41 protein-coding genes and 2 pseudogenes are annotated in these 53,313 nt (G+C 39.8%); 33 read left to right on the top strand and 10 right to left on the bottom strand.

The features are described 5' to 3' along the window. Positions 1-366: 366 nt before the first annotated feature. From ODU55_RS06435 to ODU55_RS06425, 3 genes and pseudogenes are all read left to right on the top strand, one after another. Positions 367-1,047 (top strand): annotated as a pseudogene (locus ODU55_RS06435) (helix-turn-helix transcriptional regulator); the annotation flags it as partial. Positions 1,048-1,682: 635 nt separating this feature from the next. Beyond that, the gene (locus tag ODU55_RS06430; protein WP_398582308.1) at positions 1,683-2,219 is read left to right on the top strand and encodes a DUF6609 family protein; all 537 of its coding nucleotides are present in this window, start codon (positions 1,683-1,685) and stop codon (positions 2,217-2,219) included. A gap of 530 nt (positions 2,220-2,749) precedes the next feature. Beyond that, positions 2,750-2,944, top strand: coding sequence for a hypothetical protein (locus ODU55_RS06425; RefSeq protein ID WP_398582307.1), 195 nt, complete (start codon positions 2,750-2,752; stop codon positions 2,942-2,944). A 448-nt stretch (positions 2,945-3,392) separates the two neighbouring features. Here the strand turns inward: ODU55_RS06425 and ODU55_RS06420 are convergent, their stop codons facing one another. The 4 genes from ODU55_RS06420 to ODU55_RS06405 all read right to left on the bottom strand — a co-directional run bounded on the left by ODU55_RS06420 (position 3,393) and on the right by ODU55_RS06405 (position 6,994). Further along, positions 3,393-5,111: a phospho-sugar mutase gene (locus tag ODU55_RS06420; RefSeq protein ID WP_398582306.1), complete on the bottom strand. Its 1,719-nt coding sequence runs from the start codon at positions 5,109-5,111 to the stop codon at positions 3,393-3,395. A gap of 90 nt (positions 5,112-5,201) precedes the next feature. After that, on the bottom strand, positions 5,202-5,771 hold the full coding sequence (locus tag ODU55_RS06415; RefSeq protein WP_014638079.1) for an ECF transporter S component: 570 nt from the start codon (positions 5,769-5,771) through the stop codon (positions 5,202-5,204). Continuing rightward, positions 5,758-6,306, bottom strand: a complete 549-nt coding sequence (gene coaC, locus ODU55_RS06410; RefSeq protein ID WP_398582305.1) for a phosphopantothenoylcysteine decarboxylase — start codon at positions 6,304-6,306, stop codon at positions 5,758-5,760. Before coaC ends, ODU55_RS06415 begins: the two co-directional genes overlap by 14 nt. Continuing rightward, positions 6,299-6,994: a phosphopantothenate--cysteine ligase gene (locus ODU55_RS06405; protein ID WP_398582304.1), complete on the bottom strand. Its 696-nt coding sequence runs from the start codon at positions 6,992-6,994 to the stop codon at positions 6,299-6,301. Before ODU55_RS06405 ends, coaC begins: the two co-directional genes overlap by 8 nt. Positions 6,995-7,211: 217 nt before the next feature. Here ODU55_RS06405 and ODU55_RS06400 point away from each other — a divergent pair, with 217 nt between their 5' ends. Then, entirely contained in the window at positions 7,212-8,882 is a 1,671-nt protein-coding gene (locus ODU55_RS06400) for a formate--tetrahydrofolate ligase (RefSeq protein ID WP_398582303.1), read from the top strand. A gap of 34 nt (positions 8,883-8,916) precedes the next feature. Here the strand turns inward: ODU55_RS06400 and ODU55_RS06395 are convergent, their stop codons facing one another. Next, a complete protein-coding gene (locus tag ODU55_RS06395) occupies positions 8,917-9,720 on the bottom strand; it encodes a PrsW family glutamic-type intramembrane protease (protein WP_398582302.1) in 804 nt (267 codons plus the stop codon). An 18-nt stretch (positions 9,721-9,738) separates the two neighbouring features. Then, positions 9,739-10,437 (bottom strand): type II CAAX prenyl endopeptidase Rce1 family protein, encoded by a 699-nt coding sequence (locus tag ODU55_RS06390; protein WP_398582301.1) that lies wholly within the window; start codon positions 10,435-10,437, stop codon positions 9,739-9,741. A 166-nt stretch (positions 10,438-10,603) separates the two neighbouring features. Between ODU55_RS06390 and ODU55_RS06385 the strand changes: the two genes are divergently transcribed. From ODU55_RS06385 to ODU55_RS06355, 7 genes are all read left to right on the top strand, one after another. Continuing rightward, positions 10,604-11,251 (top strand): response regulator transcription factor, encoded by a 648-nt coding sequence (locus ODU55_RS06385; RefSeq protein WP_398582300.1) that lies wholly within the window; start codon positions 10,604-10,606, stop codon positions 11,249-11,251. A 1-nt stretch (position 11,252) separates the two neighbouring features. After that, the gene (locus ODU55_RS06380; protein WP_398582299.1) at positions 11,253-12,602 is read left to right on the top strand and encodes an ATP-binding protein; all 1,350 of its coding nucleotides are present in this window, start codon (positions 11,253-11,255) and stop codon (positions 12,600-12,602) included. Between the two features lie 108 nt (positions 12,603-12,710). Continuing rightward, positions 12,711-14,027 (top strand): FAD-containing oxidoreductase, encoded by a 1,317-nt coding sequence (locus tag ODU55_RS06375; RefSeq protein ID WP_398582298.1) that lies wholly within the window; start codon positions 12,711-12,713, stop codon positions 14,025-14,027. A gap of 191 nt (positions 14,028-14,218) precedes the next feature. Beyond that, positions 14,219-17,269 carry a DEAD/DEAH box helicase family protein gene (locus ODU55_RS06370; protein ID WP_398582297.1) on the top strand — a complete coding sequence of 1,017 codons (3,051 nt, stop codon included), beginning with the start codon at positions 14,219-14,221 and terminating at the stop codon, positions 17,267-17,269. A gap of 7 nt (positions 17,270-17,276) precedes the next feature. After that, positions 17,277-18,893 carry a class I SAM-dependent DNA methyltransferase gene (locus ODU55_RS06365; protein WP_398582296.1) on the top strand — a complete coding sequence of 539 codons (1,617 nt, stop codon included), beginning with the start codon at positions 17,277-17,279 and terminating at the stop codon, positions 18,891-18,893. After that, positions 18,886-20,091 (top strand): restriction endonuclease subunit S, encoded by a 1,206-nt coding sequence (locus ODU55_RS06360; RefSeq protein ID WP_398582295.1) that lies wholly within the window; start codon positions 18,886-18,888, stop codon positions 20,089-20,091. The genes ODU55_RS06365 and ODU55_RS06360 overlap by 8 nt, the downstream gene beginning before the upstream one ends. Beyond that, positions 20,088-22,700 (top strand): toll/interleukin-1 receptor domain-containing protein, encoded by a 2,613-nt coding sequence (locus tag ODU55_RS06355; RefSeq protein WP_029996897.1) that lies wholly within the window; start codon positions 20,088-20,090, stop codon positions 22,698-22,700. Before ODU55_RS06360 ends, ODU55_RS06355 begins: the two co-directional genes overlap by 4 nt. 169 nt (positions 22,701-22,869) lie before the next feature. On the opposite strand, the gene ODU55_RS06350 is transcribed toward ODU55_RS06355, so the two are convergent. Next, positions 22,870-23,646, bottom strand: a complete 777-nt coding sequence (locus ODU55_RS06350; protein ID WP_398582294.1) for a DUF6261 family protein — start codon at positions 23,644-23,646, stop codon at positions 22,870-22,872. Between the two features lie 403 nt (positions 23,647-24,049). On the opposite strand from ODU55_RS06350, the gene ODU55_RS06345 reads away from it, so the two are divergent. The 6 genes from ODU55_RS06345 to ODU55_RS06320 all read left to right on the top strand — a co-directional run bounded on the left by ODU55_RS06345 (position 24,050) and on the right by ODU55_RS06320 (position 32,076). Then, positions 24,050-25,045, top strand: a complete 996-nt coding sequence (locus tag ODU55_RS06345; protein ID WP_398582293.1) for a Fic family protein — start codon at positions 24,050-24,052, stop codon at positions 25,043-25,045. A 57-nt stretch (positions 25,046-25,102) separates the two neighbouring features. Further along, positions 25,103-25,720, top strand: coding sequence for a DUF5052 family protein (locus ODU55_RS06340; RefSeq protein ID WP_398582292.1), 618 nt, complete (start codon positions 25,103-25,105; stop codon positions 25,718-25,720). After that, positions 25,721-26,230 carry a GNAT family N-acetyltransferase gene (locus ODU55_RS06335; RefSeq protein WP_398582291.1) on the top strand — a complete coding sequence of 170 codons (510 nt, stop codon included), beginning with the start codon at positions 25,721-25,723 and terminating at the stop codon, positions 26,228-26,230. It abuts the gene before it with no gap. Then, positions 26,220-26,873, top strand: a complete 654-nt coding sequence (locus ODU55_RS06330) for a DNA alkylation repair protein (RefSeq protein ID WP_398582290.1) — start codon at positions 26,220-26,222, stop codon at positions 26,871-26,873. Before ODU55_RS06335 ends, ODU55_RS06330 begins: the two co-directional genes overlap by 11 nt. Before the next feature lie 8 nt (positions 26,874-26,881). After that, positions 26,882-27,169, top strand: a complete 288-nt coding sequence (locus ODU55_RS06325) for a DUF1905 domain-containing protein (RefSeq protein ID WP_398582289.1) — start codon at positions 26,882-26,884, stop codon at positions 27,167-27,169. Between the two features lie 659 nt (positions 27,170-27,828). After that, the gene (locus tag ODU55_RS06320) at positions 27,829-32,076 is read left to right on the top strand and encodes a sialidase domain-containing protein (protein WP_398582288.1); all 4,248 of its coding nucleotides are present in this window, start codon (positions 27,829-27,831) and stop codon (positions 32,074-32,076) included. A 228-nt stretch (positions 32,077-32,304) separates the two neighbouring features. Here the strand turns inward: ODU55_RS06320 and ODU55_RS06315 are convergent, their stop codons facing one another. After that, on the bottom strand, positions 32,305-33,081 hold the full coding sequence (locus ODU55_RS06315) for a glycyl-radical enzyme activating protein (protein ID WP_398582287.1): 777 nt from the start codon (positions 33,079-33,081) through the stop codon (positions 32,305-32,307). Positions 33,082-33,212: 131 nt separating this feature from the next. Between ODU55_RS06315 and ODU55_RS06310 the strand changes: the two genes are divergently transcribed. The 12 genes and pseudogenes from ODU55_RS06310 to ODU55_RS06255 all read left to right on the top strand — a co-directional run. Further along, a complete protein-coding gene (locus ODU55_RS06310; RefSeq protein ID WP_398582286.1) occupies positions 33,213-33,956 on the top strand; it encodes a DeoR/GlpR family DNA-binding transcription regulator in 744 nt (247 codons plus the stop codon). Positions 33,957-33,966: 10 nt separating this feature from the next. Next, a complete protein-coding gene (locus ODU55_RS06305; protein WP_398582285.1) occupies positions 33,967-34,938 on the top strand; it encodes a sugar-binding transcriptional regulator in 972 nt (323 codons plus the stop codon). 198 nt (positions 34,939-35,136) lie between these two features. Then, the gene (locus ODU55_RS06300; protein ID WP_024376531.1) at positions 35,137-35,460 is read left to right on the top strand and encodes a PTS lactose/cellobiose transporter subunit IIA; all 324 of its coding nucleotides are present in this window, start codon (positions 35,137-35,139) and stop codon (positions 35,458-35,460) included. Positions 35,461-35,492: 32 nt separating this feature from the next. Beyond that, the gene (locus tag ODU55_RS06295; RefSeq protein ID WP_002935430.1) at positions 35,493-35,798 is read left to right on the top strand and encodes a PTS sugar transporter subunit IIB; all 306 of its coding nucleotides are present in this window, start codon (positions 35,493-35,495) and stop codon (positions 35,796-35,798) included. 12 nt (positions 35,799-35,810) lie between these two features. Further along, positions 35,811-37,112 carry a PTS sugar transporter subunit IIC gene (locus tag ODU55_RS06290; protein ID WP_024376530.1) on the top strand — a complete coding sequence of 434 codons (1,302 nt, stop codon included), beginning with the start codon at positions 35,811-35,813 and terminating at the stop codon, positions 37,110-37,112. Positions 37,113-37,263: 151 nt separating this feature from the next. Further along, complete coding sequence (locus tag ODU55_RS06285) at positions 37,264-39,708, top strand: glycyl radical protein (RefSeq protein ID WP_398582284.1); 2,445 nt, start codon at positions 37,264-37,266, stop codon at positions 39,706-39,708. 14 nt (positions 39,709-39,722) lie between these two features. Beyond that, positions 39,723-40,391 carry a fructose-6-phosphate aldolase gene (locus ODU55_RS06280; RefSeq protein WP_024407592.1) on the top strand — a complete coding sequence of 223 codons (669 nt, stop codon included), beginning with the start codon at positions 39,723-39,725 and terminating at the stop codon, positions 40,389-40,391. A 31-nt stretch (positions 40,392-40,422) separates the two neighbouring features. Continuing rightward, positions 40,423-41,379, top strand: a complete 957-nt coding sequence (locus ODU55_RS06275; protein WP_398582283.1) for a glycerol dehydrogenase — start codon at positions 40,423-40,425, stop codon at positions 41,377-41,379. A 119-nt stretch (positions 41,380-41,498) separates the two neighbouring features. Further along, positions 41,499-42,593, top strand: a complete 1,095-nt coding sequence (locus tag ODU55_RS06270; protein WP_024376526.1) for a glycerol dehydrogenase — start codon at positions 41,499-41,501, stop codon at positions 42,591-42,593. A gap of 168 nt (positions 42,594-42,761) precedes the next feature. Next, positions 42,762-43,838, top strand: coding sequence for an aspartate-semialdehyde dehydrogenase (locus tag ODU55_RS06265; RefSeq protein ID WP_029171167.1), 1,077 nt, complete (start codon positions 42,762-42,764; stop codon positions 43,836-43,838). Positions 43,839-43,910: 72 nt separating this feature from the next. Continuing rightward, entirely contained in the window at positions 43,911-44,846 is a 936-nt protein-coding gene (gene dapA / locus ODU55_RS06260; RefSeq protein WP_398582282.1) for a 4-hydroxy-tetrahydrodipicolinate synthase, read from the top strand. Between the two features lie 343 nt (positions 44,847-45,189). Beyond that, positions 45,190-45,495, top strand: a pseudogene (locus ODU55_RS06255) (MIP/aquaporin family protein); the annotation flags it as partial. 138 nt (positions 45,496-45,633) lie between these two features. On the opposite strand, the gene pepF reads toward ODU55_RS06255, so the two are convergent. After that, on the bottom strand, positions 45,634-47,424 hold the full coding sequence (pepF, locus tag ODU55_RS06250) for an oligoendopeptidase F (protein ID WP_398582281.1): 1,791 nt from the start codon (positions 47,422-47,424) through the stop codon (positions 45,634-45,636). Positions 47,425-47,590: 166 nt separating this feature from the next. On the opposite strand from pepF, the gene ODU55_RS06245 reads away from it, so the two are divergent. The 4 genes from ODU55_RS06245 to ODU55_RS06230 all read left to right on the top strand — a co-directional run bounded on the left by ODU55_RS06245 (position 47,591) and on the right by ODU55_RS06230 (position 52,979). Continuing rightward, positions 47,591-47,929 (top strand): ATP cone domain-containing protein, encoded by a 339-nt coding sequence (locus ODU55_RS06245; protein ID WP_002935455.1) that lies wholly within the window; start codon positions 47,591-47,593, stop codon positions 47,927-47,929. A 183-nt stretch (positions 47,930-48,112) separates the two neighbouring features. Beyond that, on the top strand, positions 48,113-49,480 hold the full coding sequence (gene nox / locus ODU55_RS06240) for a H2O-forming NADH oxidase (RefSeq protein ID WP_398582280.1): 1,368 nt from the start codon (positions 48,113-48,115) through the stop codon (positions 49,478-49,480). Positions 49,481-49,768: 288 nt separating this feature from the next. Next, positions 49,769-52,048, top strand: coding sequence for a DNA helicase PcrA (gene pcrA / locus ODU55_RS06235; protein WP_398582279.1), 2,280 nt, complete (start codon positions 49,769-49,771; stop codon positions 52,046-52,048). A gap of 433 nt (positions 52,049-52,481) precedes the next feature. Then, the gene (locus tag ODU55_RS06230) at positions 52,482-52,979 is read left to right on the top strand and encodes a hypothetical protein (protein ID WP_398582278.1); all 498 of its coding nucleotides are present in this window, start codon (positions 52,482-52,484) and stop codon (positions 52,977-52,979) included. Positions 52,980-53,026: 47 nt separating this feature from the next. On the opposite strand, the gene ODU55_RS06225 is transcribed toward ODU55_RS06230, so the two are convergent. Next, on the bottom strand, positions 53,027-53,313 hold a 287-nt coding region (locus tag ODU55_RS06225), incomplete at its 5' end, for a transposase (RefSeq protein WP_398582203.1).

The following is a 53,313-nucleotide window of genomic DNA, read 5'->3' as shown; positions in this document are numbered from 1 at the left end:
ACGTGGACTGGTTTCTTGCCTAGATTATTATCTAAAACGACATGCGTTAAAAGTTAGTTGAACCGCCGTGTGCCGAACGGCACGCACGGTGGTGTGAGAGGGACTAGAAATTAGTCCCTACTCGATTGTGGTGGGGAAGTATCAGAGTGGGGAATTTTTAGAAGGAGTAGAAGTGATAGCTAGAAATTATCAAAATCTATTTCCATTTACCCTGTGGGTATGTGTTTATTTCCATTGATAAGGGGTTTGTGGGAATAGAAACGTCCCCACCTTTCCAAATCGTCTAAATAGTTGCTATGGAAATAGTGGTAACAATTGAATATAAACTGTTAAAGATGTTATAATTTTTTTAGAATTGAGGTAAATATGAACGCTCAAGAACGCTTATTAACAATATTTTTACGGTTACAATCAGGTGCTCATCTTTCTAAGTTACAGTTAGCCGATGAGTTTGGAGTTAGTGAAAAAACAATACCGAGAGATTTTTCTCTATTAGGTCATTACTTGGAATCTCAGCCTATAGTTGCAGCGTAGCTTGCCTATGATGCGAAATACCATACCCGTTACCTAAAAGGGAAATCATTATTTAATAAAAAGGATATTTTGGTAATATCAAAGATTTTATTAGAAAACCGTTCTTTGAACAAAGAGGAAAATAAGTCTCTAATCGATAGTTTGTTAGCTTTAATTTCTAAAGAGGAACAAAAAGAGGTTTCTCAAATTATTGCGAGCGAACTACTAAATTATGCGCCATTGTCAGATACTCAAAATAGAATTGATAAAATCTGGGAATGGTCAGAAATGATACGAAAAGAGCAAGTTCTAGATATTCGATATCAATCGCCTTATAATACTGAAAAACAACATACGATTCTTCCTGTATCCCTATACTATGATGTACATTATTTTTATGTTGTGGCATTTAACTTGACGTTTGAGTCGTATATGACCCTAAAATTGGATAGAATAATAGATTGGAAAGTATCAGAAGAAAAGAAACCCCAGATTTCTTACGGGAAGAAATTTCGTGATGGAGAAGTACGGAACAATGTTTTTCCGAACAATAGCAAAAAATGTAAAAAATTAATACCCAAATTAATAAAAAAATTTTTCACAAAAAGGTGTTGACAAATTGCCATTTAGAATATATTATTACTAACGAGTGTAGCTGTAAAGTTATTTACGGAGAGATTATGATGGAATATTTATCAATAAAGCAAACATAAGAAAAATGGGTATTATAGTTAGAAGAATACAGGTTCTTTGCACGGATGGACGTATACCTGGTGCCACAAAGTTTGGCTCATATTGGGCTATTCCTGTAGACGCTTAGAAACCAAACGATAAAAGAATTGAGAGTTCCAGTTCCTTTATTAGAAGTCGCAGAAGAAAATGAGAAAATTCTAGAAGAGTTAGTAGAGTATGTAGAGTATGTATATCAGGAATCTGATGATTATGCTTAACATCACTTTGAAATACGCCCACAGGTAATTGATACACCAGATGAAGTAACAGAGAATAATGTGGTTTTTGATGCAATTCAAGGTGAAGTGATTCAGGAAAAATGTAGAAACCTTAGCAACTGCACTTGAACATGAACTTGTCGCAAAGTTTGCTAAAGAGTTTATATAATGGGGTTAATTTTTAAGCAAAGAGAAATTAGAAATCTTAGGGAGGTATTTATGTTTTTTTTAAATTATAGTAAAGATGAAAAGTTGGAATTTAATTATAAGAGAGCCTGTGGTTTATGGTTAATTGTAGTAGCGGTGATTATTTCATTGGCAACTTTAATAGGAGGAAAACAAATCATCAATATGCAAGTCTTTTGCATTGGATATGTTATCAGTTTTTTCTCAATAAATATGAATAAAAAGGTGTTGAATAAACTATCCAACGGTTCGTCGAGTAAATTTCAAGATAAAGTTTCTCTGTATGCGATTATTTTATTATTCGTGTTAATGGTTTTCTTAGGGGGACCTTTTTTTGCAACTGAGGATTGGCGATTAATTTGGCTGGGTGCATTAATGGCGACAGCTTTGCATTTTTTTCCATATTATTTTGTACATGGAAAATCAATGATATATTTGGGGATTATTTGTACTATTAATATTGCTGTAGCTTATATTTTTACTGATATTTCATTGGTGTTAGTTGCATATATTGATGCAGCAATCAAGTTTGTATTTGGAGTATATTTACTATTTTTTTCAAAACCATAAAAACATAGATAACTCTCAGTTTGTCTAGGTACTACCTTTTAACGATAACCTTATGCTATCGTTAAAAAGTATGTGGATATGTTTCCACATACGAACGTAACTACTTGACATACTTGGTGTTCACTCGTTTCATGTGGAAACGGTTGTTAAATTGTCCAAGTGAGATATCAACCATCATATTGATCTTGAAATCAATGAAGACGACCTTAAAGATATTTCTGCCAAGAAGGAAGCCACTTATTCAGAAATCAAAGATTATGTCTTTAGAAAATTTGAATTAAAAGTATCTACCTTTAACATTGCTCAAGTAAAAAGAAAACTTGGAATAATTGAGCGCGAGAATTACAATCACTCTAAGAAAGAAAATCAAAGAGTTCCAAATTGTCCACCCAAAAAAGAACAAGCTATCATCGATGCGTTAAGTTGGTTTGGAATGATTGAGTAATTAAATAAATTAAAAAGTGCAGAATTGATCTGCACTTTTTAATGTTCATAGCATCTTATTAAAGTTTGAAACTCTATTAGCAGTAATGGAAGATATCGACAAGAAACGATTTTGTCAATTACTAATTGAGAAAGTTGTGATTCGAGATGAGAAAAATGATAGTGGAAGATGGGTAAAATCTATAATATTCAAACTTCCTATTATTGAAAAGGATTTGGAAATTAGTTTGGACAATAATGAGCACGTGGAAGTATTTGGTTTGTTGGAAAAACGCAACTAGATTGTCCAGCTTGCTTTCTCATTTTTGGGCAAGCTGCTTCCAAGGTCCACCGGACCTTTGAACTCCCAAACACTCATCACATAGAAGTTGTGAGTTTATTGGAAAAACACAACTAGATTGTCCAGCTTGCTCTCTCATTTTTGGGCAAGCTGCTTCCAAGGTCCACAGGACCTTGGAACTCCCAAATACGCATCACGTGGAGTGTGTTGTTCTGCTTGTAAAGGACTAGAAAACTTTAAACGAAAGGATTCCATAGGAGAAGTACCCATTTTCTCTAATTAGATAAAAATGTAACCTCTGTTATTCTTGTATAACTACTTTACAAGTTTTGAAAATTAGGTATTATCTGCATCATTTATATATTTGTATATTTATGTTCGAGAAAATCTATACGCATAGTTAAGAAAGAAAAGAGCCGCAATAGCGACTCTTTTTTGGTTTTCAATGATTATCCAACAAACTCGTTGATTTCTTTTTCGATGTTGGCGATTTTTTCTTCTGCTTCAGCAAGGGTTTCACCAACCGTTGCGATGTAGAATTTGATTTTTGGTTCTGTTCCTGACGGACGAACGGCAAACCAAGAATCATCTGCCAAGGTGTATTTCAAGACATCTGATGGAGGAGTAGTGAGTTTTTCAACGTTTCCATCTTTGTCTGTCTTAGTTTGAAGGGCAAAGTCTTCAAAGACTGCGATATCAGTAGAGTTAAATTGTGCTGGTGAGTTATCGCGGAATTTAGCCATGATTGCCTTGATTTGCTCTGCACCGTCTTTACCAGAAAGGGTAACAGAGATTGTTTTCTCAGCAAAGTAGCCATATTCTTTGAAGATTTCATCGATACCGTCAGCCAAGGTCATGCCACGTGAACGGTAGTAGGCAGCAATTTCAGCAACCATAAGCACAGCTTGGATAGCATCCTTGTCACGTACGAATGGTTTGATGAGGTAGCCGAAGCTTTCTTCAAAACCAAACATGTAAGTGTGGTTGTGTTTTTCTTCGAACTCTTGGATTTTCTCAGCGATAAATTTGAAACCAGTCAAGACGTTGAACATGGTAGCACCGTAGCTTTCAGCAATCTTAGTTACTAACTCAGTGGATACGATTGACTTAGCAAGAGCAGCATTTGCAGGAAGTGTACCAGCTTGCTTGTGGGCTTCAAGGATGTACTTAGCAATGATAGCACCGATTTGGTTACCAGAGAGGTTCCAGTAAGAACCGTCTGCTTGACGAACTTCAACACCAACACGGTCAGCATCTGGGTCAGTTGCAAGAAGGACATCTGCACCGACTTCACGTCCCAATTCTTCCGCAAGGGCAAAAGCAGCTTGGCTTTCTGGGTTTGGTGAAGCGACAGTAGAGAAGTCAGGGTCAGCAGTTGCTTGTGCTTCCACAACTTGAACAGATTCAAAACCAGCTTGTGCAAGGGCACGACGAGCCAACATTTCACCCGTACCATGAAGCGGAGTGTAGACAATCTTCATGTCTTTACCGTATTCAGCAATCAGTTCAGGGTTGATGTTGAGGTCTTTGAGTTCTTCAAGATATTTAACGTCAGTTTCTTCGCCAAGAACTGTAATCAAGCCATTTTCCTTACTAGCTTCAAGGTCAGCCAATTCAACTGCAAATGGATTGTCGATGGCACGGATGAAGTTGGTCAATGCATCTGCATCAGCTGGTGGCATTTGTCCACCGTCTTCACCGTAAACCTTGTAGCCGTTAAATTCTTTCGGGTTGTGGCTGGCAGTCACCATGATACCTGCGATGGCATTGTAATGGCGCACAGCAAATGACAACTCAGGAGTTGGACGAAGGCTTTCAAATACATAAGATTTGATACCATGCGCTGCCAAAACTTGAGCTGATTCAAAGGCAAATTCTGGCGAGAAGTGACGTGAGTCGTAAGCGATGGCAACACCACGTTTTTTAGCTTCTTCACCTTTTGATTCTACCAATTTTGCCAAACCTTCAGTAGCTTGACGAACGACGAATACGTTGATGCGGTTGGTACCAGCACCAATGTAGCCACGCATACCAGCTGTACCAAATTCAAGATTTGTATAGAAGGCATCTTCTTTTGTTTTTTCATCCATTGCGACTAATTCTTCACGCAAGTAATCTGGAAGGTCCGCAAAGTCGAGCCATGTTTGATAGGTTTCTTGATAAGTCATCTCATATCTCCTTAAAAATTTTTCTATTAAACGCTTTCATTATACCATGTTTGAAAAGAAAAATCACGCTTTCACGTGATTTTCTGATATTTATTTTTGAACTTTCTGTAAAACTGGAACAATAGCTATGGTTAAGAGACCGGAGATGGTTAATTCTGCAATAGAATTGAATGAGACGATACTAGCTAGTAGCAATTTTATATCCCCAGCATATACATTAGAAAATAGGAAGAAGATACCAGTCAAGACAAAAATTGTATTTGTCAAGGTACCAGTAAGACCTGCTAGTAGGAGACCCTTTTTGTTTTTCATCAATTTGTAAACAAAATATGGTGTAACTCCGATTAAAATACGTGGAACTAAGGCAATCAGGATAGAATTGAAGTTTCCATGTTCTACGAAAGGCGAGAAAACATAACTCATCGGTGAAAGGATTATGCTATTGCGGATGATACTCATTATTCCCATAAAACCACCCAGTTGTGCCCCCAAGCGTGGACCGTAAAGAATGGAAGCGATGATGATGGGAATATGGGTAATAGTCGGTTTTATTGGCAAGATAAAATTAGCAAAAATCATCTGACTGACCACTTCAATGACAATCATGATTGTTAGAAATATTGCAAGAGTCGCAACGTCCCTGGATTTATTTGTTTTCATTTAGAACCTCCATAACTTTATTAAGAATCACATCAACCTCGGCCAGAGCACCTGTACCAAAGTCGCCGCAAGCAAGCAGGGCTTCGCGCGGTTTGATTTCCTCAAAGCCGTATTCCGAAAGGGTTTTGAGATTTTTCTGTGTAGCAGGATTTAGGTACATATTGGTATTCATAGCAGGGGCAACTAGTTTTTTGGTCCCAAGAGGTAGAGCCAGAGCTGTTGCGGTAACCATATTATCTGCAAAACCATGTGCCAATTTCGCGATGGTATTGGCAGAAGCAGGGGCAAGTAAAAATAAGTCTGTTTCTTTGGCAATATCGATATGCTTGATAGAGTTAGGATTTTCTTCTAACATGACATCTGTGTGGACCAGATTTTTTGACAGTGATTGGAAAGTTAAGGGCATTATAAAGTCCATAGCAGAGCGACTCATGAGGACAGTAACCTGGTGCCCTAGTTTTGTCAATTGACTAGTCAGGTCTGCTGCCTTATAGGCAGAAATAGAGCCAGTAACGGCAAGAGTAATATTAGCCATTTGATTCTCCTTTTTCCAAGGTTTCCAAAATCAGCTGGGCAATTTCTTTTTTTGTAGTTGCCTGAATTTCAGAAGTCTTATCCACCAAATAGGCGATATGTTGGTTGCCCTTGATATCTGTCAAGTCATTGGCCACAATATAGTCTGCACCATTGCGTTCAATACTTTGGCGAGCAACTGCAAATAGTTCTTCCTTTGGAACATCTACTAAGAGCTTAAAGCCGATTAATTGGATAGCTGGATTCCATTTCTTTACATAGGAAATGACCTTGGGTGTTTTCTTGAGGAAAAGGACCTGGTAGTCATCCTTGGATGAAATCTTACTTTCTGTATTCTGTTTTTTTAGTAGACTAGAGATATCTTCAGTTGCTCTTAGTTCATCTAAACCAGTCATATAAACAGGTGTATAATCGGATACAGCCATGCTATGAATCAGGGCCTGATGGGTTTTGACTAAAGGTTCTAATGTTTCTTTCAAACTATCAACATTTGTGATTTCGATAATGGTTAAATTCTTCTGAGAATTTGGTTTAACAGCCTGTCTTGTAGTCACAAGAGTAACTTCATGACCACGTTTCAAGGCTTGTTCGGCAATGATTTTTCCAAGATTTCCAGAAGCATGGTTTGTAATAGCGCGGACTTGATCGATAGCTTCGCTTGTTCCGCCTGATGTAATCAATAGTTTCATGTTCATATTTTACTAGAATTTCTATTTTTCGTAAAGTTTCTGAGAAGGTGTTTTCACAAAGAGTGGCAAAACTATCTAGTTTGTTTTTTAGTAGAGGATTTTTTGCACTGTCACACATTTAAATCCGTACATTTTGTTGGAAAAATATAGATAATATGCGAAAAATAGTTTTTATATGGTATAATGTTTATGAAAAATAAGGAATTTAGGAGCTCTCATGAAAACAGATATTGAAATTGCACAAAGTGTGACCTTGAAACCTATCACAGAAATCGTTGAAAAAGTCGGTATCAGATTTGATGATATTGAACTCTATGGAAAATATAAGGCAAAATTATCTTTTGATAAGATCAATGCAGTGAAAGACAATGAACTAGGTAAACTAATTTTGGTGACTGCTATCAACCCAACACCTGCTGGTGAAGGTAAGTCGACTATTACCATCGGTTTGGCGGATGCTTTGTCTAAAATTGGCAAGAAAACCATGATTGCCCTCCGCGAGCCATCTTTGGGTCCTGTTATGGGGATCAAGGGTGGAGCTGCTGGAGGTGGTTTTGCCCAGGTCCTACCTATGGAAGATATTAACCTGCATTTTACAGGCGACATGCATGCCATTACCACGGCAAACAATGCTCTTTCAGCCTTGATTGATAACCATATCCACCAAGGAAATGCAGTCGGTATTGACCAACGCCGTATCATTTGGAAACGGGTTGTAGACCTTAACGACCGTGCTCTTCGTAAGGTAACAGTTGGCTTGGGTGGTCCGCTCAATGGTATTCCACGTGAAGATGGTTTTGACATCACGGTCGCTTCTGAAATCATGGCAATTTTGTGTTTGGCGACAGACATCAATGACTTGAAAGAGCGTTTGGCCAATATCGTTATCGGTTATCGTTTCGACCGTAGTCCTGTCTATGTACATGATTTGGCGGTGGAAGGTGCCTTGACCCTTATTTTGAAGGATGCTATCAAACCAAACCTTGTCCAAACCATCTATGGCACGCCAGCCTTTGTCCATGGCGGTCCATTTGCTAACATTGCTCATGGCTGTAACTCAGTCCTGGCAACAACAACAGCTCTGCGATTGGCCGACTATACCGTAACAGAAGCAGGCTTCGGGGCTGACCTTGGAGCAGAGAAGTTTCTAGATATCAAGGTTCCAAATCTTCCAAAAGCACCTGATGCTGTGGTGATTGTAGCGACCCTGCGTGCCCTTAAAATGCACGGCGGAGTGGCTAAGACAGAACTTTCTGTTGAAAATGTAGAGGCAGTCAAAGCTGGTTTTGCCAACCTCAAACGTCACGTGGAAAATATCCAGAAGTATGGTATTCCAGCAGTTGTTGCTATCAACGAATTTGTTTCAGACACAGCTGATGAAATTGCTACTTTGAAAGAACTTTGCGCAGAAATTGGCGTACCTGTCGAGTTGGCAAGTGTTTGGGCAAATGGCGCTGATGGTGGTGTTGAACTGGCTGAAACAGTTGTTGCTACTATTGAAAATAATGTAGCCAATTACCAATGTCTCTACAAGGCTGAAGATAGCTTGGAAGAGAAAGTGACTAAGATTGTTACACAAATCTACGGCGGTAGAGGAGTTGTCTTTGAGAAGAAGGCTCGTAACCAGTTGGCTGAATTTGCTAAGAATGGTTGGGACAAGTTGCCAGTCTGCATGGCCAAGACCCAATATAGCTTCTCAGATGATCAGTTTGCCCTTGGTGTACCGACAGACTTTGACATTACAGTTCGTGAATTTGTGCCAAAATTAGGTGCAGGCTTTATCGTTGCCTTGACTGGAGATGTCATGACCATGCCTGGTTTGCCAAAAGCTCCTGCTGCCCTCAATATGGACGTGGCAGAAGATGGAACTGCGATTGGTCTATTTTAGAAAAGACAAAATCCGCTCGGTTGAGCGGATTTTTCTATGCTTTATCGACTTGTCGGTAGGCAACTAGGCCCAGTAGGATACTAGCCAGCGGAAGCAGTGATGTCATAAAGCCAGTATTCAAAGGCGAATTGAAGAAGAAATGTAGGCCTAGACTGGCAAGGAGCCAGAACGCTCCTTGGGCTTTGGATAGACTTTTCTCCTGACCAAGCAGAGCAACTAGACCAACCGCAAAGAGTAGGGTAAATACCCAGTGGGTCCAGCCAGCCTGCCCAACTCGACCGATAATGGTTTCAAAACCATCTAGTTTGCCAATGAACATATCGCGGAAGGTAAACATGATGTCTTCAACAAGCTGGAAACTAAGACCTGCAATCATACCGCTGACCAAGGCATCTTTTACAGTCATTTTTCTCGCAATCAGCAAAACCAAGAGGACAACCAAGCCCTTCCCAAACTCTTCCGCAAATGGTGCTGAAACAGCAGCCCCCCAGTCATAACGAAAATCATCACTGACCTTAACAATCTCTAGCAAAAAGTAGCCGATAGCAGTGTGACCATAATCTGAAAATGCCACTCCAGCAGTCAGCCCCAAAAGCCAACTCAAATGACTGACTTTTTGGGAAATAGCATAGCGCTTTTCTAAGTGACGGATGAGGACCAGTAAGGGAAGGAGATAGAGGGCTACCAGTGAAATGGTTAGTAGAAAGAGAGGATATTTTTCTTCCATGCCATTCGGCTTTGCCAGTTCATCAAAAATCATCTTGCAACCACTGACAAAACCAAGGCTGGCAAGAATAAGGGCAAATTGACTTTTATAGGTATTCCATAGGTGTTTCATAAGATTCCTTTCGTATGCTTAGTAAAGAAGATAAGACAAGACTGTCAGACCAATGACATCAGCCAGACTATGAGCTAAAAAGAAGGGGAGAAGATTGCGGGGCTGGAGTTTTTGATAGAGAAAATGAAAGAGAAGCCCCACAATCAAGCCAAGCCCAATTCCAGCTACCAGACCTTGGTAGGTATGAAAACTAGACCGAATCAGGAGCGAGAAGGGAAGAATCCACTTCCTAGCCTCTGGTTTGACCATAAAGCATAGCCCAAGAAAAAAGATTTCCTCGTAAAAGCCGTTGAGGAGAGAGTAGGCTAGTAGGGTGATGTCTATATTTGGAAAAAGGCTGAACATGGAGGGCGTGACTGGACTTGTCAATTGATAAGTCAGCAAGTGAAACAGGTCCATAGAAAGAGCCGCCAATCCGAAAATTACTAGAGCCTGTAGGGGAACCCAAGGTGTCCAGAAAATGTGTTTTTTCAATTGAAACAAATCCACCTTCCGCCAGATAAGATAGGCGAGGGCTAAGCCAAGCCAGACCAACTGGATCAGCAAGGCCTTGATATTGTCTAGAGCTGTAAAGGTCAAATTCTCCGCCAGGCTGGTTTGTTGGGTGAAAAGGCCGATACACTGTAAGGTCGAGTTGATGATTCCCTCTCCGAATAAAATCACAGCCACAACTAGCAAATCCACTGGAGAAATATCCTTCTTCTTTTCTTTTAACATAAGTATCCTTTCTAGTTTCTATACTCAGTTTAGCAGAACCAACTATTCTCACCCTACCCGTCATCTGTTTTTTATCTGTTTTTTGCAGCGATTGTCAAAAATTAGTTGAGCCCTCGGACAAATAAGCCTATAATGGAGAGAGGAAGAGAAAGAAAAGGGAGCAAGTATGGCACGCATTTTGGTACTAGAAGATGACCCTGTTATCAATCAGGTTGTCTGTGAATTTTTGAAGGAAGAGGGACACGAGGTCTTGAGTTTTGTCAATGGCAGAATAGCTTATCAAGCCAGCCAAGAGAGCCAGTTTGACCTCCTTATTCTAGACATCATGGTTCCCGAGATGACAGGCTTGGAAGTCTTGCAGGAAGTTCGGAAAACTTCCGCAATTCCTATTCTCATGCTGACAGCCTTGGGAGATGAGTGCACCCAGCTTCTGTCTTTTAATCAGCAGATTAGCGACTATGTTACCAAACCCTTTTCTCCCCTTATTCTGATGAAACGGGTTGAGAATATTCTCCGTCAGGAATGTCAGACGGATCAACTGGTGGTGGGGAACATCAGCCTATCTGAAAAAACAGGTATGGTTTATGACCAGGGCAAGCTGGTTTCCTTGACCCAGAAGGAGTATGCCATTCTACACTATCTGATCAAGCACAAGGGCCAGATTGTCGGTCGAGACGGCCTGATGTTAGATATCTGGGGCTATACAGAGTTGGATAGTCGTGTCCTAGACAACCACATCAAAAATCTACGCAAGAAATTACCAGACCTTCCCCTAAAAACGGTCATTGGCCGTGGCTATCAGTTGGAGAAATAAGATGAAACTAGCCAAAAAACAATTCCTCATCGTAACCCTAATGGTCAGCCTGACCTCACTTATCTTGCTTGGCCTGCTCTACTATGCCATGCCTATCTACTATAATCAGGCTAAGAAGGACCAGCTCAGACAGGAATATAACCAAGTTCTTACATCTCTAGAAGGTCAGGACCAGACAAGGATTATTGCCAGTTTGACCGCCTACGACCAAGATTCCCCCGACCTACTTTTGACCCTCTATTCTGCCAATCAGGAGATTATCTATCCTTCTCAGGAAGAGAGCAGTCAGGAGCGGGGAAGCAGTTATCTGGAGCAAGGCCAGTACGATGAGATTGGTTCTTGGTCGGCTCTTATTACTACAAAAGAAGGTAAGGAGTTGGTTCTTACAGCCGAATATGGTTTTTATACCCTATCAGGAGTCAGTCAAACCCTCTTGACCTTCTATCCCTTTGTGCTCCTCTTGATTATTGCCCTAGCCGTGACCTCGGCCTTTATTTACAGCCGCTTCTCAACTCGTAGGATTGCCCACCTCTCTGCGACGACACGGCAAATGCAGAGCTTACAAGCAGGTCTGGCCTGTCAAGTGACGGGTCGTGATGAGATTGCAACCTTGGCCCTGGACATCAATCATCTTTATGGAAAATTGCAGAGCAGCATAGAAGAGTTGCGGGAAGAAAACGAGCGTAGCCTGGTGCGTGAGAAGGAGAAGTCTGACTTTCTCCGTATGACCTCGCATGAACTCAAAACGCCCATTGCCAGCATGACTGGTCTGGTTGAGGGGATGCTCTATAATGTCGGGGATTTCAAGGACCATCAGACCTACCTAGCCAAGTGTCGTGATATCCTAGCTGAACAAGCAACCCTCGTTCAGTCTATCTTAGAAGCTACCACAGTGGATATGGCTATAAAAAACAAGGGAGAAGAAATTGCCCTTCATCGTCTGCTTGAAGAAATCCTGCCTTCCTATGTTGACTGGGCACTGTTAGAAGGTTATCAGTTTCAAACTGACTTGGAAGAAGTCTTTATTCATGGGAATCTGATCTACCTGACCAAGGCTCTAAAAAATATCCTAGACAACGCCTTTCGTTATGCCAGTCCGCAGGCAAACATCAAACTCAAACTTCAGGCCAATCAGCTTTTACTAGACAATCAGGTTTCTTATTTGCTCAGCCAAGAAGAACTTGATCAAGTCTTCCAGCCTTTCTACCGACCAGATTACAGTCGCAGCAAGGAGGACGGAGGGACAGGGATTGGACTCTACCTGGTTAAGCAGATTTTGGACAGTCACCAGTTTTCCTATGACTTTTTCCCGCTTGATCATCATACCATGCGGTTTGTCATTCGGTTTTAAGACATGAAATTCCTTATTTTCAAGGGATTTTTGTCATCCGTAGCAGAATTATGCCAAAAAAAATCTTTTTTGATAGACTAAGATTGAAAACATTAAAAGGAGTATCTTATGGAACAATTTGATTTGTTAGTCATCGGCTTTGGTAAGGCAGGAAAGACCTTGGCAGGTAAGCTATCAGCAGCTGGGAAGAAGGTTGCCTTGGTTGAGGAAAATCCTGCTATGTTTGGCGGGACTTGTATCAATATCGGCTGTATTCCAACCAAGACTCTCTTGGTAGCTGCAGATAAAAACTGGACTTTTGAGCAGGTTATGGAGCAAAAAGAAACCGTCACTACTCGCTTGCGAAATAAAAACGAGGCAGTCTTGAAAGGCAGCGGTGCTAGTTTGTATCAAGGACACGCGCGGTTTGTGGCGGATAAGGTTGTGGAAGTGTCAGCTGGTGAGGAATCCATCCAACTAACTGCGGAAACGATTGTCATCAATACAGGTGCTAAGTCGCGCGTGCTTCCAATTCCAGGTTTGTTGGATACAGCTCACGTGTATGATAGTACAGGTATTCAGAACTTGGAAACTCGTCCTGACAAGTTGGCTATTATCGGTGGAGGCAATATTGGACTGGAATTTGCTGGACTCTACAGCAAACTCGGTAGTCAGGTGACGGTATATGAAGCCAGCTCTGCTATTTTACCAAGAGAAGAGGAAGTGGTGGCTAAGTTAGCCAAGGGGTATATGGAAGAAGCTGGTGTGACCTTCGTCTTGGGTGCAAAAATCGAGCAAGTAGCAGCTGCGGGTGAGCAGGTCGCAGTGACGGTCAATGGTGAAACGGCAGTCTTTGACGCTGTCCTCTATGCGACAGGTCGGGTGCCAAACACTGCTGACTTGGGCTTGGAAAATACAGCGATTGAGCTTTTGGAAAATGGTGCTGTTAAGGTGGATGACTACTGCGAAACGACAGTTCCAGGTGTCTATGCAGTGGGCGATGTCAATGGCGGTCCACAATTCACTTACACATCCCTAGACGACTTCCGTATCGTCTTCGGCAAGTTGACTGGAACAGGAACTTATAGCTTGAGCCAACGTAAGTCTATTCCAACTAGCGTCTTTATCACGCCTGTGCTTTCTCGTGTCGGTCTGACCGAGAAGGAAGCCAAGGAAGCAGGTTACGACTACATTGCCAATGAACTGCCTGTTGCCAATATGCCACGTGCCCATGTCAATAATGACCTCAAAGGTATTTTCAAGGTTATCGTGGATAAGGAAAGCAAGCTTGTTCTGGGTGCAACTCTCTTTGGTCGCAATTCAGAGGAGCTGATTAACTTGATTGCCATGGCGATTGACAATAAGATTCCTTATACCTACTTCAAAACACAGATTTTCACACATCCAACTATGGCTGAGAATTTGAATGATGTTTTTAATTTTTAATACTTTAGGGAGGGAAGCTGTCTGCATATACTCAAGTATAATCTGCGGCTTCGTTTCCTAGACTAGTATCAAGATCATCGAGTAACCATTTTTCTTTGATGAACTGTGACCGTCCGAAAGGGCGGTTTTTTTGTCGGAAAGCCTTTGCAAATATGGTATAATGATTGATAAGAATAAACTAGGAGCCTTGTATGATGAGAAAGGAACATAATGAGTTTACAAGAGTGCAGTTGCCTGCAGCTTTGCATTTGACTCGTCTTGGATATGACTATCTTTCAGCTGCAAGTGAAGATATTAAAAACAGAGACCACTCAACCAATATCCTTGTTTCGATTTTTAAGCGACAGTTTTTAAGATTCAATAATTACGCAAGTGAAGCTGACTTTGAACGGGAATTTGAAAACATCCGTTTGGAATTAGACCAAGATGATATTGGACGTAGTTTTTTCAAGCGAATTCATTCTGACTCTGACTACACCTATATCAAATGGGACGATCTTGAAGCTAATACTTTCCATATCGCCTTGGAAGTTACTTGCCAAAATGGTGAGGATGAGTTCCGACCAGATATTACAGTCTTTATCAATGGTCTCCCACTCAGCTATATCGAGGTCAAGCAACCCAATGCCATCCGAGATGGGAAAACGGGGATTCAGTCTGAAAAAGAACGGACCAAGTTCCGATTTGAAAATAAAAAATTTAGACGCTTTAATAATATTACCCAACTGATTTCCTTTTCGGATAATCTTCCCTACAATGATAGCCAAGGTCAGCAGTTACAAGGCTCTTTTTATTGTAGCAATGCCTATTCTGCTACCAAGTTCAACTCTTTCAAAGAAGAAGAGGAAGGGCACTTACAAGAGAGCTTATCTCCTTTAGAGGAAGAGATGATTGATTTGGTTCTTACAGATGTCAAGCGATTTGCCCTCAAGTCACAGGCGGAATTTCAAACCAATTTGGATCCATTCAGCCCTTGCAATTCCTTCTTAACTTCCCTTTATCAGAAAGAACGGCTCTTTTTCATGCTCCGCTATGGTTTAGTCTATGTGGAAGAACGTGATGAAAATGAACAGATTCAACTACAGAAACACGCTATGCGCTATCCGCAATTCTTTGCGACTAAGGCGATAGAGAGAGGCTTGGAGGCTGGAATGAAGAAGGGGGTAATCTGGCATACACAGGGTTCTGGTAAGACTGCCCTGGCTTTCTTCAATATCCGCTATTTGAGGGACTTTTATGCCCAAAAAGGAATTGTACCGCAGTTTTACTTTGTGGTGGACCGATTGGATTTGGCTGATCAGGCATTTAAAGAATTTAGCAAGCGTGGTCTGAAGGTCAAACGCATTAACAAGCCTAGAGAGCTAAATCAGATCCAAGACCAATATGATGTGTCTGTTGTCAATATCCAAAAATTCAAAGAATCCTCTGATTTAACAGACCATTCAGGTTATGACTTAAATCAACAGAATATCTATTTCATCGACGAAGCACATCGTTCCTACAATGAAAAAGGCTCCTATCTGCCAAATCTCTATAATGCAGATAAACAGGCTATCAAAATTGCTCTGACAGGAACACCATTGATAGCGACAAAGGCTGACGGAAAAACCAAGGAAACAGCTGTAACGACTCGTGATATCTTTGGAGATTATATCCACAAATACTATTACAATCAATCCATTTCAGATGGATTTACCCTGCGACTGATGCGTGAGGACATCGAAACTTCTTACAAGGAAAACCTAAAAGCCATCCATGAGGAAATTCAAAAAGGCTCGATTGATAAGAAAGAAATATTTGCTCATCCTCGCTATGTCAGTCCCATGTTGGATTTCATCTTAGATGATTTTACAAGAGCACGGGATATTCTTTTTGGTGACCAATCAATCGGTGGAATGATTGTCTGTGATTCATCCGAACAAGCACGAGAATTGCACCAGCAACTAGAAGATCGGCGACTAACAGGCCAGACCAGTTTCACTTCTACCTTGATTTTGCATGATGTGGGAGACAAGGACTACAAGAAAGAAGAGGTAGACAAGTTCAAGAAAGGGCTGTTCGATTTCATCATTGTTTATTCTATGCTTTTGACAGGATTTGATGCACCTCGTTTAAAACGCCTCTATCTTGGACGGAAAATCAAGGCTCACAATCTCTTGCAGACCTTAACTCGTGTCAATCGACCTTATAAGGATTATGCTTTTGGCTATGTCATTGATTTTGCGGACATTTCCAAGGAATTTGACAAGACCAACAAAGCCTACTTGGAAGAACTCAATCGCGAATACCAGACAGCTTTGACAGAAGAAGACGGAGATAATCCTTTCGGAGCCATTTTTGTGTCTCCTGAGGAAGTCAAAGACCAGCTAGAAAAATCACACAAGGTTTTAATGAATTTTCCAACCGATAACCTGGAATTTTTTGAAAAAGCTATCGACGATGTGAAAGATAAGAAGGAGTTGATTGCTCTTAGAAAATCACTAGAAACCATTCGTCAGTACTACAATATGGCACGCCTACATGGCTATCATGAAGTCATCGAGCAGGTCAATATGGAAGAAATTGCCAGTCTTTTAAATATGCTTTCTCGACGGTTATTGACCCTGAGTTTGATTGATAAACCAGATAGTTTTTCAAGCCAACAATTGCTCAATCTTGCCATGTCGGAAACCAGCTTTAGCTTTACCAAGATAAAGGAAGAAGAGCTACGACTTGCGGCTAATGACCTGGACGATATCCGACGCCGTGTGGCCAATGGTATCAATCTGCGGAGAGATGAGAAAGATCCAGAATGGGTCAGCCTGTTTGAAGAGTTTCAACGCGTTCTAAACAAACACATGACCCAAGAAGTCGAAGGGTACAGTCTAGCGAGAATCAAGGAGACCAAACAAGCCTATCAAAGTTTATTTGACTCTGTTGAGGATTACAAATCAAGAATGAACCGTTTGGCTATGAACTTTGGTGGAGATACTATGTCAGCCCGTACTTTCAAACGTGTCACCCAATCAACAGTAGTGAGTGATTTCCCAGCCATTTACCAAGTTCTTAAAGGTGCCAAGCCATTGATTGATTATCAAATTGGTCTCAATCAAGGCATTCTTGAAAACGAAGCCTTTTTAGAAGGGGAAATCAAACGCCTAGCCCGTGAAGAAATGAAGAAAACAGAAGAAGGTAGACAACTCAAACGAGTCGATTATGACAAGTTGATTCGTTCCCTAATGGAAGTCTATGAAGGAGAATAAAAAATAAATGGAAGAACATTATATCGTACAGGTACAAAACCAGGTACAAGGGTTAGTTGATGACCTAAAAGCAGTCTTTACCCATGCAGGACTTGGAGGAGAGGCAGGAGAGTATAAGCTCCTGACCCAGTCCTTCCTCTACAAGTTCTTGAACGACAAGTTTTTGTACGAAGCCCTTATCATTGATCCGTCCTATGATTACCAAGGTCTTCTGAACTTGTCTGATGAGGATTATGAATGGTTTTTAGATGATATCGGGACAAAAACAGCCCATCTAAAACCTGAACAACTGATTGAAAGCCTGCACCGCCAGCAGAATCAAGCAGATTTTGCGGAGATTTTTGAACAAACGCTCAATCAGATTGCCATTGATAACAATGCTATCTTCTCCGTTCATACAGATGGAGGAACGGATATTCGACTCTTTGACCAACGCTTGATTACGGATACCATTTCCGATGCCAGCAAGCGAAATGAGGTTGCGGCTTCCATTATCAATCTCTTGGCGCGTGTTAAGTTTGACCAGCAGATCTTTTCACAAGGTTTTGACTTCTTCTCTACCTTGTTTGAGTACATGATTAAGGACTACAACAAGGACGGTGGTGGAAAGTATGCGGAATACTACACACCTCACTCTGTTGCTAAAATCATCGCGGCGATTTTGGTGGGAAATGACCAACCAAGCAACGTCAAAATCTACGATCCATCTGCAGGTTCAGGAACTCTTTTGATGAACTTGGCTAGCCAGATCGGTACCGACCGTACAAGTGTTTACAGTCAGGATATTTCTCAGAAATCTTCTAATCTTTTGCGTCTGAACTTGATTCTCAATGGCTTGCAGCATTCCATTCACAATATCGTGCAGGGTAATACTATTCTTAACAATCGTCATGTCGAGAAAATGGACTATATCGTGTCCAATCCTCCCTTCAAACTGGACTTTTCAGAGTGGCGGGATCAGGTAGAAAGTCTGCCAAATAGCAGTGAACGCTTCTTTGCAGGCGTTCCAAAGATTCCCAACAAGAAAAAAGAGAGTATGGCCATTTACCAACTCTTTATCCAGCATATTATCCATAGTTTGAAGGAAGACGGGCAGGCAGCTATTGTCTTACCGACAGGATTTATCACCGCCCAGTCTGGTATTGATAAGAAAATCCGTCAGCACTTGGTCGATGAGAAGATGTTGGCAGGTGTTGTGTCCATGCCGTCCAATATCTTTGCGACCACAGGAACCAACGTGTCCATTCTCTTTATTGATAAGAAAAATAAGGACCATGTGGTCTTGATTGATGCTTCTAATCTTGGTACCAAGGTCAAGGAAGGTAAGAACCAAAAGACCGTCCTCAGTCCAGAAGAAGAAGTGCAAATCATTGAGACCTTTATTAAGAAAGAAGTTGTCGAAGACTTCTCTGTCAAGGTCAGCTATGAAGAAATTAAGGACAAGAACTATTCCCTCAGTGCCGGCCAGTACTTTGACATCAAGATTGACTATGTCGATATCAGCCCAGAAGAGTTTGAAGAAAAAATGCAGGGCTACCAAGACCGCCTAGCCAGCCTCTTTGCCCAATCCCATGAATTGGAAAAGGAAATAGAGAAGCAGATGAGGAGGGTGAGGTATGAGTGAGTGGAAATTAAAAAGTCTCAAGGATTTATCAGTTAGCATTACAAGTGGGTTGACACCATTAAAAAGTAATTCGGAGTATTGGGATAATCCAGTTATTCCTTGGTTAAAAACGGATCAACTAGGTGAAAAATATATTTGGGATACGAACACTAAAATTTCTGAGATTGCTTTAGAAAAAACTAGTCTAAAACTATATCCGCCCAAAACACTATCTATTGCTATGTACGGGGAGGGGAAAACTAGAGGTAACATTTCAATAATAATGAAACCTATGGCAACAAATCAAGCATGTTGCAATATAATGATTAATGAAGAGAAAGCTGATTTTGAATATGTTTATTATTACCTGAAAACTCAGTATGAATCACTTCGGAATCTATCATCAGGGGTTAGAAATAACCTAAATGCAAATGATATAAAAAATTATGAAATTAGAATTCCAGAGTCACTAGTTGAACAAAGTAACATTTCGAAAATATTAAGTGTACTCGACCAAAAAATCGCTATTAATAACCAAATAAACGAAGAGTTGGAGGCGATGGCTAAGACCCTTTATAATTATTGGTTTGTGCAGTTTGATTTCCCTGATGAAAATGGAAAGCCCTACAAGTCCTCTGGCGGTAAAATGGTCTATAACGACCAACTCAAACGGGAAATACCAGAAGGATGGGGGGTGAAACAGTTGGGGGAGTTAGATATCGCAACAGGGAAACGCGATGCCAATTTTGGTACTGAAAATGGTCAGTATGATTTTTGGACAACAGCCAATGAACCTATAAAGGCAGATGAGTATTCTTTTGAAGGGAAAGCTATATTAATTGCTGGTAACGGCAATTTCTATATCAACTTTACAGAAGGAAAGTTTGAGGCATATCAACGAACATATGTTATTCAATCAGCAGATGAAAACGAGTTATTATTCATGTATCCCGCATGTTTGCAATCCATTGAAAAGCTTAGAAAAGGCTCGAATGGGTCAATAATTAAATATATTACAATTGGAGATGTTCAAAATATCAGTCAGCCACATTGTCCAGTCATTGCTAATATGTTTGTTGATATTTTTCGTCCTATTATGAATGCAATACAAAAAAATAAACAACAAAACCAAGAACTGACCCAACTGCGTGATTGGCTCTTGCCAATGCTGATGAATGGACAAGTGAAGGTGGAGGAGAATTTTAGAGGTGTTAAATGAACAAAATTTTTATTTCACATGCATGGGATGATAACGAAGAAAAAGATGCAAAACTTGATCAATTTATTCGTGTATTAAAAGATTGTTTAGAAGATAGGGATTTTACTGTAATCTGGGATAAAGGTACATATCATAAAAGAGGCACATTATCTGATTTTATGCAAAGAGAGTTAGATGATTCTGTTGCGATTATTTGTTGTTGCAACGAGAAATATTTTTTGAATTCTCTCGTACCAGGAAAAGGTGTTAAATTTGAAGTAGACTATATTATTGAAAAGAAATATACCAATAAAACTTTAATACTAAACTTAGGAGAATTGAATAAACCTGTTGAAAATATTATTCCCTTGCAATTACAAGGATTCGAATATAAAGATTTTAGAGGATTCCTAGAGGAAACTACTTATGAGAGAATTACTTGTATTGAAGAAAATGCAACTTTTAAGCAATTATTGAGAAGTTTGAATGATATTTTACAAAATTCTCAAATTGAATCAAAAATTGAAATTGTTGAGATCGCTCCTGATTTTAAATTAGAGTTGGGAAAATTGGGTTTGATACAGAATTTAATGCCAGGAATCAATTTGAATGATGTTTTTGTATATCCAGATTTGAAGAAAAATGCTCAGAAAAGTTTTATTGATTCTGAAAATTTAATACATGAAAAACTTTTTATTAATGAAAAGTTATTCATTACAGGTGAGAAACAATCAGGCAAAACTACTTTGGCTTATAAATATTTCTTTGATTTATTTGAAAATGGTTACTTCCCAATTTATTTGAAACCTGAAAACTTCAAAGGAAAATGGAAAAATAAAATAAAAAAAATTGCTGCAATACAGTATCTAAACCTAAATTTTGAAGAGAATAAAAATCGTGTGGTTATCATTGTGGATGATTTTCATTTATTACACAGTAAACAAATTGAACTAATAATAGAGGATACTGAGTTTAGTCAGGCAATATTTTTTATTGATGAAATTTTCTATATACAATTTAATGATCAAATAAATAAAAAGAATGTATATTCCATTATGCAATTCAAATCATCAAAGAGATATGAATTAGTTTCAAATATTTCAAAACATGAAAGTATTGTAAATCATAATGTGAATGATATTACAAATTGGATAGAAACAAAAAATAATGAATTAGACATAACTATCGGTGCTCAAAATGCAATTAATAAAAAAATTATACCTGCTTATCCAATTTTTCTTTTAACAATTTTAGGAGCAAGTTTAAAAAATAATTTTGATTTAAAAAAACTTACGTCATTTGGTCACTTTTACAATGTATTAATTACTTTTAGTTTCTATAAAATTGGTCTCACAGAACAAGAGATATCCACATACTTAAAGATATTATCAGAATTATCATTTTATTATTTTAAAAATTTTAAAAGTAATGATTTACAATTTGAAGACCTAAATAAATTTTTAGATATTTATAAGTCTAAATACTATTTGCCTGAGAGTAATGAGGTGTATTTGAATAATCTAATTTTTTCAAAAATCTTAGAAAAAGATTCTTTTGGGGTATATAAATTCTCTTATCCATATATATACTATTATTTTTTGGGTATGTATTTTGCACAAAATCTTTCAAATTGTGAAACTGAATTGAAAGAATTGATGGACAGGCTTGATTTGTATGAAAATAGCCAAATATGCATATTTATTGCACATTTTGATTATTCAGAATCATTTATTCAAACACTTACAAAAAATTTAAATTCTTTTAACAAAGATTTATCTGAAGCAACCCTTTCTCGGTCAGAAATTCAAACGTTTAATCAACAACTTGAAGAAAATATCTATTTAAAGTTTCCTCAACCAGATTCACCAACAAAAAATATTCGTAAAAAACTTGAATTTAAAGATAGTATAGAGATTGAAAAAGAATTATCAAATGTCGAAGAAGATGGTGACTCAACTGATGAAATTGATTATAATCCAATTAGGTTAATGATACAAACGGCAGAGGTTTCTGGTGAAATAATAAAAAATAGGTACGGTACAATATCTCGTGATCAGTTAGAAGAGTTAATTTTAGCAACTGTAAATTCAAACTTCCGATTGATAAAGGAGTTTTGTAATTTAGTAGAGCAAATTGAATTTGATAAATTATTCTCAGAAATAAATGCTGTTTTAGAAAGAGAAATAGGAGAAGAAGTTTTACAATCTGAATTTGTAAATGAACTCAAAAAATTTTTAATAAGGATTATTTTTAGTATTATTGCAATTTTAGTCAATAAAACCATTGATAGTATTGGTTCAAGTAAGGTTCTACCAATTTTCAAAGAATTATTTAATGATAAAGAATCGCCTTTAGTTTATTTAATTGAAAAAGGCATTGAAATGAGGTATAAGCACTATTTAAATTATAATGAAATAAGTTCGAAATTAAAATCTAAAGAATTATCTAGTATCGTAAAATCGAATTTAGAACTATTGATTTATGAATACATTTCATTTCAAAGCATGACTCGTTCAAAGAGGCAGCAGTTGTACAGGCTTTTATCAGCTAGGTCTGGTGATAGAATAAGCGATTCTATTTCTAGCCAATTGAATAAGAAAGAATTAGTTGATAAAATATTAAATGATTAAACTCATTGATAAGTATCATTTATTAATTCAAGTTTTGAAAATTAAATCAAAATGTGTAGAAGAAATAAAATTGTTAGAAACGATAAACATAAATAAAATGATACAATGAATGGTCCTTTTGAGAAGTAATACTTAATCCCCCTAATCAAACGACTAGGGGGAATTTTTTCTATCTTGTCTCCAACTCTTTTCCTTGCGGTAAGGTTGTTACAATGTTTATTGTAGCGGAGTTAGTTCCTGTTTGATTTTTCTGTCGTGTCCGTTCTGAAAAATCTTGGCGAATGTCATTTAAGACTTGCAGGATAACTTTCTCTGGTGCTGTTGGGTTATAGCTTATTTTATTGACCAAGTGACTATAAAGGAGGGTGTACAGATTGAAGGCTGTTTTACGGACTTCCAAGCTGTTTATCTTTTCGCGAGTGCTGGTGTCTTGACTTCTTTTCAGATAGAGACGATAAGTACTTTCATGGCTTTCACGGAGATTGGCAACAGCTTCATCTAACATCAGTAGACTAACATCTTCTGAGTAAGGCGGTTTCGCCAGTCGGTCTAGTAGGGAATCAATCAAAGCAGATGATTCTTGCATATTGGTAGACCATGTATTTTTGTATAATTTGATGAGTTCTTGAAGTCGGTTATAAGCCTGCAATTTCTCTGGTGTTCGAGAATTTTTAAAGAGTTTTAATCCATTGACAAAGGCAGAGTAGTCGGCCTTTCGATTCTTTACGGCCTTCTTTAAGTCGCTTGTCATGTCTGAGCCACGTTTTTGTTTGAGACTTTTTTTCAGTAAGGGCAAGGATTCTTCAAGCTGTTTGATTAAGTCCGTTACCATAGGGTCATTGGTGGCTGCACTATATTGTTTCAAGGTATCAACACTAGTGGTGATGAGTTGTGTAAATTCTGCTTGATTCAGATGTTGTGCATATAATGGAATTCGGATTTTCATTTGTTTACCTCACTATCTTTTTTTCCGGTCATCTTATTTATTCGTAAATAAGTAGAAAAAAATAGAATTATTTCAAAAAAATTTTTAAAACTTCTCAAAACAGCACATTTACCTATAATAAAATTTTATTTTTAAGTAATTGCATTAAAACACAATGATAAAAATGTTTAAAAGTAGCAATTCAGTTTGATTTGCTTATTTAAAAATTGTTTTTGCAATGAAATTATTGTTTTTGTTAGTTTTCAAATTGAAATGATCTGATTTTAGTTTGTTTATTGAATACCTTGCACACATTTTTCTTTGTTTAGGCAATTCCATGGTACAATAAGTTATAAGCTTTTAAGTTCAATTTTAGAATAGTAATTTTATATTGAATTTTAACAACCTTGATAGAAAGGTCATCATGCAACCAAACTATACTTTAACTGAAAAAATGATTAGTCGAGTAGCAGAGATTTCTTCTTTGACGACTCGCCTTGTTTTAGAAAAGCGTGATCTGCATTTACGAAAGGAAAACCGTATTCGCTCTATACAGTCATCTTTGGCGATTGAAAATAATAGTTTAACTGTGGAACAGGTAACAGCTATCATTGAAGGAAAACGTGTCTTAGGAAGGCCGAAAGAAATTCATGAAGTTCAAAATGCCTATGAAGCTTATGAATTTGCTTTTGGTTTAGACCCTTATGATATCAATGATTTCTTGCGAGCTCATGCTGCATTAACTCAAGGATTAGTAAAACAATCAGGGACATTCCGTACAACGGATGTAGGAGTCTATGATGGTGAGGGAAATGTAGTCCATGTTGGTGCTCGTCCTCAATTCATTAAACCTCTTGTTGAGGACTTATTTGCTTGGGCAAGACGGAGTGATTTACACGCTTTGATTAAAAGCTGTATTGTTCATTATGAATTGGAGATTATTCATCCCTTTGAAGATGGAAATGGACGCATGGGGAGATTGTGGCAAAGTTTATTGCTTTTTCAATGGGAGTCAATTTTTGAATGGATTCCCATTGAAACAGTGATTTATAAATACCAACAGGCATATTATGACAGTCTGGCAATCAGTAATACATCAGTGGATGCTACTGTTTTTATCGAGTTCATGCTTGATGCAATTTTTGAAACATTAGAAGAATATTCGCTCACCAATTCGCTCACTAATTCGCTCACTAATTCGCTCATTTTGAGTGAGCAGATTATGAGCGAAAAAGAGCGGGCTGTATTTGAAAAGGTTGCTCTTTTTTTACGTCAACATTCGATTATCTCCAGTAGAGATTTACAAGAGGTAATGGGTTTCAGTCCAGCTACAGCTCGTCGATACTTGTCTCGATTCGAGGAATATGGATTTCTTCGATCCTCGGGCAGTACCAGGAAGAAGTATTATTCGCTGTCATAGACGGTCTCAAAAAAATTTTTCATGGTACAATAAGGTATCAACTATTGGAGGTTTTATATGAAATGGAATAAAAAGTTAGCACTTGGTGCTGTATTAGTAACCAGTCTAGTCACTCTTTCTGGCTGTCAATCAATTTCAAATTGGTGGAAAAATACCAAGGAAGAATGGATTGGATTGGAGATGACGGTACGGACTTATGATGAAAATTCTCAATTGATAGATGAAATGTCTGGTAAATCCCTATCGATTTCGCGGAACGAGGAATTTGACTCTGTGGATGCCGAAGGCAATTCCAATGCGGATTCGTCTGTTTTGAAAGTCACACTTGGCAATTTTGAAATTGACCATGTTGGTTCGTCCTTGATCGCAGCAGAAGAAGGCTTGGAAGATTTGTATGCGAAATATCAGACCACAGTAGATATTGCAAATTACGATCGTGCAATTCCGCTTGTTAACCGTATGGTATCTAGTCTCAAAAATGATTTTACAGGTAAGGCAAAGGTGGTTTTGATTCGTTCGCAAAACGGAACCCCGCTTGCTACTTATGTAGGTGATAAAGTGTCTCTTTATGCATCTGATGCACCTAAGACTTCTGAACTCTTGATTGATGGCAAACGGTTAATTATCTACCGTTGTGATTATACCATTTATGATAGAGAATTATTGGAGAACTAAATGATAGACATTCGTTCTGCAAGGATAGGGGATGCGGCAGACCTGGTGGCAATTTATGCTCCTTATGTAGAAAAGACAGCTATTACCTTTGAGACTCAGGTACCGACTGTGGGTGAATTTGCAAGTAGGATTGAAAAGACCTTGGGGAAGTTTCCCTATCTGGTCGCAGTAGAAGAAGGGAAACTTCTTGGTTATGCCTACGCTTCAACCTATTATGCCCGAGCTGCCTATGACTGGACGGTGGAATTATCTGTCTATATCCAGCAAGAAGTACGTGGAAAAGGGATCGGATCCATGCTCTATGATGCCTTGGAAGAGGAATTGACGGTGCGTGGTTTTAAGAACTTTTTAGCCTGCATTGCCCTGCCAAATCCTGCCTCTCTTGCCCTCCATGAAAAAAGGGGATATGAACAGGTGGCTCATTTCAAAAAGGTGGGGTATAAATTTGAGACTTGGCATGATATTGTCTGGCTTCAAAAATCTCTTGTAGGTAAGCAAAATGAAGATTGAAGAACTAGAAAAACGATTGTTAACGGTAGCGGATGCCAGTCAGGCTCAGCCAATGAAAGCCTATATGAAGAATCATTTTGAATTTCTAGGCGTTCGGTCACCTGACCGTCGAACAGTTGCCAAGCAATTCTTCAAAGATTTTAAGGTTCCGGGAATTGATTGGGATTTTGTAGAGGCTTGTTGGGCCAAACCCTATCGTGAATTTCAATATATCGCCATTGATTATCTGGTCACCAAGAAAAAAGACCTGGTTTTAGCTGATTTACCTCGATTGAAACAGTTAGCTCAGACCAAGTCTTGGTGGGATAGTATTGATGGATTAGATAAACTAGTCGGTAAGATTGTGTTGGACAATCCAGAGGCCAAGCAGACCATTTTGGAATGGAGTGTGGATGATGATTTCTGGCTGAGACGAATTGCCATTGACCACCAACTATTGCAAAAAGAAAAGACAGATACAGAGCTGTTGGAGAAAATCCTGGTCAATAATCTCAATCAGACAGAATTTTTCATCAACAAGGCAATTGGCTGGAGCTTACGGGATTATTCTAAGACCAATCCTGACTGGGTTCGAACTTTTCTTGACAAATACAGTTCCCAAATGGCAGGCTTGTCCATCCGTGAGGCTAGTAAGTATATCTAGGAGGAGTCATGTCTAAAGTTTATGAATTTGAAGCCCTTATCCATCCCGTACCGGACAAGGGTGGAGCCTATGTCATCTTTCCCTATGATATACGAGAAGAGTTTGGCAAAGGGAGAGTAAAGGTACATGCCAGATTTGATGGTCATCCCTATGATGGCTCCATTGTCAATAGGGGAGTTAAGGATGAAGCAGGCAATATCTGTTACATTATTGGCGTTCAAAAGGCTATTCGAGCGGCTATTGGAAAACAGCCTGGTGATAGTGTACAAGTAACCATTCAAGAACGAATGGAGTAATCAGGCTTGCAAATCCTTGAGATTATGGTAGAATAGATTCATGCGATGAGCCGAGTAGTGGGTGGTGATTAAGGTTCAGCACGCTCCTAAGAGTTCATGTCAACATCTCAGCGCAGTGGTTGATTGGCAGATTTATTCGTGTTTTGCACTCCAAATCTGACCTTTACGATTGATGCGAACAAGAGTTCGCCTTATTTCCAACCTCCAACTGTCTCCCAGACAGTTGGAGCTGTGCGGGGGTGGGAGTAAAACAGTCTGGGAAGAGACTGTTTCAGGTCAACAACCAGAAATGATGAAATGTTGACGAACTCTTGGTTGACTGGTTGAGTTCTTTCCCACTCCCTTCGACGCTAGGGAGGTCTTCATTAAATTGAAACGCAGGAGCGGACCTTGAATAGTTGTGTGAACCGGCTATTCTCATTGGAAACAATGCCCTTGCCCACCCTTGAGGTGGGCTTTTTTAAGCCTTTTTCAAAAATAGTTGTGTTTACTTGTTTTTATGTAGTAGCTATCAGTAGATGGCTTTCTTCCATAATACTTCTTTATTATAGGACTGATAAGGGAGAAATAACAGTAAGTTACATCATAATAGATATAAATCTATATGGAAGAATGAGCTTTCTCGCAATAGTGTAGTATGTAAGGAATTTGGTGAAGATATGAAAAAAATTACAAAATCATCCGTTTATAAAGTTTCTTTATTTTCTAGCTTAGTTTTCCCCACAATCATGTATTCTGAGGCAGTTTTGGGGCAAGAGTTAGAGCAAGTTGCCCTTGAACAGCCATTGGTAGTTAAACAAGAACAAGCAGTTACAAGTGTCTCTACGGAGCTGGAAATATCATCTACTCAAGTAGAAACAACTTCTCAGAATCTGTCAACAGAAGAAGGAACCGTCCTAGCTGATATTGGAGGAAATCAAGAGGAAGTTTCAGGATCTATTGTTGAAGAAACGGGAACATATCCAGCTCTACGTGCTGGCTATGAGGCGGTCAATGCGGATGTTCCCTCTCAAGAATTTGAAAATAATGAAATTACCAAAGTAGAAGCGATTCAATTAAATAGCAGCAATGACAAACGTCATGTCTTGAGTGAAGGGACAGAACACCTTATTAGACAATCGGAAACAGGCACGATTTATATGGAGTATAAGGCTGCTCAGAATGCAGGTTTTCACAGTCTGTTCTCCACATCCAGTGATACGAAATCAAATGAATACACGGCTCTCATTGCAAAAGATGGTAGTGTTACTCTGGAAAGTCGTGTGGATGGTGGTCGAACAATTGCCAATGTTACCCAGATGGATGCTACAATGGTCAATGGTGAGTGGAATGCAGTTGCCATGACCTATGAAAAAGTCTTGAATAGTCAAGAAATGGATGTCAAGCTTTACATCAATGGTCAATTTTCTGGTGCAACAAGAGCTAGTCAAGGAATCTTTACCAGTGCAACTGCTATGAACCATGCTCAACTTGGAGCAACAAAGCGTGGCAACGATTTACGGTGGGGTGTTGATCAATTAGATATTAGAAATTTTACGTTTTATAATAAGGCCCTTACAGCTGAAGAAGTTGCTCGGCGTTCCATTCTATTTACTCGTCAACTAGCTCCTGTAGATAGTTTGGCAACAACTGGCATATCTGAAAAAGTGGTGGTTTTTGAAGGTGGACGAGCTGGTCAGAAAGGTCCAGAAGGGGCAGCTAGTTTCCGTATTCCTGCTCTCTTGAAGACTGACAAGGGTACTTTGATTGCTGCGACAGATATGCGTCACGATCATTCGGGCGACTGGGGAGACATTGCTCAAGTTGTGAAACGTAGTTCGGATAATGGAGTAACTTGGGGTTCAACAATAAAAATTGTTGATTTGAAGAATAATGAAAAGGCGACCAATCGTAGTATTGGTGCACCTTTGACCATTGATACAGCTCTTGTTCAAGATCCAACGACGAAGCGAATTTTTGCTATTTATGATATGTATCCAGAGGGACAGGCCTTGTTTGGGATGCCATCTCAAAGAGAAGTAGAATATACAGTCATTAATGGAAAATCCTACCTTAATCTATATTCTAATAATGCTGATCGACCTTATACTTTACGAGAAGATGGATATGTATACTCGCCTCAAGGTCAAAAAACGGCTTACCGAGTCAATACAAAGGATTCAAGTCCAGCTTATGCCAATTTAGGTGATTTGTATCACAATCAGCAATTGATTGGCAATATTTATAATCAGACGGATTCGGCAAGTCCTTTCCGTGTGGCAAAGGCAAATTATATCTGGATGTCATACAGTGATGACGACGGATTAACCTGGTCAAGACCCGAAGATATCACACCAAGTGTTAAAAAAGATTACATGAAGTTCCTTGGTTTGGGACCAGGTACTGGTATTACCTTGCATACTGGTCCTAATAAAGGTCGATTGGTGGTTCCGGCCTATTCTGCAAACTGGAAGACCGGTTTATATGGTTCGCAATCAGCCTTGGTCTTTTATTCTGATGATCATGGAAAAAATTGGAAGGCGGGTCAAACATTTAACGACAATCGTCAATTGGCTGACGGAACGCTCTTACATTCTAGTACCATGAATCTCTCAAAAGAACAAGGTACAGAGGCTACACTTGTCCAACTCGGAAATGGACAGTTGAAGATGTTTATGCGTGGGCTTGCAGGCAAGGTGCGTGTGGCAACCAGTCTTGATGGAGGTCAGACTTGGCTGAATGATCTTGAAGTAATGGATGCCATTCACGATCCTTACGTTCAATTATCTGCGATTCGTCATGTTCGCAATGGGAAAGAATATGTACTTTTAGCAAATGCTGCTGGTCCAGGAGGCAATCGTACAAATGGTACTATCCATGTAGCAGAAGTTGGGATTGATGGCCGTTTGAATTGGCTTCACCATAGCTTGATTCAAGATGGTAACTTCGCTTACAATTCCCTACAATATCTAGGAAATGATACTTTTGGTATCTTATACGAACATTCATCGGGAAATCAAAATGCCTATAGCCTTTATTATAAACAGGTTACTTGGGACTATTTGACTCGTCCAGTGACTGAAAGTGCCGCAAGTGCAGTACAGACAATCAGTTTAGGTCGCGATAACAAACTTTATCTTTCCTTTACAAAACCGGTTATTGCCTTAAATCAACCACATCTGCGAACAAGTACAGGTCAAGAATTGACTTTCCTAGGTCAGTTGGATAGCCAGACTTTAATATATAGTTGGAATCAGCAAGCAGGAAGTTTTGCAATTGAAGGTCTATCAAGAGGCTCGATTGTGACCCCGGCAAATAAGGTAGCACTCGTAACAGCTGTATTTGAGAAATCTTTATCGGATAGCTCTAATAAGATATCGAGTGATCGTTTACTTGTGACAGGTGAAGATGTCTATGAAGATAGTTTCAGACGTGGTTTAGGTAACTTAATGGATGGAAATCTAGAAACTTTGACGGAATTGCGTTGGAATTTGACAGATAAAATTACTCTTCCGCAGACTATTTCAATTCAGACACGTAATAATCAAGCAATTCAACTCGATAAGCTGGCTCTTTTCAAGCGTATCAATAATTACGGTACAGTTACTAAGTATCGTATTAAAACTTACGATGGTACAAACTTGACACATGATTCAGGGATTATTGAAGTTCCTTATGCTCAGACAGAAGATCATTATAAGTTCACAAGCAGAGTGTTTGCGAATAAGGTTGAATTGATAATTTTAGAAGCGAAATTCCGACCAGATATTATCAACAATCGTACTATGACGATTAAAGAAGTTGAATTGTACGAGGTGGGAAGTAGCGTTGAAGAACAACCTTTGTTTAGAGTGGAAAAGATTGATCCTTCTCGCTTAGCGGTTCGTGGTGAAAATGTCTATGAGGATACCTTTGGACGTGGTTTGCCTAATTTGATGGATGGCAATAAGGAAAGTCTAACAGAGCTACGTTGGAATTTGACAGATCGAATTACCTTGCCTCAGACAATCACTATTCAGACTACAAATGGCCAAGCAACTAGATTGCATAGTTTGGTCATGACCAAGCGTATTAATAACAATGGTACGGTTACCAAGTATCAAGTAAAGGCTTACAATGGCGCTAACTTGGTTCACCAGTCGACAGAAATATCAGTTCCTTACGAAAGAGAAATTGAAACTTATCAATTTAGTCGAGATATTCGAGCAGATAGAATCGAATTGATTATTTTGGAGGCGCGTGTGCGACCAAATCAAATCAATAATCGCTTGATGACCTTGAAAGAAGTGGAATTGTTTGAATATATTCCAAGTCAAGCTGAGCCTTCCTTTGCTAATCATCAGGTACTGAGTTTGGAGCCTCTTCAGACAAATGTTCAAAACGGTAAGCGTATTGAGCTAGCTAGCACTGTCAAAGACAGTCTTCTAGCTATCAATAGTGGAACGATTTTCATGGACTTCAAAGCCAGCACAACTTCAGGTTTTTATAGCTTGTTCTCGACATCGAGTGCCAGTCTAAAAAATGAGTATTCAGCTCTCATTGTACGGGATGGGAAACTGATTTTTGAAAGCCGTATCGGTAGTAGCGGTCAGACTATCGGTCATATTACAGAGGCCAGTCAGCGCCTCATCAATGGGAACTGGAATACTGTCGCCATGACCTACGAACAAGTTGGGACAAGTCGTCAATTCTTGGTCAAATTATATGTGAATGGAAAATTGTCTGGTCAGACAACCATGTCACAAGCTCCATTTACTTCTGCAACTGCTATGGACTATGTACAGGTTGGTGGCACACGTCGGCAGACAGAACTACGTTGGACAGTTGATGAGCTTAATCTTCGTCAATTCATGTTTTACAATAGTGTTCTGACACCTGAGGAAATTGAACAACGTTCACGGATGGTTGTAAATGAGTCTACCCTATAATTGGGAGATAAGTTAGATTGAAGAAAAGTCTATTTGGGACAGACTCTTCAATCTTTTATTTTTGTAGTCAAAATAAGAAAAGAACTCTTAGAAAACATTTGAATGAAGTTTCTAAGAGTTCTATTATTCCGTATATCTTTGTAGAAGTATCAATATTTAATTTGGTCTGAACATTGAACGAATCAGTCAATACTGCTCATTCTGATGGTTAATATTATTAAAAGTGTGCTAGAAGTAACAATTGATATTATGTTTCAAAAAGATTGCCTGATAATCAGCCAAGTCTTCTGGATGGAGAGCCTTGACATCGGTCATAGCATAGGTTCGATTGAGAAGCTTATACTTATTTTCTCCAAATTGATGGAAGGGGAGTAGTTGAACTTTGTCAATCTTGAGTTGATTAAAGAGACAGGCGAATTGTTCAGCATCTTCGAGGGAATTATTAAAGTCAGGGATAACAGGGATACGTAGGACGATTTCTTTTCCGATGGAAAAGGCGTATTGGATATTTTGTATGATAAGGTTATTGTTGACGCCGGTGACTTTTCTATGAGAAATTGTATTGTAATGTTTTAAATCAGTATAGATAAAGTCAACGTATTGGATAAGGTCAACAAATTTGCGGTGTTCTACGAAAGCGGTGGTTTCAATAGCGGTATGAAGGCCGTGTTTTTTTGCCTCCATAAGAATAGCTTTCGCAAACTCATATTGGGCAAAAATTTCTCCGCCAGACAGCGTGAGCCCACCACCAGATTCTTCATAAAAATCAATATCTTTCATGACTTCGGATATGATGTCATCAACAGATTTTTCTTCTCCCATGATGGTCGTTTTTTTACTAACAGCATCAAGCATGGGTTCAGGTTTTCGTTTTTGAGATTCTGGATTTGCACACCAAGGACAACGTAGGGGGCAGCCTTTCAAGAAAACCGTTGTACGTATACCAGGACCGTCATGGAGCGAAAAATGTTGAATGTTAAAAATAATGCCTTTTCGTGTATTCATGCTCTTTCTCCTTTTCGATTAATTTGATTCTATCACACAAAAGAAAGTTTTACAATTACGAACGTAAGTTAAAAAGTTGCAAATAGTTGAAAAAGAGTCAAAATTTGATAGAATAATGATGAGGTGATGAAATGGAACGATTAGATAAAATTATACAACTGGTATCACAACATGAAAGAATAGATGTCAATAGTTTGGCGGAGCAACTGGACGTTTCTAAGGTAACCATCCGTAAAGATTTAGATAAGTTAGAATCAAAAGGTTTATTACGTAGAGAACATGGCTATGCTGTTCTAAATAGTGGTGATGACCTTAATATTCGGATGTCCTTTCGCTATGACGTAAAAAAACGAATTGCAAAAGAAGCTGCAAATCTTATTGCCGACAATGAAACGATTATGATAGAGTCTGGGTCAACTTGTGCTCTCTTGGCAGAAGAAATTTGCAAAACCAAGAGAAATGTGACCATCATAACAAATTCTTATTTTATAGCCAATTATGTGCGACAATATGATAGCTGTCAGATTATTTTATTGGGTGGTGAGTTTCAAAAAGATTCCCAAGTAACAGTTGGGCCGCTCTTGCATAAAATGATTCAGTTTTTCCATGTTGATAAGGCTTTTGTAGGAACTGATGGCTATGATAGTGAGCATGGTTTTACAGGTAAAAACTTAATGCGAAGCGAAGTAGTACAGTACATGTCTGACGTTGCTGAAAACATGATTGTGCTAACAGATTCTAGTAAATTTACAAAACGAGGGACAGTACGCAGATTTGGTTTAAGTCAAGTTGCTCAGGTCATTACGGATACCTCAATTGCAGAGATTTTTGTAGCTGAACTAGAAAAAGCCAATGTTAAGGTCACTATCGTTTAGTGAGGAAAGAATGAAGCTAGAAAAAAGAAGACAATTAGCAAAGATTGCCTATCTCTATTACATAGAGGGAAAAAGTCAGGCAGAGATTGCCATGGAAACTGGAATCTACAGGACAACAGTCAGTAGAATGCTGACGAGAGCCAAGTTAGAAGGCATTGTTAAAATAGAAATTCAAGATTTTGATAAGCGACTTTATCAGCTGGAGAAATACGTTCAAAACAAGTATGGTCTAAAGGGGCTTGAACTGGTAGAAAATAGCTCAGATGGCGATTTTTCTGCTTTAGAATCTCGTTTAGCAGAAGCAGCAGCTGATATGTTAACCAATTTGATTGATGATGACATGATAGTTGGTTTTTCTTGGGGCAGAAGTTTGAGTTTAATCGTTGAGAAAATAGGACATCACCGAATGAAAGGTTTAAAATTTGTTCCTATTGCTGGTGGCCCAAGTCATATTCATGCTCGCTATCATGTCAATACTCTAATTTATGATATGGCCAATAAATTTCGAGGAGAGTGCAGTTTTATCAATGCGACTATTATCCAAGAAAATCAAAGCCTTGCTGAAGGAATTTTGTCATCCAGATATTTTGAAGAGTTAAGAGCGGACTGGAAAAAATTGAATGTGGCGGCTGTCGGAATTGGTGGTAGGGTAGATGCTAATAATCCTCAGTGGTTGGATATGTTAACAGAAGCTGACTTTCATCAGTTATCTATAGAGGGGGCGGTTGGTGAAACCTGCTGTCGTTGTCTTAATCATAATGGAGAACCCGTTGTCGAAGACTTACAAGATAGGACGATAGCTATTTCATTAGAAGAACTGAAAAATATTCCCAATACGCTAGCCTTAGCTTACGGAGAGCATAAGGCTCAGGCAATACTAGCTATTTTGCGAGCTGGTTATATCAATCATCTTGTGACGGACGAAGGGACAATCTTGAAGGTGTTGGAGCTAGATGGAGATACCAACCATTTCTCTTTGTGATAGGTTAAATAATGACATTTATTGTCCTTGATGGATAGTAAATGTTTTTATTTTATCGAAAAAGCACAAAAGTGCAATTTATTCAAAATAGGTAAAAAAGAGCAGTTTTATTATTTACTATATTGAAATAAAATGATATGATTTACTTACGAAAGAAATATAATAACTTACAAACAAAACAAATTGGAGGAAAAAGAAATGGAAATGATTATTGCAGATCAATTGATCATGGGATTGATTATTTATGCTGGAGATGCGAAAAGTCACGCCTACCAAGCTTTGTCGCTAGTCAAAGCAGGTGAAGAAGAGCGAGCAGAAGAGGAATTAGAATTGGCAGATGCAGCATTATTAGAAGCTCACAATATGCAGACAAAATTCTTAGCACAGGAAGCTGGGGGAGCAAAATCTGATATTACAGCACTATTTGTCCATTCGCAAGATCATTTGATGACATCTATTACAGAAATCAATTTGATTAAAGAAATCATTGATTTGCGGAAAGAACTAAAAAAAGTTGGCTAAAACAAAAAAATTATATTTAGGAGGAAACCGAAATGGTTAAAATCGCTCTATTTTGTGCCGCTGGTTTTTCTACAGGCATGTTGGTAAACAACATGAAGATTGCAGCAGCAGACGCAGGTGTCGAAGTAGAAATCGACGCGCATTCTCAAGGGAAAATTGCAGATTACCTTGACGAAATTGATGTAGCTTTATTGGGACCACAAGTAGCATATACGCTTGATAAGTCAAAAGCGCTCTGTGATGAAAAGCAAGTCCCTATTGCCGTGATTCCAATGGCAGACTACGGGATGTTGGACGGGAAAAAAGTTCTTCAATTGGCACTCAGCATGGTTTCATAAAGGAGTATGGTCATGTCCAAAATTGATACACAAAAAATTATTGTCCCAATCATGAAATTTGTGAATATGAAAGGGATCATCGCTCTAAAAGATGGTATGTTGGCTATCTTGCCTTTAACAGTAGTTGGTAGTATTTTCTTAATTTTGGGGCAATTGCCTTTTGAAGGCTTAAATGCTGCAATAGCTTCTATATTTGGAGCGGAATGGACTGAACCGTTTATGCAAGTCTATAGCGGAACCTTTGCAATTATGGGCTTGATTTCTTGTTTTGCGATCGGCTATTCTTATGCCAAAAATAGTGGAGTTGAGCCTCTCCCTGCGGGCGTACTGTCCTTGTCTTCATTCTTTATCCTCTTGAAATCTTCTTATATTCCAGTTGATGGAGAACCAATCGGTGATGCCATCGCAAAAGTATGGTTTGGAGGTCAAGGAATTATCGGTGCGATTATTATTGGTTTGGTAGTGGGCGCTATCTATACGACTTTTATTCAGCGTCATATTGTTATCAAGATGCCTGAACAAGTACCGCAAGCTATTGCCAAGCAGTTTGAAGCTATGATTCCAGCTTTTGTCATCTTTTTGCTATCTATGATTGTCTATATTGTTTCCAAGATGGCGACAAACGGTGGTACATTCATTGAAATGATTTACGATGTGATTCAAGTGCCACTACAAGGTTTGACAGGTTCATTACCAGGTGCGATTGGAATTGCTTTCTTCATTTCCTTCCTCTGGTGGTTTGGTGTACATGGTCAGTCAGTTGTCAATGGTGTCGTTACTGCTTTACTATTGTCAAACCTCGATGCCAATAAGGCCCTTTTAGCAGCAGATAAATTGTCTCTGGAAAATGGCGCCCACATTGTGACCCAACAATTCTTGGATAGTTTCTTGATTATGTCAGGTTCAGGTATTACCTTTGGTATTGTTTTTGCAATGCTATTTGCTGCAAAATCAAAACAATATAAGGCTCTTGGTAAGGTAGCGGCCTTTCCTGCACTCTTTAACGTTAATGAACCAGTCGTCTTTGGTTTCCCAATTGTGATGAATCCTGTTATGTTCTTACCATTTGTCTTGGTACCAATCCTAGCGGCTTTCATTGTCTACGGTGCAATCTCAATAGGCTTTATGCAACCATTTTCAGGTGTGACCCTACCATGGTCTACCCCAGCAATCATTTCTGGTTTTATGGTGGGTGGTTGGCAAGGTGCAGTTGTTCAAATCATTATTTTAGCTGTCTCAACTATTGTTTATTTCCCATTCTTCAAAATCCAAGATAAGATTGCCTATGAAAGTGAAATGAAAGAACCAGTTTAGTCAATGATGTCAGATAAAAGAGTTGCACAAATGTGCAGCTGGCTTCGGAAATCTTAGCTCTCACTAGCATCAATTGACAATAACCCCTATTACAGGATATACTTAATTTACAAACGAAACAAAATTAAGTTTCGAAAGAAAGGGTATAACTATGAAAACAGTGACTGAAGTAGCTGGCACTAGCATTAAAACGGAGTATTTTGGAAGTCTGACAGATCGGATGAACAAATACAGAGAAGATGTCCTTGATAAGAAGCCCTATATTGATGCGGAACGGGCTGTTTTAGCAACAAAAGCCTATCAAGAACATAGAGAAAAGCCCAATGTATTAAAAAGGGCCTATATGCTCAAAGAAATATTGGAGAACATGACGCTTTATATTGAGGAAGAAAGTCTGATTGCAGGTAACCAAGCTTCTTCAAATAAAGATGCTCCCATCTTCCCAGAATATACCTTAGAGTTTGTATTGAATGAATTGGATTTATTCGAAAAACGGGATGGGGATGTCTTCTATATTACCGAGAAAACCAAGGAGCAGTTGCGCAGCATCGCTCCATTCTGGGAAAAGAATAATCTTCGTTCACGTGCAGGTGTCTTGCTTCCAGAAGAAGTTCAAGTCTATATGGAAACTGGCTTCTTTGGTATGGAAGGTAAGATGAACTCTGGCGATGCCCACTTGGCTGTCAATTACCAAAAGGTATTGGAACAAGGTTTGCGTGGTTTTGAGGAGCGAGTTCGTGAAGCAAAGGCTAATCTCGATTTGACGGATCCTGCAAGTATTGATAAATATCATTTCTATGACTCAATCTTTATCATCATTGATGCGGTGAAAGCATATGCAGATCGTTTTGTCGCCTTGGCTACTGAATTGGCAGAGAAAGCTCCAACCGCTCAACGCCGTCAAGAACTACTGGAGATTGCACGGATTTGTGCGAAGGTGCCGTATGAACCTGCTGAAACATTTGCAGAGGCAGTGCAATCTGTCTGGTTTATCCAGTGTATCTTGCAAATCGAGTCAAATGGACATTCTCTATCCTATGGACGTTTCGACCAATACATGTATCCGTATGTGAAAGCTGATTTAGAAGCAGGACGTGAAACGGAAGACAGCATCGTCGAACGCTTGACTAACTTGTGGATTAAGACCATTACTATCAACAAGGTTCGTAGTCAATCGCATACCTTCTCATCTGCTGGTAGTCCACTATACCAAAATGTAACCATTGGTGGACAAACACGTGATAAGAAGGATGCTGTCAATCCACTTTCTTACTTAGTATTGAAATCTGTTGCCCAAACACACCTGCCACAGCCAAACTTGACTGTTCGCTATCATGCAGGCCTAGATGCTCGTTTCATGAATGAATGCATCGAAGTGATGAAACTTGGCTTTGGTATGCCTGCCTTCAACAACGATGAAATTATCATTCCATCCTTTATTGAAAAAGGTGTCTTGGAAGAAGATGCCTATGACTACAGTGCGATTGGTTGTGTAGAAACAGCTGTTCCTGGTAAATGGGGTTACCGTTGTACAGGTATGAGCTATATGAACTTCCCGAAAGTGTTGTTGATTACCATGAATGATGGGATTGACCCTGCATCAGGCAAACGATTTGCACCAGCCTTTGGTCACTTCAAAGATATGAAATCCTTTGAAGAGCTTGAAACGGCATGGGAAAAGACACTTCGTCATCTAACACGGATGAGTGTTATCGTTGAAAATGCAATTGACATTGCTTTAGAAAGAGAAGTACCAGACATTCTCTGCTCGGCTCTGACAGATGACTGTATCGGTCGTGGCAAGCACCTGAAAGAAGGCGGAGCGATTTACGATTACATTTCTGGTCTGCAGGTTGGCATTGCCAATTTATCTGATTCTCTAGCAGCAATCAAAAAATTAGTCTTTGAAGAAGGACGATTGACTCCAGAAGAATTGTGGCATGCTTTGGAAACAGACTATGCTGGAGAGCGTGGTAAAGAAATCCAGGAAATGTTGATTGAAGATGCACCAAAATATGGTAACGATGATGATTATGCAGACCAATTGGTAACAGCAGCGTATGATATTTATATCGATGAGATTGCCAAATATCCAAATACTCGCTTTGGTCGTGGTCCGATTGGTGGTATCCGTTATTCAGGTACATCATCCATTTCAGCAAACGTTGGACAGGGGCGTGGTACCTTAGCAACTCCAGATGGTCGAAATGCAGGTACACCGTTGGCAGAAGGTTGTTCTCCATCACATAATATGGATAAAAATGGACCGACATCCGTTTTGAAATCAGTTGCCAAATTACCAACGCATGAAATTGTTGGAGGCGTTCTGCTCAATCAGAAGGTCAATCCACAAACACTTGCCAAAGAAGAAGACAAACAAAAATTAATTGCCCTCTTGCGGACATTCTTTAACCGCTTGCATGGCTATCATATTCAGTACAATGTTGTCTCTCGAGAAACCTTGATTGATGCACAACTACATCCTGAAAAACACCGTGATTTGATTGTCCGTGTAGCAGGCTATTCAGCATTCTTCAATGTATTGTCGAGAGCAACACAAGACGACATCATTGGTCGTACAGAACATACATTGTAAAAGAGGTTATTATTATGGAATTCATGCTGGACACCTTAAATATAGAGGAAATACGAAAATGGGCTGAGGTTTTACCCCTTGCGGGGGTGACCTCAAACCCAACGATTGCGAAGAAAGAAGGTGACATTGACTTTTTTGAACGTTTGCACCTTATCCGTGACATCATCGGTCCAAATGCTTCACTACATGTGCAAGTTGTGGCAAAGGATTATGAAGGGATTTTGGCAGACGCTAAAAAAATTCGTGAATTGGCACCGGAAAATGTCTATATTAAGGTTCCGGTAACGCCTGCTGGTTTGGCTGCCATGAAAACATTGAAAGCGCAAGGCTATCAGATTACAGCAACAGCGATTTATACCGTTTTTCAGGGCTTGTTAGCTATTGAAGCGGGTGCAGATTACTTGGCACCGTACTACAATCGCATGGCCAATCTGAATATTGATTCGAATGCGGTCATCGCTCAGTTATCAGAAGCGATTGATAGGGAGTGTTCGGAAAGTAAAATTTTAGCGGCGTCATTCAAAAATGTGGATCAAGTGAACCAAGCATTTGCAAATGGGGCGCAGGCTATTACGGCAGGTGCAGATGTATTTGAAGCAGCTTTTTCTATGCCATCCATTGAAAAGGCGGTAAATGATTTTGCAGATGATTGGTCTGCCATTCATGGAAGGTATACTATCTAAACAGTTCTATATTATAAAATAAGGGGGCACTATGAAACAATTCTCAGGTCTTTCACGCACTATACAAGGAAATCATCTTTTAGACACTTGTGCGATTGACATTTTGAAAATAGGTCATCGCCCCCTTGTTTTATGTGCAAAACAGGAGTATAATACGACTATAGAAAACTTTGTGAAAGTTTTAACTTGTTATGGACTTATTGTTAAAATAGCCTATATGGAGGAGTGGGACCAGAACTTGGTTGAAGAATGTGGGGAAGTTGGTTTCCGACATTGTGCAGACCATATTATTGGCATTGGTAATAGTTCTGTGGCAGCTTGTACAAAGTCTGTTGCGGATTTACTAGACTTGCCAGCCGTTCTTATACCGACTTCACCGTTTACCACTCTGCCTCGGCTATCGGTGGAAAATATGAAAAGAGAGCGACCATTGTTTAATGAGTCCATCCAGCTAATTATCGCGGATAGGGACCAATTATTGACACAACCTACCTCGGAGTTGATGAATGGAGTGGTCAATACTCTTCTTTATCTAGCAGCCATAAAAGAAGTAAAAAGAAATCATCTATTCAGTTTGGTAGATGATATTCTTATCAGAGATTTTGAAAGCGTTTTATTTAACAGTAGTCTTCAAGCTATAGAGGATTTTGAAGCCCGGATATTATCAAAAGAAGTACAAGATGTCTTAGAAGTTCTTTCTACTTGTGTAACATTAGACCTACCTAGTGATGCTTGGGACGTGATTCAACAAATAGAATCAAAGCTCAGCGAAAGAAGAGAGGATTTAGTGGATGAGCCATTGAAACGAAATCTTGTCCTCTATTTGCTTCTGACCTATTTGACTCAGGAATCAGAAGAATTTCAAGCCAGGCTGAAGTGGTGTCAACAGTTGCTTTTGTCTGCCAACTCTAGCAATCTATCGTCGCTGGAGGCAGTTTTCAAGGAAATTGCACTAGAGATGGGAGAAGATTGCTCGACACGTTGCTAGTAGGCATCGCTGTACAATGGCAATATTAAAAATATGGGCTCGTGCCTCTTGCTTTCGGCAATGCTAACTTCGTTTATTACTCAATATAACACTATCTATTATTTCAAGGAGGGATTCTTATGAAAGTATTTGCAAGTCCATCTCGCTATATTCAAGGTAAACATGTTCTTTTCCAAGGTGCAGAAGCTATCGGAAAATTGGGAACAAAGCCTTTGATTCTTTGTGATGATTTAGTATATGGGATTGTCGGTGAGAAGTTTTTGTCCTATCTCGTTGAAGAAGGGATGCAAGTCCATCGTGTGGCCTTTAATGGAGAAGCATCTGACAAGGAAATCCAGCGCGTCGTAGAAATCGGAAAAGAACAAGCTAGTGACGTCGTAATTGGTCTAGGTGGTGGCAAGACGATTGACTCAGCCAAGGCGATTGCTGATTTACTAGGAGTGCCAGTCGTCATTGCTCCAACTATTGCTTCAACAGATGCTCCGACATCTGCTTTATCTGTCATTTATTCTGAAGAAGGGGCGTTTGAACGCTATATTTTCTATAAGAAAAATCCAGATCTTGTCTTAGTAGATACAGCGATTATTTGTCAAGCACCGCCACGTCTTTTGGCTTCTGGTATTGCGGATGGCTTGGCGACGTGGGTAGAAGCGCGTGCTATTTTACAAAGCAATGGAACAACAATGGCAGGAGGAGGTCAGACACTTGCTGGTATCGCTATTGCACAAGCCTGTGAACAAACACTCTTTGAATATGGACTTCAAGCCATGGCCAGCTGTAAAGCCAAGGTTGTGACAGCTGCTTTAGAGAACATTGTTGAAGCCAATACCTTGCTAAGTGGTTTAGGCTTTGAAAGTGCAGGTTTGGCCGCGGCGCATGCGATACACAATGGATTCACCGCCTTGGAGGGAGACATTCACCATTTGACACATGGTGAAAAAGTGGCTTATGGGACCTTGACCCAGCTCTTCTTGGAAAACCGTCCGAAAGAAGAATTGGAAAAATACATCCGTTTCTATCAAGCCTTGAGTCTTCCAACAACTTTGGAGGAGTTACATTTGGCTGATGCTGGTTATGAAGATCTATTGAAAGTCGGCCAACAAGCGACGATTGAAGGAGAAACAATTCACGGTATGCCATTTGCTATTTCAGCAGAAGACGTTGCAGAAGCTCTGATGGCTGTTGACTACTATGTTCGCTCGTTAGACAAATAAGAAGAGCATTCACAGTTGAGCATGTCCATCTAAACTTGTGAATAGAGGTTCGAAGTAATTGCCTTGGGAAATTCTTTCTCAGGGCTTTTCATTTGAAAAAATTATGATATAATTGTTAAATATAAAATATTTAGAAAATTTTGAAGAATTGACTTAAAGGAGATTTCTATGGCCTATGTAGTAGCTGTTGTTGGTGCCACTGGTGCAGTCGGTGCCCAAATGATTAAAATGTTGGAAGAGTCAACACTTCCAATCGAGAAAGTGCGTTTCCTTGCTTCTGCCCGTTCAGCAGGCAAGACCTTGCAGTTTAAGGGACAGGATATTGTCATTGAAGAAACAACAGAAACAGCCTTTGAAGGAGTGGATATTGCCCTCTTCTCAGCTGGTGGCTCTACATCTGCCAAGTATGCTCCTTACGCAGTAAAAGCAGGAGCTGTAGTAGTTGACAATACCTCTTACTTCCGTCAAAATCCAGATGTGCCTTTGGTTGTTCCTGAGGTAAATGCTCACGCACTGGATGCCCACAATGGTATCATTGCATGTCCAAACTGTTCAACTATTCAAATGATGGTTGCCTTGGAGCCTGTTCGTCAGAAATGGGGCTTGGAGCGGATCATCGTATCCACTTATCAGGCAGTCTCTGGTGCTGGTATGGGAGCTATCTTGGAAACACAAGCACAGCTTCGTTCTGTCTTGAATGATGGCGTGGAACCAAAAGCGGTAGAAGCAAATATTCTTCCTTCTGGTGGCGATAAGAAACATTACCCAATCGGTTTCAACGCTATTCCGCAAATCGACCTCTTCACTGAAAATGACTACACTTATGAAGAGATGAAGATGACAAAAGAGACTAAGAAAATCATGGAAGATGACAGTATTGCTGTTTCTGCAACCTGCGTCCGTATTCCAGTCTTGTCAGCTCACTCTGAGTCTGTTTACATTGAAACTAAAGAAATTGCACCGATTGAAGAAGTGAAGGCAGCTATTGCATCCTTCCCAGGAGCTGTTTTGGAAGATGATGTGGCTAATCAAATTTATCCGCAAGCGATTAACGCTGTCGGTAGCCGTGATACCTTTGTTGGTCGTATCCGTAAAGATTTGGATAAGGAAAACGGTATTCACATGTGGGTTGTTTCTGACAACTTGCTCAAAGGTGCTGCATGGAACTCTGTTCAAATCGCTGAAACCCTTCATGAGCGTGGTCTAGTTCGTCCAACGGCAGACTTGAAATTTGAATTGAAATAATTTCATTAACCAAAAGTACACAAAAGGCTGCACTCAGCCTTTTTTAGCAACAATCAGTAAGAGAGGAAGCCTATGTCTATTCAAGATTTACGTGATGTAAAAATTATTACGGCTATGATTACGCCCTTTAAAGAGGACGGTGCAATAAACTACGATGTTTTACCAGAGTTGGTTGAGCATCTATTGGCTCACCATACGGAAGGGATTTTATTAGCAGGAACAACTGCCGAAAGTCCAACCCTGACACACGAGGAAGAACTGGAACTATTTGGTGCTGTGCAAAAGATTGTCAACGGTCGTGTTCCCTTGATTGCAGGTATTGGTACAAACGATACGCGCGACTCGATTGAGTTTGCTAAAGAAGTGGCAGCATTCGGCGGCTTTGCGGCAGGTCTTGCCATTGTGCCTTACTACAACAAACCCTCTCAAGAGGGCATGTATCAGCACTTCAAGGCTATTGCGGATGCCTCTGATTTGCCAATCATTATCTACAATATCCCAGGTCGTGTCGTGGTTGAAATGACGCCAGAAACCATGTTACGTTTGGCTGAGCATCCAAACATCATCGGTGTTAAAGAGTGTACAAGCCTTGCCAACATGGCTTACCTAATTGAGCATAAACCTGACGACTTCTTGATTTATACAGGTGAGGATGGGGATGCTTTCCATGCAATGAACTTGGGAGCAGATGGTGTGATTTCTGTTGCATCTCACACGAATGGTGATGAGATGTATGAAATGTTTACAGCCATCGAACAACAAGATATTCGAACAGCAGCCGCTATTCAACGCAGGTTCATTCCGAAAGTCAATGCCCTCTTCTCATATCCAAGTCCTGCACCAGTTAAGGCAGTTCTCAACTATCTTGGATTTGAAGTTGGTCCACTCCGCTTACCGTTGGTTCCATGCCCAGAAGAAGATGCCAAACGCATTATCAAAGTAGTCGTTGACGGCGACTACGAAGCAACTAAAGCGACCGTAACAGGAGTCGTACGACCGGATTATTAAAAACGTCTAGGGGAGTGAAACAGTTCGGGGAACTGTTTCAGCTGGTCACCAAGAAATACGAAAGTGACCACAGAAGTCCCGAGCTCAAAAACCCGAAAGCGAGGACAGTCAGGGGAGTACAAATAGGCTAGTAGCCTATTTGTACCTGAGCCTGAAAACAAAAAAGCGAAGTACATCATCTGGTCACCAAGAAATACGAAAGTGACCACAGAAGACCCGAGCCCAAAAATACGAAGGCGAGCTAGTCCAGTGGACTATTCTTACCTGAGCTTGAAAATAAAAAAGCGAAGTAATTTAAGGTGAGCTTTGAAATAAGGGAGCGAACAACGTCTAGGGGACATTTACAATTAGCGAAGCAATCGGAACCTTTGTTTTGGTCTCGGGATTACTGGCTTTCGGTCAGTATGATTTTCCAACAGGGCTTGGCACTTTAATCGTCGGCGGTTTGATTGTTTCCCTCGGAGTTTCTCTTGGCGGTCCAACAGGATATGCCCTAAACCCTGCGCGTGACCTTGGTCCTCGTATCATGCATGCAATCCTTCCATTGAAGCACAAGGGAGATTCGGATTGGGGCTATGCTTGGGTACCAGTACTTGGTCCCATCATCGGAGGCTTGCTTGCGGCTCTCCTTTATGGTCTCATTTTTTAAGAAATATCCTTCTCTAATCAGCAATGGTTAGGGAAGTTTTTTATTACGTAGATACCAAATAAGGGAGGAATTGGTCTTATGGAGAAAACAAGCAAACAAAAAAGGCCTGAACCAATGTGTTCAAGCCTTTAAGAGTTATTAAATTAAGGATTCCAATTTATCCACCAATGAACCAACATAGGCGATGGTTTCTTTGAGTGGTTGGTCTGTTGAAACGTCAACACCAGCGTGTTTAGCAAGGTCTTGGGCAGAAAGACTTGCACCGAGTGACAAGGTTTCCAACCATTTTTCAACAACTTCTTCAGGATGTTCTTCCAATTGCTTAGCCATAGCCGTACCGATGGTCAAACCAGCTGAGTAAGTATATGGATACAAACCAATGTAGTAGTGTGGTTGACGCATCCAGATAAGACCTGCATCGTCACCGATTTCAAAGTCTTCACCCCAGAATTCCTTGATGACATCCAACTTGATTTGGCAGAGAATATCACCATTGAGGTATTCTTCATTGTCCAAACGAGTGTAGACTTCACGTTGGAAGGCTGCTTCAAGCAAGTGAGTGACCATGTTGTGGAAGTAAGTACGGCTGATCAACTCGCTAATCAAGTAAGCCTGGAAGCCAGGGTCTTGGTTGTTTTTCAAAAGGGTGTTACATGTCAAGACTTCATTAGCAGTAGAAGGCGCCTCAATGAAGTAAAGGGATGGATCGTAGCTGAGGACGCTTTGTTTCTTAGCCAATTGGAAATGACCAGCATGACCCAATTCGTGAGCCAATACCAAGACCTCGTTCATCAAACCTGTCCATGAAAGTAGGATATAGGATGGTCCATCGTAAAGAGTAGCACAGAAGCCACCTGTTGCCTTGCCTTCGTTTTGAGCAAAGTCAATCCAACGCTCATCAAACGATTGTTCAATCATCTTCACATAATCCTCACCAAGAATGCCCAAGCAGTCAATCAAGAATTGTTTAGATTCTTCAGGAGTGATGCGTTGGTTGTATTCAGATGGCAAACTGATTTTCAAGTCAGCATGTGTGATTTTGTCCAATCCATGAGCCTTGGCAACCAATTTCACATAACGGCGCATGTGTGGAGCCAATTCCTTCATGATGACATCAATTTGACGGTCGAAGAGATCACGGGATACGTTTTGACGATGCAAGAGGAAGTCGATAGTGCTGTCAAAACCACGCAAGCGAGCTTCGATTTGTTCATTTTTGATATGAGACAAATAAGTTGCGGCAGTTGTATTCTTGTATTTCTTCAAGGTTGAGTAAAAACCAGCAGCTGAATTGCGACGGATCTCGGTATCATGGCTGAGTTCATAATCATTTTCAAAGAGCACATAGCTGTTCCCAAGTGTTTCACCATTTGCCTCGAAGTTATCAAAGGTCATATCTTCAAACTTGGTCACACCGTAGTTGTTGTATGGCTGACCAAAAGTTGGGGCGAAGTTTGAGAGAAGTTCTTCTTGAAGTGGATGGAGTTGATGGGGTTTGTCTCGTAAAATAGCATCGAAGAAAGCAGCCCATTGTGGTTGTTCTTCTTTTAATTCAAGAAGAAAGGCTTCATCTAATTGACCAAGTTCTGAATAGAGGAAATCTCGTTGAGGACGTACCTTGGCAGAAACGAGGTCGTATTCATTGGCCAGGCTCGCCAATTCAGTATTCATCTTGTCAACTTCTAATGGCAAAAAGGCATAGTGGGAAAGTCTACTATCAAGAATGACGATTTTTTCGTATTCTGTTAAGGCGGAAACGATGGTATCCTTATCAGTTAGCTTCCCTTTGAAATTCGATTCGAAAGCTGTCACTTGCTTAGCGTAGGCTGCCAAATTTTCTTTGTAGTTATCAGGGGTCGGAAATAGAATGTCCGTATCCCAAGTTAATTGCACATCAATTTCTTGACGTTTAGGCATTGCGTTTGTCATGATTTTCTCCTTATTTCATTTTAATAGGTCCATTATATCATACTAAAGGGTTTTCAGCGAAAATAAGCCAAGGCAAAATTTATGAAAAAGAATACTTGACAAAATGCATAAAAACCTAGATAATGTAAGTATGAAAGGGTTTACTGAAAACCAGAAAGGAGCTTTTATGCAAGTCATTAAACGTAGTGGAGAGATTGTTGAATTTGACCCAGATAAAATCTACCAAGCCATCATTAAAGCTGCACAGACAGTTTATGTCATTGATGAAACTTGGCGGAAAAATCTTGCTCAGGTCACAAAGAAAGTAGTGCTTGACTTGGAAGAAGCTCATACAGAGCGACCAACGATTAGCATGGTTCAGTCGCAAGTTGAACACCGTCTTTTAGATGCAGGTTATATTTCTATTGCTGAGCATTACATTTCCTATCGCTTGCAACGTGATTTGGAACGTAACGGTTATGGCGATAAGATTATTGTACATCTGCGTTTTGAACAAGTGCGTTAAGAGAAACCTAGAGAAATCTAGGTTTTTTGCTTTTATATATCTTTACATTGTTTAAAGAAAATAGCATTTCAAAAACTTTTTGAAAAAATGTGATTTTATGAGCAAAAATTTTGTAATCGGTATCATTTTTAGTGTATAATAGACTTTGTAAAAAAATATATTTCGAAAGTGAGATTTTCTCTTATGGCTAAAATCGTTGTTGTCGGTGCTAACCACGCAGGTACTGCCGCAATTAAAACAATGTTGACAAACTATGGTCAAGAAAACGAAATCGTTGTATTTGACCAAAACTCAAACATCTCATTCTTGGGTTGTGGTATGGCTTTGTGGATTGGTGAGCAAATTGCTGGTCCAGAAGGACTTTTCTACTCTGATAAAGAACAATTGGAAAGCATGGGCGCAAAAGTTTACATGGAGTCACCTGTTACAAACATTGACTATGATGCCAAAACAGTTACAGCGCTTGTAAATGGTCAAGAACATGTTGAATCATTTGAAAAACTTCTTTTCGCAACTGGTTCACAACCTATCTTGCCACCAATCAAAGGAGCTGAAATCAAAGAAGGTTCTCTTGAATTTGAAGCAACTCTTGAAAACTTGCAATTCGTAAAATTGTACCAAAACTCAGCAGATGTTATTGAAAAATTGAAAAACAAAGACATCAACCGCGTAGCAGTAGTTGGTGCTGGTTACATCGGTGTTGAGCTTGCAGAAGCATTCCAACGTAAAGGTAAAGAAGTTATCCTTATCGACGTTGTAGATACATGTTTGGCTGGGTACTATGACCGCGACTTGTCAGACCTTATGGCTAAAAACTTGGAAGAGCATGGTATTCAACTTGCCTTTGGCGAAACTGTTCAAGAAGTTGCTGGTGATGGCAAAGTTGAAAAAATCATTACTGACAAGAACGAATACGATGTTGACATGGTTATCTTGGCTGTTGGTTTCCGTCCAAACACTGCATTTGCAGGTGAAGGAATCGAGCGCTTCCGCAACGGTGCCTTCCTTGTAAACAAACGCCAAGAAACTTCAATCCCAGGCGTTTACGCTATCGGTGACTGTGCAACTATCTATGACAACGCTACTGGCGACACAAGCTACATCGCTTTGGCTTCAAACGCAGTACGTACTGGTATCGTAGCAGCTCACAACATCTGTGGTACTGACCTTGAAGGTATCGGTGTACAAGGTTCTAACGGTATCTCTATCTATGGTCTTAACCTTGTATCAACAGGTTTGACACTTGAAAAAGCTACTCGTCTTGGTTTGAACGCTGCTGTTACAGAAGTAACAGATAACCAAAAACCAGAATTCATGGAGCATGGTAACTTCCCAGTAACTATCAAGATCGTTTACGATAAAGATTCACGTCGTATCCTTGGTGCTCAAATGGCTGCTCGTGAAGATATCTCATTGGGAATCCACCTCTTCTCATTGGCAATCCAAGAAGGCGTAACAATCGAAAAATTGGCATTGACAGACTTGTTCTTCTTGCCACACTTCAACAAACCTTACAACTACATCACAGTAGCTGCCTTGGGTGCTGAATAATTAATTGAATACAAAAGCTCAGAGATGACTCTGGGCTTTTTTGCATGTCATCTATCACATTGCAACTGCCTATCGAGAGATTTTTTGGTATAATGGAGAGAATGATTATAACGAACCTGTATTCACAGTGTAGTACTTCCATCTAAGCCTAGTTTTTCAGCTACTCATCGTTAGTTTTTTTCAAAATACAGTCGGTATTCCTTCAAAAAACTGCCTTGATTAGCGAAAAACTATCTCTTATTTAAAAGCACTCCACTTGTAATACATGTTCTAAGAAAGTATGAGACAATGAACCCATTATTAAACGGAATGAATGACAGACAGGCAGAAGCGGTACAGACGACAGAAGGGCCGCTTTTGATTATGGCAGGGGCTGGTTCGGGCAAGACGCGAGTCTTGACCCACCGTATTGCCTACTTGATTGATGAAAAAATGGTCAATCCTTGGAATATCTTGGCCATTACCTTTACCAACAAAGCGGCGCGTGAGATGAAAGAGCGGGCCTACGCCCTCAATCCTGCTACGCAAGACTGTTTGATTGCTACCTTCCACTCCATGTGTGTACGGATTTTACGTCGTGATGCTGACCATATTGGTTATAATCGCAATTTTACCATTGTCGATCCAGGTGAGCAACGCACCCTTATGAAACGGATTTTGAAAAATCTTAATTTAGACCCGAAAAAGTGGAGTGAACGTTCTATCCTTGGAACCATTTCCAATGCCAAAAACGACTTGATTGATGACAAGGTATTTGAAGCCCAGGCAGGCGACCTCTACACGCAGATTGTTGCTAAATGCTACACGGCTTATCAAAAGGAACTAAGACAGTCAGAGGCCGTTGACTTTGATGATTTGATCATGTTGACGCTCCGCCTTTTTGACCAAAATCCAGAGGTTCTTACCTATTACCAGCAGAAATTCCAGTATATCCATGTCGATGAGTATCAGGATACCAACCATGCCCAGTACCAATTGGTCAAGCTCCTGGCATCACGTTTCAAGAATATCTGCGTTGTCGGTGATGCGGACCAGTCTATCTATGGTTGGCGTGGTGCAGATATGCAAAATATCCTGGACTTTGAAAAGGACTATCCTGAGAGCAAGGTGGTGCTCTTGGAGGAAAACTATCGTTCGACCAAGACCGTCTTGCAGGCGGCTAATGAAGTCATCGAAAACAACCGCAATCGCCGTCCTAAGAAACTCTGGACACAGAATGCCCAAGGGGATTTGATTACCTACTATCGTGCCAGAGATGAGAATGATGAAGCTATCTATGTTGCAGGACAGATTGACCAGTTGCACCGAGAAGGCAAGGCTTATAAGGATTTTGCAGTTCTCTATCGGACCAATGCCCAGTCCCGTACTATTGAGGAAGCCTTGCTCAAATCCAATATCCCTTACACCATGGTTGGAGGCACCAAGTTCTACAGCCGTAAGGAAATCCGAGATGTGATTTCTTATTTGAATATCATTGCAAATCCATCAGACAATATCTCCTATGAGCGCATTGTCAATGAGCCAAAACGTGGGGTTGGACCTGGTACGGTTGACAAACTTCGTGATTTTGCGACCAGCCACAGCATGTCCTTGCTAGAAGCTTCTCAGGATATTATGTTATCGCCGATTAAAGGGAAGGCAGCACAGGCGGTCTTTGACCTAGCCAATCTCCTCTATAAGCTCCGTAATCAATTAGACAACTTGACGGTAACCCAAGTAGTCGAGGCAGTATTAAATCAAACAGGCTACATCGATGCCCTTGCCGCACAAAATACACTGGAAGCCAATGCCCGCATTGAAAACATTCAGGAATTCCTTTCTGTTACCAAAAACTTTGATGAAAAGGATGCTGAGGAAGAAGAGACAGGTCTGGATCGCTTGACACGCTTCTTGCTTGATTTGGCACTGATTGCTGATACAGATGATGGAGACACCGAATCTTCAGAAGTAACCCTTATGACCCTCCACGCGGCCAAGGGTCTGGAATTTCCAGTTGTATTCTTGATTGGTATGGAGGAAAATGTCTTCCCACTCAGTCGTGCAGCAGAAGAAGAGGACGAATTGGAAGAAGAACGTCGTTTGGCTTACGTAGGCATCACCCGTGCTGAGCAGACTCTCTACCTGACAAATGCCAATTCTCGACTCCTTTTCGGTCGCACCAACTACAACCAACCAAGCCGCTTTATCCGCGAAATTTCCAGTGACCTTCTGGACTATCAGGGTCTCGCTCGTCCAGCCAATACTAGCTTTAAGGCTTCTTATGTCAATGGCAGAGCGACACAGTTTGGACAAGGTATGAGTTTGCAACAGGCCATGCAAAGTCGAAAAGCATCCGTACAACCATCTGCCAAGCTCGGAGGCAGTATGCCTTTCGCATCAAGTACCAAATCGTCTGGCTCAGGCACCAACTGGTCAGTTGGTGACATCGCAGTCCATAAGAAATGGGGACGCGGAACTGTCCTTGAAGTTTCAGGCTCAGGCAGCAACCAAGAACTCAAAATCAATTTCCCAGAAATGGGCCTTAAAAAAGTTCTAGCAAGCCTAGCACCGATAAGTAAGGAAGAGTAGGGATGAGTCAAAAGTAAAGCGGAAACATCGCATTTTACAAGACTTGCGACGTCTTCATAATATTATTTTTAGAACGATATATGACACCTCAAAATGGGTCTTGACCTGACTGTTTTGAGGTGATTTTTTGTATACTGCTTAAAGCATCGAAACAATCTTGCACGCTTTGATGACATCTAGATAAGCAAATTTTGCATCGGACGTTTTTAGAGTGTGTCTTACCATCTATATGCTAAATGACAAATATAGAAAAAAACGGATAGCTCCAAGAGAAAATACTACTTATATTGTTATACTGATAGTAGTTAAAAGTCTTTTATTTGCTAGAGACTCTCATCTTAGTAAGGAAGGGATAGCCTAGAAATGGGACGATTAGCTTGCCAGTATTTTTGTAGCTAGCGCAAAAATAGATCAAGTAAAGAAGGAGACTCTTATGAGCAAACGTAAAATTATATCAAGTTTATTTTTAAGTGCTATCGTATTGGGAGGATTGCTGTTTACACAGACACCAACCGTAAAAGCAAATGAAGAGGGAAAGGTGCAAATAGCACATATCTCGCCTATCTTTGATCCTGGAGAACTTATTCAAGAGACTAACTATAACGACTTGGTCCAAAAGTCAGTATCTATTGAAGATTTTTCGACAAATAGCAATAACGAGTTTACATGGAAAGTAAAGTTCAATCCTACACATTGGAACTTCACCAATGATAAGGGAGGGTACTACTTTATTATTCCTGAGGGCTTAAAGTTGAAAAGTATTACTGACCAAAACGGTGAAAAATTACTTGAACAATTCCCTAAAAATGTCAGCGATAGCAACAATAATTCTGACAGTAGGTACCGTCTCTTTAAAAAAGAAAGCGACGCATCTGGAGATCGTAATTTCGAAAGCCAATGGGGTTGGTCAGCAGGACGTGTAGGCAGTTGACAAGTAAACCAATGGAAAGATGAAAATGCGTTTTCAGATATTTATAGTCATTTAGTTTTAAAATAGTATTCCAAAGAATACTCAACCGATTGAAATCTCCTCAATAACTCAGCCACTTTTCTTTTCAAGCCAGCCCAGAATCGTTCAATTGGGTTAAGTTCAGGGGAATAAGGTGGAAGCGGAAGAAAATAGTGTCCCTTAGCCACTGCAAGCTCATCTAGTTGTTTCTTGGGATGAAAAGCTGCATTATCCATAATGATGACATGGGGTTCTGTCAAGGATGGCAATAGCTGCTCCTGATACCACTTGATAAATAATTCCGCTGTCATCGTTC

This window comes from Streptococcus sp. 2022WUSS037 (assembly GCF_044427225.1).
Taxonomy (GTDB): domain Bacteria; phylum Bacillota; class Bacilli; order Lactobacillales; family Streptococcaceae; genus Streptococcus.
This window is presented reverse-complemented; position numbering and strand designations above follow the sequence as displayed.

Bases quoted from the DNA above. Each gene is read 5' to 3' on its own strand.
- ODU55_RS06370 (WP_398582297.1), top strand. From the start codon at position 14,219: ATGATGAGAAAGGAACATAATGAGTTTACAAGAGTGCAGTTGCCTGCA.
- ODU55_RS06265 (WP_029171167.1), top strand. From the start codon at position 42,762: ATGGCCTATGTAGTAGCTGTTGTTGGTGCCACTGGTGCAGTCGGTGCC.
- ODU55_RS06405 (WP_398582304.1), bottom strand. From the start codon at position 6,994: ATGAAACTATTGATTACATCAGGCGGAACAAGCGAAGCTATCGATCAA.
- ODU55_RS06360 (WP_398582295.1), top strand. From the start codon at position 18,886: ATGAGTGAGTGGAAATTAAAAAGTCTCAAGGATTTATCAGTTAGCATT.
- pcrA (WP_398582279.1), top strand. From the start codon at position 49,769: ATGAACCCATTATTAAACGGAATGAATGACAGACAGGCAGAAGCGGTA.
- ODU55_RS06425 (WP_398582307.1), top strand. From the start codon at position 2,750: ATGGAAGATATCGACAAGAAACGATTTTGTCAATTACTAATTGAGAAA.
- ODU55_RS06245 (WP_002935455.1), top strand. From the start codon at position 47,591: ATGCAAGTCATTAAACGTAGTGGAGAGATTGTTGAATTTGACCCAGAT.
- coaC (WP_398582305.1), bottom strand. From the start codon at position 6,306: ATGGCTAATATTACTCTTGCCGTTACTGGCTCTATTTCTGCCTATAAG.
- ODU55_RS06400 (WP_398582303.1), top strand. From the start codon at position 7,212: ATGAAAACAGATATTGAAATTGCACAAAGTGTGACCTTGAAACCTATC.
- ODU55_RS06275 (WP_398582283.1), top strand. From the start codon at position 40,423: ATGAAACAATTCTCAGGTCTTTCACGCACTATACAAGGAAATCATCTT.
- ODU55_RS06295 (WP_002935430.1), top strand. From the start codon at position 35,493: ATGGTTAAAATCGCTCTATTTTGTGCCGCTGGTTTTTCTACAGGCATG.
- pepF (WP_398582281.1), bottom strand. From the start codon at position 47,424: ATGACAAACGCAATGCCTAAACGTCAAGAAATTGATGTGCAATTAACT.
- ODU55_RS06375 (WP_398582298.1), top strand. From the start codon at position 12,711: ATGGAACAATTTGATTTGTTAGTCATCGGCTTTGGTAAGGCAGGAAAG.
- ODU55_RS06390 (WP_398582301.1), bottom strand. From the start codon at position 10,437: ATGTTAAAAGAAAAGAAGAAGGATATTTCTCCAGTGGATTTGCTAGTT.
- ODU55_RS06300 (WP_024376531.1), top strand. From the start codon at position 35,137: ATGGAAATGATTATTGCAGATCAATTGATCATGGGATTGATTATTTAT.
- ODU55_RS06290 (WP_024376530.1), top strand. From the start codon at position 35,811: ATGTCCAAAATTGATACACAAAAAATTATTGTCCCAATCATGAAATTT.
- ODU55_RS06355 (WP_029996897.1), top strand. From the start codon at position 20,088: ATGAACAAAATTTTTATTTCACATGCATGGGATGATAACGAAGAAAAA.
- ODU55_RS06320 (WP_398582288.1), top strand. From the start codon at position 27,829: ATGAAAAAAATTACAAAATCATCCGTTTATAAAGTTTCTTTATTTTCT.
- ODU55_RS06315 (WP_398582287.1), bottom strand. From the start codon at position 33,081: ATGAATACACGAAAAGGCATTATTTTTAACATTCAACATTTTTCGCTC.
- ODU55_RS06385 (WP_398582300.1), top strand. From the start codon at position 10,604: ATGGCACGCATTTTGGTACTAGAAGATGACCCTGTTATCAATCAGGTT.
- ODU55_RS06270 (WP_024376526.1), top strand. From the start codon at position 41,499: ATGAAAGTATTTGCAAGTCCATCTCGCTATATTCAAGGTAAACATGTT.
- ODU55_RS06420 (WP_398582306.1), bottom strand. From the start codon at position 5,111: ATGACTTATCAAGAAACCTATCAAACATGGCTCGACTTTGCGGACCTT.
- ODU55_RS06430 (WP_398582308.1), top strand. From the start codon at position 1,683: ATGTTTTTTTTAAATTATAGTAAAGATGAAAAGTTGGAATTTAATTAT.
- ODU55_RS06340 (WP_398582292.1), top strand. From the start codon at position 25,103: ATGAAATGGAATAAAAAGTTAGCACTTGGTGCTGTATTAGTAACCAGT.
- ODU55_RS06395 (WP_398582302.1), bottom strand. From the start codon at position 9,720: ATGAAACACCTATGGAATACCTATAAAAGTCAATTTGCCCTTATTCTT.
- ODU55_RS06335 (WP_398582291.1), top strand. From the start codon at position 25,721: ATGATAGACATTCGTTCTGCAAGGATAGGGGATGCGGCAGACCTGGTG.
- ODU55_RS06365 (WP_398582296.1), top strand. From the start codon at position 17,277: ATGGAAGAACATTATATCGTACAGGTACAAAACCAGGTACAAGGGTTA.
- dapA (WP_398582282.1), top strand. From the start codon at position 43,911: ATGTCTATTCAAGATTTACGTGATGTAAAAATTATTACGGCTATGATT.
- ODU55_RS06285 (WP_398582284.1), top strand. From the start codon at position 37,264: ATGAAAACAGTGACTGAAGTAGCTGGCACTAGCATTAAAACGGAGTAT.
- ODU55_RS06380 (WP_398582299.1), top strand. From the start codon at position 11,253: ATGAAACTAGCCAAAAAACAATTCCTCATCGTAACCCTAATGGTCAGC.
- nox (WP_398582280.1), top strand. From the start codon at position 48,113: ATGGCTAAAATCGTTGTTGTCGGTGCTAACCACGCAGGTACTGCCGCA.
- ODU55_RS06280 (WP_024407592.1), top strand. From the start codon at position 39,723: ATGGAATTCATGCTGGACACCTTAAATATAGAGGAAATACGAAAATGG.
- ODU55_RS06415 (WP_014638079.1), bottom strand. From the start codon at position 5,771: ATGAAAACAAATAAATCCAGGGACGTTGCGACTCTTGCAATATTTCTA.
- ODU55_RS06230 (WP_398582278.1), top strand. From the start codon at position 52,482: ATGAGCAAACGTAAAATTATATCAAGTTTATTTTTAAGTGCTATCGTA.
- ODU55_RS06305 (WP_398582285.1), top strand. From the start codon at position 33,967: ATGAAGCTAGAAAAAAGAAGACAATTAGCAAAGATTGCCTATCTCTAT.
- ODU55_RS06345 (WP_398582293.1), top strand. From the start codon at position 24,050: ATGCAACCAAACTATACTTTAACTGAAAAAATGATTAGTCGAGTAGCA.
- ODU55_RS06310 (WP_398582286.1), top strand. From the start codon at position 33,213: ATGGAACGATTAGATAAAATTATACAACTGGTATCACAACATGAAAGA.
- ODU55_RS06330 (WP_398582290.1), top strand. From the start codon at position 26,220: ATGAAGATTGAAGAACTAGAAAAACGATTGTTAACGGTAGCGGATGCC.
- ODU55_RS06350 (WP_398582294.1), bottom strand. From the start codon at position 23,646: ATGAAAATCCGAATTCCATTATATGCACAACATCTGAATCAAGCAGAA.
- ODU55_RS06325 (WP_398582289.1), top strand. From the start codon at position 26,882: ATGTCTAAAGTTTATGAATTTGAAGCCCTTATCCATCCCGTACCGGAC.